62 protein-coding genes (1 of these 62 only partly in view) are annotated in these 53465 nt (G+C 64.5%); 34 read left to right on the top strand and 28 right to left on the bottom strand.

The features are described from left to right. Positions 1 to 292: 292 nt before the first annotated feature. Positions 293 to 1174 (bottom strand): branched-chain amino acid aminotransferase, encoded by an 882-nt coding sequence (locus RHIZ70P_RS14540; protein ID WP_115671166.1) that lies wholly within the window; start codon positions 1172 to 1174, stop codon positions 293 to 295. A gap of 154 nt (positions 1175 to 1328) precedes the next feature. Between RHIZ70P_RS14540 and RHIZ70P_RS14535 the strand changes: the two genes are divergently transcribed. Continuing rightward, positions 1329 to 2369 (top strand): zinc-dependent alcohol dehydrogenase family protein, encoded by a 1041-nt coding sequence (locus tag RHIZ70P_RS14535; protein ID WP_115671164.1) that lies wholly within the window; start codon positions 1329 to 1331, stop codon positions 2367 to 2369. Positions 2370 to 2678: 309 nt separating this feature from the next. After that, entirely contained in the window at positions 2679 to 3083 is a 405-nt protein-coding gene (locus RHIZ70P_RS14525; protein ID WP_115671160.1) for an endonuclease domain-containing protein, read from the top strand. A 297-nt stretch (positions 3084 to 3380) separates the two neighbouring features. Here RHIZ70P_RS14525 and RHIZ70P_RS14520 read toward each other — a convergent pair whose 3' ends face one another. From RHIZ70P_RS14520 to xylF, 3 genes are all read right to left on the bottom strand, one after another. After that, the gene (locus tag RHIZ70P_RS14520) at positions 3381 to 4166 is read right to left on the bottom strand and encodes an ATP-binding cassette domain-containing protein (RefSeq protein WP_115671158.1); all 786 of its coding nucleotides are present in this window, start codon (positions 4164 to 4166) and stop codon (positions 3381 to 3383) included. Between the two features lie 12 nt (positions 4167 to 4178). Continuing rightward, positions 4179 to 5489 carry a sugar ABC transporter permease gene (locus RHIZ70P_RS14515; protein WP_115671156.1) on the bottom strand — a complete coding sequence of 437 codons (1311 nt, stop codon included), beginning with the start codon at positions 5487 to 5489 and terminating at the stop codon, positions 4179 to 4181. A 162-nt stretch (positions 5490 to 5651) separates the two neighbouring features. After that, the gene (gene xylF, locus RHIZ70P_RS14510; protein WP_115671154.1) at positions 5652 to 6692 is read right to left on the bottom strand and encodes a D-xylose ABC transporter substrate-binding protein; all 1041 of its coding nucleotides are present in this window, start codon (positions 6690 to 6692) and stop codon (positions 5652 to 5654) included. Positions 6693 to 6935: 243 nt separating this feature from the next. On the opposite strand from xylF, the gene RHIZ70P_RS14505 reads away from it, so the two are divergent. From RHIZ70P_RS14505 to RHIZ70P_RS14465, 10 genes are all read left to right on the top strand, one after another. Then, positions 6936 to 8165, top strand: a complete 1230-nt coding sequence (locus tag RHIZ70P_RS14505) for an ROK family transcriptional regulator (RefSeq protein WP_115671152.1) — start codon at positions 6936 to 6938, stop codon at positions 8163 to 8165. A 120-nt stretch (positions 8166 to 8285) separates the two neighbouring features. Then, entirely contained in the window at positions 8286 to 8993 is a 708-nt protein-coding gene (locus RHIZ70P_RS14500) for an outer membrane protein (RefSeq protein WP_115671150.1), read from the top strand. Positions 8994 to 9255: 262 nt separating this feature from the next. Next, positions 9256 to 9993: a hypothetical protein gene (locus tag RHIZ70P_RS14495; RefSeq protein ID WP_147294006.1), complete on the top strand. Its 738-nt coding sequence runs from the start codon at positions 9256 to 9258 to the stop codon at positions 9991 to 9993. Between the two features lie 176 nt (positions 9994 to 10169). Further along, the gene (locus tag RHIZ70P_RS14490; RefSeq protein ID WP_115671146.1) at positions 10170 to 10820 is read left to right on the top strand and encodes a haloacid dehalogenase type II; all 651 of its coding nucleotides are present in this window, start codon (positions 10170 to 10172) and stop codon (positions 10818 to 10820) included. A 13-nt stretch (positions 10821 to 10833) separates the two neighbouring features. Beyond that, positions 10834 to 11604 carry a trans-aconitate 2-methyltransferase gene (tam, locus tag RHIZ70P_RS14485; protein ID WP_115671145.1) on the top strand — a complete coding sequence of 257 codons (771 nt, stop codon included), beginning with the start codon at positions 10834 to 10836 and terminating at the stop codon, positions 11602 to 11604. Positions 11605 to 11673: 69 nt separating this feature from the next. Further along, a complete protein-coding gene (locus RHIZ70P_RS14480) occupies positions 11674 to 11919 on the top strand; it encodes a DUF982 domain-containing protein (protein ID WP_115671143.1) in 246 nt (81 codons plus the stop codon). A 138-nt stretch (positions 11920 to 12057) separates the two neighbouring features. After that, the gene (locus RHIZ70P_RS14475; protein WP_115671141.1) at positions 12058 to 12882 is read left to right on the top strand and encodes an aldo/keto reductase; all 825 of its coding nucleotides are present in this window, start codon (positions 12058 to 12060) and stop codon (positions 12880 to 12882) included. Between the two features lie 59 nt (positions 12883 to 12941). Continuing rightward, positions 12942 to 13085 carry a hypothetical protein gene (locus RHIZ70P_RS23155; RefSeq protein WP_210209748.1) on the top strand — a complete coding sequence of 48 codons (144 nt, stop codon included), beginning with the start codon at positions 12942 to 12944 and terminating at the stop codon, positions 13083 to 13085. Beyond that, positions 13082 to 13192 carry a BrnA antitoxin family protein gene (locus tag RHIZ70P_RS23480; protein ID WP_419178299.1) on the top strand — a complete coding sequence of 37 codons (111 nt, stop codon included), beginning with the start codon at positions 13082 to 13084 and terminating at the stop codon, positions 13190 to 13192. The genes RHIZ70P_RS23155 and RHIZ70P_RS23480 overlap by 4 nt, the downstream gene beginning before the upstream one ends. Positions 13193 to 13648: 456 nt before the next feature. Beyond that, entirely contained in the window at positions 13649 to 14548 is a 900-nt protein-coding gene (locus RHIZ70P_RS14465) for a hypothetical protein (protein WP_115671139.1), read from the top strand. Between the two features lie 97 nt (positions 14549 to 14645). Here RHIZ70P_RS14465 and RHIZ70P_RS14460 read toward each other — a convergent pair whose 3' ends face one another. Beyond that, entirely contained in the window at positions 14646 to 15035 is a 390-nt protein-coding gene (locus RHIZ70P_RS14460; protein ID WP_028737040.1) for a hypothetical protein, read from the bottom strand. A gap of 259 nt (positions 15036 to 15294) precedes the next feature. Here RHIZ70P_RS14460 and RHIZ70P_RS14455 point away from each other — a divergent pair, with 259 nt between their 5' ends. The 4 genes from RHIZ70P_RS14455 to RHIZ70P_RS14440 all read left to right on the top strand — a co-directional run bounded on the left by RHIZ70P_RS14455 (position 15295) and on the right by RHIZ70P_RS14440 (position 19247). Further along, positions 15295 to 16866 (top strand): helicase HerA-like C-terminal domain-containing protein, encoded by a 1572-nt coding sequence (locus tag RHIZ70P_RS14455; RefSeq protein WP_115671137.1) that lies wholly within the window; start codon positions 15295 to 15297, stop codon positions 16864 to 16866. Positions 16867 to 17385: 519 nt separating this feature from the next. Then, positions 17386 to 17610, top strand: coding sequence for a cold-shock protein (locus RHIZ70P_RS14450; protein ID WP_084638528.1), 225 nt, complete (start codon positions 17386 to 17388; stop codon positions 17608 to 17610). A 230-nt stretch (positions 17611 to 17840) separates the two neighbouring features. Then, complete coding sequence (locus tag RHIZ70P_RS14445; protein WP_115671135.1) at positions 17841 to 18887, top strand: fatty acid desaturase; 1047 nt, start codon at positions 17841 to 17843, stop codon at positions 18885 to 18887. Positions 18888 to 18959: 72 nt separating this feature from the next. Next, positions 18960 to 19247, top strand: a complete 288-nt coding sequence (locus tag RHIZ70P_RS14440) for a hypothetical protein (RefSeq protein ID WP_115671133.1) — start codon at positions 18960 to 18962, stop codon at positions 19245 to 19247. A gap of 309 nt (positions 19248 to 19556) precedes the next feature. On the opposite strand, the gene RHIZ70P_RS14435 is transcribed toward RHIZ70P_RS14440, so the two are convergent. Together RHIZ70P_RS14435 and RHIZ70P_RS14430 are read right to left on the bottom strand one after the other, a co-directional pair. Continuing rightward, a complete protein-coding gene (locus tag RHIZ70P_RS14435; protein WP_115671223.1) occupies positions 19557 to 20603 on the bottom strand; it encodes an NAD(P)-dependent alcohol dehydrogenase in 1047 nt (348 codons plus the stop codon). A 68-nt stretch (positions 20604 to 20671) separates the two neighbouring features. Continuing rightward, positions 20672 to 21070, bottom strand: a complete 399-nt coding sequence (locus RHIZ70P_RS14430) for a cupin domain-containing protein (RefSeq protein WP_115671131.1) — start codon at positions 21068 to 21070, stop codon at positions 20672 to 20674. A gap of 123 nt (positions 21071 to 21193) precedes the next feature. Between RHIZ70P_RS14430 and RHIZ70P_RS14425 the strand changes: the two genes are divergently transcribed. Continuing rightward, a complete protein-coding gene (locus RHIZ70P_RS14425) occupies positions 21194 to 22090 on the top strand; it encodes a LysR family transcriptional regulator (RefSeq protein ID WP_115671130.1) in 897 nt (298 codons plus the stop codon). A 2-nt stretch (positions 22091 to 22092) separates the two neighbouring features. Here RHIZ70P_RS14425 and RHIZ70P_RS14420 read toward each other — a convergent pair whose 3' ends face one another. Then, positions 22093 to 22338 carry a hypothetical protein gene (locus RHIZ70P_RS14420; protein WP_147294005.1) on the bottom strand — a complete coding sequence of 82 codons (246 nt, stop codon included), beginning with the start codon at positions 22336 to 22338 and terminating at the stop codon, positions 22093 to 22095. A 303-nt stretch (positions 22339 to 22641) separates the two neighbouring features. Between RHIZ70P_RS14420 and RHIZ70P_RS14415 the strand changes: the two genes are divergently transcribed. From RHIZ70P_RS14415 to RHIZ70P_RS14385, 7 genes are all read left to right on the top strand, one after another. Beyond that, positions 22642 to 23709, top strand: coding sequence for a hypothetical protein (locus tag RHIZ70P_RS14415; protein ID WP_147294004.1), 1068 nt, complete (start codon positions 22642 to 22644; stop codon positions 23707 to 23709). A gap of 26 nt (positions 23710 to 23735) precedes the next feature. Beyond that, positions 23736 to 25001: a phage tail tip lysozyme gene (locus RHIZ70P_RS14410; RefSeq protein ID WP_115671125.1), complete on the top strand. Its 1266-nt coding sequence runs from the start codon at positions 23736 to 23738 to the stop codon at positions 24999 to 25001. A gap of 260 nt (positions 25002 to 25261) precedes the next feature. Further along, positions 25262 to 25471, top strand: a complete 210-nt coding sequence (locus RHIZ70P_RS14405) for a cold-shock protein (RefSeq protein ID WP_028737030.1) — start codon at positions 25262 to 25264, stop codon at positions 25469 to 25471. Positions 25472 to 25611: 140 nt separating this feature from the next. Then, positions 25612 to 25896, top strand: coding sequence for a cold-shock protein (locus tag RHIZ70P_RS14400; RefSeq protein ID WP_147294003.1), 285 nt, complete (start codon positions 25612 to 25614; stop codon positions 25894 to 25896). Positions 25897 to 25951: 55 nt separating this feature from the next. Further along, on the top strand, positions 25952 to 26194 hold the full coding sequence (rpsU, locus tag RHIZ70P_RS14395; RefSeq protein ID WP_115671123.1) for a 30S ribosomal protein S21: 243 nt from the start codon (positions 25952 to 25954) through the stop codon (positions 26192 to 26194). 72 nt (positions 26195 to 26266) lie between these two features. Then, positions 26267 to 26500: a hypothetical protein gene (locus RHIZ70P_RS14390; RefSeq protein ID WP_115671121.1), complete on the top strand. Its 234-nt coding sequence runs from the start codon at positions 26267 to 26269 to the stop codon at positions 26498 to 26500. Positions 26501 to 26699: 199 nt separating this feature from the next. Beyond that, positions 26700 to 27380 carry a phosphatase PAP2 family protein gene (locus tag RHIZ70P_RS14385; RefSeq protein ID WP_181904031.1) on the top strand — a complete coding sequence of 227 codons (681 nt, stop codon included), beginning with the start codon at positions 26700 to 26702 and terminating at the stop codon, positions 27378 to 27380. Between the two features lie 39 nt (positions 27381 to 27419). On the opposite strand, the gene RHIZ70P_RS14380 is transcribed toward RHIZ70P_RS14385, so the two are convergent. The 5 genes from RHIZ70P_RS14380 to RHIZ70P_RS14360 all read right to left on the bottom strand — a co-directional run bounded on the left by RHIZ70P_RS14380 (position 27420) and on the right by RHIZ70P_RS14360 (position 30800). Further along, complete coding sequence (locus RHIZ70P_RS14380; RefSeq protein WP_115671117.1) at positions 27420 to 27911, bottom strand: histidine kinase; 492 nt, start codon at positions 27909 to 27911, stop codon at positions 27420 to 27422. 178 nt (positions 27912 to 28089) lie between these two features. Next, positions 28090 to 28866, bottom strand: coding sequence for a VOC family protein (locus tag RHIZ70P_RS14375; protein WP_115671116.1), 777 nt, complete (start codon positions 28864 to 28866; stop codon positions 28090 to 28092). Positions 28867 to 28964: 98 nt separating this feature from the next. Continuing rightward, positions 28965 to 29438 carry a VOC family protein gene (locus tag RHIZ70P_RS14370; protein ID WP_210209745.1) on the bottom strand — a complete coding sequence of 158 codons (474 nt, stop codon included), beginning with the start codon at positions 29436 to 29438 and terminating at the stop codon, positions 28965 to 28967. 116 nt (positions 29439 to 29554) lie between these two features. Continuing rightward, complete coding sequence (locus RHIZ70P_RS14365) at positions 29555 to 30043, bottom strand: DUF1579 domain-containing protein (RefSeq protein ID WP_115671114.1); 489 nt, start codon at positions 30041 to 30043, stop codon at positions 29555 to 29557. A gap of 28 nt (positions 30044 to 30071) precedes the next feature. Beyond that, the gene (locus RHIZ70P_RS14360) at positions 30072 to 30800 is read right to left on the bottom strand and encodes a DUF899 domain-containing protein (protein ID WP_115671112.1); all 729 of its coding nucleotides are present in this window, start codon (positions 30798 to 30800) and stop codon (positions 30072 to 30074) included. Positions 30801 to 30862: 62 nt separating this feature from the next. Here RHIZ70P_RS14360 and RHIZ70P_RS14355 point away from each other — a divergent pair, with 62 nt between their 5' ends. Beyond that, positions 30863 to 31312, top strand: coding sequence for a MarR family winged helix-turn-helix transcriptional regulator (locus RHIZ70P_RS14355; protein WP_115671111.1), 450 nt, complete (start codon positions 30863 to 30865; stop codon positions 31310 to 31312). 166 nt (positions 31313 to 31478) lie between these two features. Here the strand turns inward: RHIZ70P_RS14355 and RHIZ70P_RS14350 are convergent, their stop codons facing one another. The 3 genes from RHIZ70P_RS14350 to RHIZ70P_RS14340 all read right to left on the bottom strand — a co-directional run bounded on the left by RHIZ70P_RS14350 (position 31479) and on the right by RHIZ70P_RS14340 (position 33543). Further along, complete coding sequence (locus RHIZ70P_RS14350; protein WP_115671109.1) at positions 31479 to 32240, bottom strand: RES family NAD+ phosphorylase; 762 nt, start codon at positions 32238 to 32240, stop codon at positions 31479 to 31481. Further along, positions 32200 to 32586, bottom strand: coding sequence for an MbcA/ParS/Xre antitoxin family protein (locus RHIZ70P_RS14345; protein WP_115671107.1), 387 nt, complete (start codon positions 32584 to 32586; stop codon positions 32200 to 32202). Before RHIZ70P_RS14345 ends, RHIZ70P_RS14350 begins: the two co-directional genes overlap by 41 nt. Positions 32587 to 33120: 534 nt before the next feature. Beyond that, positions 33121 to 33543 (bottom strand): organic hydroperoxide resistance protein, encoded by a 423-nt coding sequence (locus tag RHIZ70P_RS14340; protein WP_115671105.1) that lies wholly within the window; start codon positions 33541 to 33543, stop codon positions 33121 to 33123. A gap of 145 nt (positions 33544 to 33688) precedes the next feature. Between RHIZ70P_RS14340 and RHIZ70P_RS14335 the strand changes: the two genes are divergently transcribed. Further along, positions 33689 to 34138: a MarR family winged helix-turn-helix transcriptional regulator gene (locus RHIZ70P_RS14335; protein WP_115671103.1), complete on the top strand. Its 450-nt coding sequence runs from the start codon at positions 33689 to 33691 to the stop codon at positions 34136 to 34138. Between the two features lie 206 nt (positions 34139 to 34344). Here RHIZ70P_RS14335 and RHIZ70P_RS14330 read toward each other — a convergent pair whose 3' ends face one another. The 3 genes from RHIZ70P_RS14330 to RHIZ70P_RS14320 form a co-directional block, all read right to left on the bottom strand. After that, positions 34345 to 35070, bottom strand: coding sequence for a L,D-transpeptidase family protein (locus RHIZ70P_RS14330; RefSeq protein ID WP_115671101.1), 726 nt, complete (start codon positions 35068 to 35070; stop codon positions 34345 to 34347). A gap of 186 nt (positions 35071 to 35256) precedes the next feature. Continuing rightward, complete coding sequence (locus RHIZ70P_RS14325; protein ID WP_115671100.1) at positions 35257 to 36084, bottom strand: L,D-transpeptidase; 828 nt, start codon at positions 36082 to 36084, stop codon at positions 35257 to 35259. A 103-nt stretch (positions 36085 to 36187) separates the two neighbouring features. Next, positions 36188 to 37744 (bottom strand): MDR family MFS transporter, encoded by a 1557-nt coding sequence (locus tag RHIZ70P_RS14320; protein ID WP_419178298.1) that lies wholly within the window; start codon positions 37742 to 37744, stop codon positions 36188 to 36190. Between the two features lie 129 nt (positions 37745 to 37873). On the opposite strand from RHIZ70P_RS14320, the gene RHIZ70P_RS14315 reads away from it, so the two are divergent. Continuing rightward, positions 37874 to 38416, top strand: coding sequence for a MarR family winged helix-turn-helix transcriptional regulator (locus tag RHIZ70P_RS14315; RefSeq protein ID WP_115671098.1), 543 nt, complete (start codon positions 37874 to 37876; stop codon positions 38414 to 38416). A gap of 166 nt (positions 38417 to 38582) precedes the next feature. Here RHIZ70P_RS14315 and RHIZ70P_RS14310 read toward each other — a convergent pair whose 3' ends face one another. Then, positions 38583 to 38789 carry a hypothetical protein gene (locus RHIZ70P_RS14310; protein ID WP_115671220.1) on the bottom strand — a complete coding sequence of 69 codons (207 nt, stop codon included), beginning with the start codon at positions 38787 to 38789 and terminating at the stop codon, positions 38583 to 38585. Positions 38790 to 39003: 214 nt separating this feature from the next. Here RHIZ70P_RS14310 and RHIZ70P_RS14305 point away from each other — a divergent pair, with 214 nt between their 5' ends. From RHIZ70P_RS14305 to RHIZ70P_RS14295, 3 genes are all read left to right on the top strand, one after another. Then, positions 39004 to 40377: a TIGR03808 family TAT-translocated repetitive protein gene (locus RHIZ70P_RS14305; RefSeq protein WP_115671219.1), complete on the top strand. Its 1374-nt coding sequence runs from the start codon at positions 39004 to 39006 to the stop codon at positions 40375 to 40377. A gap of 132 nt (positions 40378 to 40509) precedes the next feature. Continuing rightward, a complete protein-coding gene (locus tag RHIZ70P_RS14300; RefSeq protein WP_115671095.1) occupies positions 40510 to 42336 on the top strand; it encodes a putative bifunctional diguanylate cyclase/phosphodiesterase in 1827 nt (608 codons plus the stop codon). 123 nt (positions 42337 to 42459) lie between these two features. After that, complete coding sequence (locus tag RHIZ70P_RS14295) at positions 42460 to 43119, top strand: glutathione S-transferase family protein (RefSeq protein ID WP_115671093.1); 660 nt, start codon at positions 42460 to 42462, stop codon at positions 43117 to 43119. A 55-nt stretch (positions 43120 to 43174) separates the two neighbouring features. Here RHIZ70P_RS14295 and RHIZ70P_RS23050 read toward each other — a convergent pair whose 3' ends face one another. Continuing rightward, positions 43175 to 43390: a KTSC domain-containing protein gene (locus RHIZ70P_RS23050; RefSeq protein WP_181904030.1), complete on the bottom strand. Its 216-nt coding sequence runs from the start codon at positions 43388 to 43390 to the stop codon at positions 43175 to 43177. A 189-nt stretch (positions 43391 to 43579) separates the two neighbouring features. Here RHIZ70P_RS23050 and RHIZ70P_RS14285 point away from each other — a divergent pair, with 189 nt between their 5' ends. Next, the gene (locus tag RHIZ70P_RS14285; RefSeq protein WP_115671091.1) at positions 43580 to 43999 is read left to right on the top strand and encodes a VOC family protein; all 420 of its coding nucleotides are present in this window, start codon (positions 43580 to 43582) and stop codon (positions 43997 to 43999) included. A gap of 106 nt (positions 44000 to 44105) precedes the next feature. On the opposite strand, the gene RHIZ70P_RS14280 is transcribed toward RHIZ70P_RS14285, so the two are convergent. Continuing rightward, the gene (locus RHIZ70P_RS14280) at positions 44106 to 44462 is read right to left on the bottom strand and encodes a DUF4406 domain-containing protein (protein WP_115671217.1); all 357 of its coding nucleotides are present in this window, start codon (positions 44460 to 44462) and stop codon (positions 44106 to 44108) included. Positions 44463 to 44592: 130 nt separating this feature from the next. On the opposite strand from RHIZ70P_RS14280, the gene RHIZ70P_RS14275 reads away from it, so the two are divergent. Both RHIZ70P_RS14275 and RHIZ70P_RS22805 read left to right on the top strand, forming a co-directional pair. Further along, positions 44593 to 45345, top strand: a complete 753-nt coding sequence (locus tag RHIZ70P_RS14275) for a DeoR/GlpR family DNA-binding transcription regulator (protein WP_115671089.1) — start codon at positions 44593 to 44595, stop codon at positions 45343 to 45345. A 394-nt stretch (positions 45346 to 45739) separates the two neighbouring features. Then, positions 45740 to 46051, top strand: a complete 312-nt coding sequence (locus RHIZ70P_RS22805; RefSeq protein ID WP_147294002.1) for a hypothetical protein — start codon at positions 45740 to 45742, stop codon at positions 46049 to 46051. 243 nt (positions 46052 to 46294) lie between these two features. Here the strand turns inward: RHIZ70P_RS22805 and RHIZ70P_RS14265 are convergent, their stop codons facing one another. Then, entirely contained in the window at positions 46295 to 47302 is a 1008-nt protein-coding gene (locus RHIZ70P_RS14265) for an asparaginase (protein ID WP_115671086.1), read from the bottom strand. A 72-nt stretch (positions 47303 to 47374) separates the two neighbouring features. Between RHIZ70P_RS14265 and RHIZ70P_RS14260 the strand changes: the two genes are divergently transcribed. Beyond that, positions 47375 to 48115: a DUF3750 domain-containing protein gene (locus RHIZ70P_RS14260; RefSeq protein WP_115671084.1), complete on the top strand. Its 741-nt coding sequence runs from the start codon at positions 47375 to 47377 to the stop codon at positions 48113 to 48115. 327 nt (positions 48116 to 48442) lie between these two features. Here RHIZ70P_RS14260 and RHIZ70P_RS14255 read toward each other — a convergent pair whose 3' ends face one another. The 5 genes from RHIZ70P_RS14255 to RHIZ70P_RS14235 form a co-directional block, all read right to left on the bottom strand. Then, entirely contained in the window at positions 48443 to 50374 is a 1932-nt protein-coding gene (locus RHIZ70P_RS14255) for a glycosyl transferase (protein WP_115671082.1), read from the bottom strand. Positions 50375 to 50462: 88 nt separating this feature from the next. Next, on the bottom strand, positions 50463 to 50789 hold the full coding sequence (locus RHIZ70P_RS14250) for an addiction module antidote protein (protein WP_115671080.1): 327 nt from the start codon (positions 50787 to 50789) through the stop codon (positions 50463 to 50465). Continuing rightward, the gene (locus RHIZ70P_RS14245; protein WP_115671078.1) at positions 50786 to 51091 is read right to left on the bottom strand and encodes a type II toxin-antitoxin system RelE/ParE family toxin; all 306 of its coding nucleotides are present in this window, start codon (positions 51089 to 51091) and stop codon (positions 50786 to 50788) included. Before RHIZ70P_RS14245 ends, RHIZ70P_RS14250 begins: the two co-directional genes overlap by 4 nt. Positions 51092 to 51157: 66 nt before the next feature. Beyond that, a complete protein-coding gene (locus RHIZ70P_RS14240; RefSeq protein WP_181904029.1) occupies positions 51158 to 52159 on the bottom strand; it encodes an NAD(P)H-quinone oxidoreductase in 1002 nt (333 codons plus the stop codon). Between the two features lie 143 nt (positions 52160 to 52302). Next, positions 52303 to 53465, bottom strand: the 3' portion of a protein-coding gene (locus tag RHIZ70P_RS14235) for a bifunctional diguanylate cyclase/phosphodiesterase (protein WP_181904028.1). Its footprint extends 640 nt past the window's final position; only the last 1163 of its 1803 coding nucleotides appear in the window; its start codon lies beyond the right edge, outside the window — the gene reads right to left on this strand; its stop codon occupies positions 52303 to 52305.

Below are 53465 nucleotides of genomic sequence, written 5' to 3'. Positions count from 1 at the left end.
GTGCAGAGGATCGGCAAGGCAGGTGGCGGCGCATCTTCTCCCCAGCGGGGAGAAGGTGGCGCGTAGCGCCGGATGAGGGGGGCGAAGCCCAGAAAGCGCCGCGCACTTGGCCCCCTCATCGCCTCGCATTCGCTCGGCACTTCTCCCCGCTGGGGAGAAGAGGGAACTCCGGTTCGGCGCTGCGAACGCCAGCAATCACTGGGAGGGAACACTGGCCAGGGCATCGGCAATCGGGCGCGAAGCTCCTACCCTGCGCGCCGAATCGCCGTTGTGGCTGCGAAAGACCGATCGGTCAGCCGACCCGCGTGGTCCGCGCCCAGTCCATGTAGAGCTCCAGAGCCTTGCGGGCGACCGGGCCTTCCTGCAGTTCGCGGCTGTCGAGCCGGTTGACCGGGGCGACCTTGGAATAGTTGCCCGAGGTGAAGATTTCGTCGGCGTCCATGAAATCCTCGACCGAAAGCGTCACTTCGCGCACCTCGTGGCCCGCCTCGCGCAGGAGCCCGATGACGCGGGCGCGGGTGATGCCTGCAAGGAAGGTGCGGTTGGCGGCGGGCGTGAAGACGACGCCGTCCTTGACCAGGAAGACGTTGGACGATGCCGTCTCGACGATATTGCCGTTCATGTCGCGCACCAAAGCATTGTCGAAGCCGCGGGCGCGTGCCTCGAGGATCATGCGACCCGAATTCGGGTAGAGGCTGCCGGTCTTGGCATCGGTCATGGCGCATTCCGGCGTCGGGCGGCGGAAGGGCGACAGCGTCAGCGAATGCGGCTGGGCCGTGTGCATCGGCGCTTCGAACAGGCAGAGCGCAAACCGGGTCGAGGCCGGATCGGCGGCGACCACGGAGCCGGGCATGCCATGTTCGGCCCAGTACATCGGCTTGATGTAGATCGCCGTCTTGCCGTCGAACTTCTTCACGCCTTCCCAGGCCAGCCGTTCGATTTCCTCGGCCGAAACCGTGGCCGTCATACCCATGTTGACCGCCGAGCGGTTGACGCGGCGGCAATGGGCATCGAGATCCGGGGCGATGCCGTCGAACCAGCGCGCGCCGTCGAACACGGTCGACCCCAGCCACATGGCATGCGAGACGGGACCGATCAGCGGCGGGTTGCCGGAGATCCATTCTCCATCGACATAGGTCCAGGTGGTGGTGCGGGCGGAAGTATCGACAGCCATTGGTTCGTCCTTGTTTCTTGTCTTTCGCTTCCTCCGCTTTATCCGGAAAAAGCAGCACTGGGGTGAATAAATCGATCAAAAATAGTCATGCCCCAATCCTCAAGCGCTGCGCTAGGTTTCGGCGAGATTTGCCCCAGCCCTTCGGAGACGACCCATGCGCGCCATGTATTACGAGGCCTTTGAGCAGATGCCGGATATCCGGGTCGTGCCCGATCCGACACCGACGGAGAGTGGCGTCGTCGTCAAGGTCGAGGCGTCCGGGCTCTGCCGCAGCGACTGGCACGGCTGGATGGGCCATGACCCGGACATCCGCCTGCCGCATGTGCCGGGCCATGAACTGGCCGGCGTGATCGCCGCGACCGGCCGCGGGGTGATGCGCTACAAGGTCGGCGACCGGGTGACCGTGCCCTTCGTGTCAGGCTGCGGGCGCTGCGGCGAGTGCCGCTCGGGCAACCAGCAGGTCTGCGAAGCGCAGTTCCAGCCGGGCTTCACCCATTGGGGCTCGTTCGCCGAATATGTGGCGATCGACTTTGCCGAGCAGAACCTCGTTCATCTGCCGGAGAGCGTCGACTTCGCCACCGCGGCCAGCCTCGGCTGCCGCTTTGCCACCTCGTTTCGGGCGGTGACCGACCAGGCAAGGGTGCGCGGCGGCGAATGGGTGGCGGTGCATGGCTGCGGCGGCGTCGGGCTTTCGGCGATCATGATTGCCGCAGCGCTTGGCGCCAATCCGATCGCCATCGACATATCGGAGGAGAAGCTCGCCTTCGCCCGCACGCTCGGCGCCGTCGCGGCCGTCAATGCGCGCGACACCGACGACGTCGCCGGCGCGGTGCGCGACATCACGAAAGGCGGCGCCCATGTGTCGATCGACGCGCTCGGCTCGCCCGTCACCTGCTTCAACTCGATCCAGAATCTGCGCCGCCGCGGCCGTCATGTTCAGGTCGGGCTGATGCTCGGGGACCATTCGACGCCGCAGATCCCGATGGCGCAGGTGATCGGCCACGAACTCGAAATCTACGGCAGCCACGGGATGCAGGCCTGGCGCTACGATGCGATGCTGTCGATGATGGCCGCGGGCAAGCTCGACCCGAAACGGCTGATCGGGCGGGAGATTTCGCTCGACGAGGCCGTGCCGGCACTGGTTGCCATGGACCGCTCGACGGATCTCGGCATCAGCGTGATCACGCGGTTCTGAGGGGGCCGCTATGGAGGTCGAGCGGCCTGCGCTGTGCCGCGCCTCTGCCCCTCACCCTGACCCTCTCCCCGCGCGCGGGGAGAGGGGATGGACGGCACTTGGGCCGCTTGACATTCACTTGCAGCGGCCTGGCATAGCGGTGCCGCTTGTCCCTTCTCCCCGTCAGAACGGGGAGAAGGTGCCGGCAGGCGGATGAGGGGCAAATAGGAGCGCCAGACAGGAACGACAGCAACGCTTGCGCAACGCAATCCAGCATCACATTATGCATTCCTTGAGGGTGTCGCGGTGTCAAGATCGGGGGCGAATGAGATGCGCGGTCCTGACAAGCAGGCAACAGCACGGGCGCGGTCGCTTCGCCAAGTCGACAATGACGCCGAGGCAAGGCTCTGGAGCGAGCTTCGCAACCGCCGGCTGAACGGTTTCAAGTTCGTGCGACAACTGGCAATCGTGCCGTATTTCGCGGACTTCGCCTGCAGGGAGAGGATGCTCGTCGTCGAGGTGGACGGCAGCCAGCATGCGGGCAGTCCGTATGACCGCCGGCGCGACGATTTCATGAGATCAGAGGGCTGGGCGATCGTTCGCATCTGGAACATGGATGTGCTGAACGACATGCCGGCCGTACTGGAAACCCTCGTCGCCATCCTCGAGGGCCGGCTGACGGAGACCGTGGATTGCCGTGACTTGCGGTATTTTCCGGCCGGTTCCGGTCAGTGAGCATGCGCGGTCCGTGGCGCTTGTTAGACTCGCCCCTCATCCGCCTGCCGGCACCTTCTCCCCGTTCCGACGGGGAGAAGGGACAAGCGGCACCGCCGTGGCCATCTTCAGGCCGACAAGAAAGCTATGAATAGCCGCCACTGCGCAATTGAAACAATCACCAGGCATTCGACGCAAGTGGCTAGGTAGAGCGGGTGCCCCACGTCCCTTCTCCCCGTCAAAACGGGGAGAAGGTGCCGGCAGGCGGATGAGGGGCAAGTGATGGGGCACGCCCTGCTCCCGCAACCACTCCTCCCCTCACGCCACCTGCATCGCGCCCGGACCCGGGATCGCGCCAGGCGGGCATTTGCCGAGGATGATCATGCCGAGCACCTCGTCCTTGGTGACGTCCTCGGTTCGTGCCTGGCCGACCACCTTGCCGTTCTTCATGACGAAGACGCGGTCGGCGAGGTCGAAGACGTCGTGAATGTCGTGGCTGATCAGGAAGATGCCGATGCCTTCCTTCTTCAGCTGCTGGATCAGTTCGCCGACCTGGGCGGTTTCCTGCGGCCCAAGGGCTGCCGTCGGCTCGTCCATGATCAGGATGCGGGCGTCGAACAGGATGGCGCGGGCGATCGCCACCGACTGGCGCTGACCGCCGGACAAGGCCTTCACCGGCTCCTTGAAGCGGCGGAAATTGGGGTTGAGCCGTCCCATCACCTCGCGGGCCTTGGCCTCCATCGCCACGTCGTCGAGCGTGCCCCAGGGGGTCCTGAGTTCGCGGCCGAGATAGAGGTTGGCGGCAGCGTCGACATTGTCGGCGACGGCGAGCGTCTGGTAGATCGTCTCGATGCCGTATTTCTTGGCGTCGCGCGGATTGGCGATGTCGGCGGGCTCCCCGTCGATCAGGATCTCGCCCGCGTCGCGGCGATAGGCGCCCGACAGGATCTTGATCAGCGTCGACTTGCCGGCGCCGTTGTGGCCGAGAAGCGCCACGACCTCGCCGGGATAGAGATCGACCGAGGCGTTCTCGACCGCGTGGATGCCGCCGAACGAGATGGAAACATTGTTCATCTGCACGAGCGGAGTGCGTTTGTCAGTCATGATGAAATCCTCTTATCTCGCCCGCGCGCGGTAGATCGTGTCGAGCCAGACGGCGACGACGAGAACGATGCCGACGACGATGCGCTGGAAGGGCGTGTCGATGCCGACCAGAACCATGCCCGACTGCAGCGACTGCATGACGAGCGCGCCGAGCATGGCGCCGGCGACCGTGCCCATGCCGCCCGAGAGCGAGGTGCCGCCGATGACGGCCGCGGCGATGGTGTAGAGTTCGTCGAGTTCCCCTTGCGCATTGGTCGCGGCATTGAGGCGGGCGGTGGAGATCGCCGCGGCGATGGCGCACAGCATGCCCATCAGCGCGAAGATCTTGACGGTGACCCAGCGGGTCTTGATGCCGGCAAGTTCTGCGGCTTCCGGATTGCCGCCGATGGCAAAGACATAGCGGCCGAAGCGCAGGCGGGTCGAGATGAAGGTCATGACGATGCCGACGGCAATCGCGATCAGTACCGGAATGGCGATGCCGTGGGAGATGAACAGGCCGCCGTCCGGCCAGGCGATGCCGTTTTCATCGGCGAACTTGCGCGCGATTGCCACCGGCCAGGGATAGTTGTTGAAGACATAGACGGTGGCCAGCACCAGAGAGCAGCTGACGCCGGTGAGGAAATATTCGGCCCAGATCGGGCGCAGCGGGAAGCCGAAGCGGCGGCGCTGCTTGCGCGAATTGACCAGCGTCGCGACGATGGCCAGGCAGGCGATGACGCCGACGATCCAGCTGGCGGTGGCGCCGATCGAGCCGGCCGTGCCGCCGCCCATCAGGCGGAAGGTCGCGTCCATCGGGGCGACCGTGCGGCCCGAGGTGACGAACCAGGTGGCGCCGCGCCAGACCAAGAGGCCGCCGAGCGTGACGATGAAGGACGGCACGTTGAGGAAGGCGATGATGACGCCGTGCAGCGCGCCGATCGCCGCGCCGAGGACGAGGCCGGCGGCAAGAGCGATGATCCAGGTCAGCGGGTGGTCGAAGCCGAGCACCTGCGGCAGGAGTTCGGCCTGCAGCACGCCCATGAACATGCCGACGAAACCGAGTACCGAGCCAACCGAAAGGTCGATGTTGCGGGTGACGATGACCAGCACCATGCCGGTCGCCATGACGGCGACGGAGGCGGTCTGCACCGACAGGTTCCACAGGTTGCGCGGCGTCAGGAACAGACCGCCGGAAATGATGTTGAAGCCGACCCAGATGATCAGCATGGCGCCGATCATGCCGAGCAGGCGGGTGTCGATCTCGGTGGCGCGGAAAAAGCGCTTCACCGGGTTTTCGCCCGCGCCGGCGCGCGCGGCCTGCGTGGTATTCGTGATATCGGCCATGCCGTGCCGTTCTCCCACTTTTGGTAATCCCTTGCGATGGCGCGCCCGCCGCAGCGCGTGCGGCAATGGCGGCCCGGCCTCCCTTGCGACCCTATGAGACGTCGCGACCTTGTGGAGGTCGCGACGCTTCAAGGTTCATGAGGCCGTCAGGTCAGGCCCGTGTCAATTGCAGGCTGCGACGGAACCGGCGGGGACGCCCTGGCAGGCGGCTTCCTTGGTGATCCAGCCGGCGTCGATGACGACGTTCAGGTTGTCCTTGGTGATCGGCAGCGGGGCGAGGAAGACCGACTGCATTTCGACGCCCTTCGGACCACCGGAGAACGCGGTCACGCCTTCGATCTCGGTCATCTTCTTGCCGCCGGCAAGCTCGACGGCGATTTCGGCGGCGCGCTTGCCGAGTTCACGGCTGTCCTTCCACACCGATACGGTCTGGGTGCCGAGCGCGACGCGGTTCAAGGCGGCGAAATCGGCATCCTGGCCGGAGACCGGAACCGAGCCGGCCAGGCCCTGGGCGGTCAGAGCCGCGATCGCGCCACCGGCGGTGCCGTCGTTCGAGGCGACAACCGCGTCGACCTTGTTGTCGTTGGCGGTCAGGAACTGCTCCATGTTCTTCTGGGCATTTTCCGGCTTCCAGCCGTCGGTATAGGCTTCGCCGACATTCTTGATCTTGCCGGCGTCGATGGCTTCTTTCAGCACTTCGATCTGGCCGGCAAACAGGAAGTCGGCGTTCGGGTCGGCGGAGTTGCCCTTGATGAAGACGTAATTGCCTTCCGGCTTCACCTTGAACACTTCGCGGGCCTGCATGCGGCCGACTTCCTTGTTGTCGAAGGTGATGTAGAAGGCGGCCGGGTTCTCGATCAGGCGGTCATAGCCAACGACCGGGATGCCTTCGGCAGCGGCCTTTTCGATGGCCGGGCCGATCGCGTCGGAATCCTGCGCCAGAACGATCAGCGCATTGGCGCCCTGGGAAATCAGGCTTTCGACGTCGGTCAGCTGCTTGGCGGCAGACGACTGGGCGTCGGCGGAAATATACTTGTCGCCGGAAGCCTCGAGCGCCTTCTTGATGGCGGCTTCGTCGGTCTTCCAGCGCTCTTCCTGGAAGTTGGACCAGGATACGCCGACCACGAGGTCCTTGGCGTTGGCGACGGTGTGCAGGCTGGTGATGACGGCGGCGCACGCCATCAGCTTCAAGACGGATTTCATTCAAGCCTCCCTTTGAAAAGACGCGGCACGCCGGCAAACCTCCCGTTCACCCCCTAAGCGGCCCGTCGAAGAATACTGCCTTGCCTGGCCAAGCGGCCGTTGGTTTTTCTCGACAGTCGAGAAAATAAATGTCAGAAGATTTCGAGGCTGTCAACAAGGCCCCGGAGGGCTTGCAAAACGGCGCCGCCTGATGATCTTGCTGAAGGTCATATCGCAAAGGACCATTATGATCGGACGCCTGCCATGCTGACGAAATCGAGCACCGAAATGGTGCGTCAGCAAAACAGTGCGCTGGTGCTTGCCGCACTTCGCCGGCAGGGTTCGCTTGCCCATACCGACATTGCCGCCGCAACCGGACTTGCCTCGGCCACCGTCTCGGCGATCACCGCCGATCTCGAGCGCCTTGGCGCGCTGGAGCGCCACGAGCAGCCGGCGACCGGCGGGCGCGGCCGGCCGCGTGTACTCTTCGGCCGCAAGCGCGATTTCAGCTATCTGATCGCCGCGCGCATCTCGTCCGACAGCGTGCAATATTCGCTGGCCGACTATACCGGCACGCTGATCGACCGGTTCGACGAACCGCGCGATCATGGCACCCCTTCCCCCGCCGCCTTCATCGCCGGGTTCCGGGAGGCGCTGTCGCGCATGGCCGGCCGCTCGCGGCTCTTGCCCGAGAGGATCGCCGCGGTGTCGATCAGCTCCAAGGGCATGGTCGATGCCGGCGGTTCGCGCCTCCTCTGGTCGCCGGTGTTCGGCCGGGCGGAGATCGACTTTTCCACCGCGCTTGCCTTATCGCCGCAGACCCGCATCCGTCTCAACAACGAGACGCTGCTGGTCGCCCATGCGCTGGGGCTTCGCGCCGACAAGGAGCCGGGCAAACCGTTCCAGGCGCTCGCCACGCTGTCGCTCGGCCATTCGATCGGACTCGGCATCGCAAGGCGCGGGCATTCCGGCGAACTGGAGGTCAGCGCGCCGAACTTCGGCCATATGCTCAACGCCTCCGACGGCAAGCTCTGCCGCTGCGGCTCCATCGGCTGCGTCGAGGCCTCGGCCGGCTTCTACGGCATCCTTCGGACCGCATTCGAGGTGCCTCCCGACACGATCCCGGCAAAGTTCGTGCCGCTGGCCGAAATGGACAAGATCGCCGCCCGCGCCCGCCAGGGACACCGCATGTCGGAATATGCCTTTCGGCAGGCGGGCCTGGCACTCGGCCAGGGGCTGTCGCGGGTGCTCAGCCTCCACGACAACATGCCGATCGTCATCACCGGCCACGGCACGCGCTATATCGACCTGCTAACCCGCGGCCTCGACGAGGGGCTTGCGCAATCGCTGCATGTGCGCATCTACGGCGCGCCGGAAATCACCATCGTACCGGAAGAGGCGATGCTGGTGTTCGAAGGGCATCTCGACCGGGCACTGACCGAAATCGACCACGATGTCGCAGGGCTGAGGGCCGAAGAGGCGCAGGCGCGCTGACGCTTGCCTCCGAGGCAGACAAAGACACGGGATGTGGCTCTCCGGCAATAGACATCGTTTTTTAACAATGCTAGTCGATTGATTAGACGAACAGAGAATTCGAACTGGGCTGATTCTGTGATGAAAAAACATACCGCCGTCCTTCTCGCCGCAGTCTTCGCGGCAGCACTCGCCACTGAGGCCTCTGCTCAGGATGGCTCCGCCTATGACTGGAGCGGTTTCTATGTCGGCGGAAATGTCGGCTACGGTTTCGCAGACAGCGACTGGGTGCTCGTGAACAATGCGAGCGGCCATTCGACTGGCGACATCGGCAAGACCCAGACCTCACCCGAGTTCGAGGGCATGCTCGGCGGCATTCAGATCGGTCGCAATTGGCAGGACGACAAGATCGTCTACGGTCTCGAAGCGGCACTCACCATTCCCGACCTTGAGGGCTATGGCACATGGACAAATAGTTCCGGCTATTTCCGTGATGCGTCGAGCGACATCAACTGGATCGCCAGCCTGACCGGGCGCGGCGGCATGACCTTCGACAAGACCCTGGTTTACGGCAAGGCCGGCTTGGCTTTCGCGGGCGTAGACTATACCCACACCGGCGGTCAGCCGGGTCAAGTTCGCCATTTCGAGGGTTCCGAAACCACACTCGGCGTCATCGTGGGCGCCGGTGTCGAACAGGCCCTGACTGACAAGTGGTCATTGAAGTTCGACTACAGCTTCACCTACCTTGGCATCAACAACACCGAAGTGTCGGAAGGCGGTCGGACGGCCGTATTCAATGTCGACCAGGGCATCCACTCCCTGGCGGTCGGGGTGAACTACCGTTTCTGACGGAGTTCCGTGACCCGCTTTGGAAACTTGGCCCGCGCCCGCGTGGGCCATTTTCGTTGGGCCACACGGCAGGAGTGTTGAATGCCCCCCCATTTTATTGGGGATTAGAATTCGCAGTCTTGTTTTCGCTGGGAAAAATTTTCCGCTTCTTGATCTACGTCAATTTAATTTCTTCATTCATTGCTTAATTGCTATATAACGATATTCAATCGTTAGCGGGTTGCGACGAGGTGCCGCGACCGAATTGGAGGAAAGAAGAATGATGAAAGAGAACAAAAGGTCCCTTTCGATGGGCGTCGCTTACGCACTGTTCGCGATTTCTGCGGCTTCGCTGGTGACCGGCGTGTCCGTGTTCCCCACCTCCGCGCATGCAGAGGAACACGATGGCGGCAAAGGTGGCCAGGGCGGTCAAGGCGGCCAGGGCGGCCAGGGCGGTCAGGGTCACGACGGCGGCGGTAAGGGCGGCCCGAGCGACGACAGCGAGGGCAAGGGACCCAAGGCTGGTTCGCAGGGCAAGCCCGGAAGCTCCGGCAAGCCCGCATGGGCGCAGGAGGGCATTCCGGAAGTCGAACTCGGTCGCCTGAGCGTCGCGCGCTCGCCCGATAAGGTTCTCGACCGCGCGCTGGCCGAGGTTCTGGCAAACTGGGTTCCGGCGAATTCGGCACTTTACAGCATGACGGCCGCTGCCTTCGCGGACTATGTGAAGGCCAACTGGGACTCGATCAATATCGTCGACTCGCCGTTGCAGAACCTTGCCCTGATGGAAGCTCTGCTCGACGGCACGCTGAACCTGTCGGCAATCAACGTCAATCCGGCGAGCACGCTTGACCTCGCGGCGATCTTCCTCGGCGTGGCTTCGGACAAGACCGTACCGATCTCGACCGATACCGCGATCGCCCTGAACATCATCATGGACCTCGGCTTGACCTCGACCCAGGTCGAAACCCTGGCGGACAAGGCTGAAGACGTGCGCGAGGCCGTCCTTGAAGCCCACGGCTGACGTCGAACGTCCCATGTGATCCAAGGCGGCAACCGCGCAACAGCGGCTGCCGCCTTTTTCTTGCCCGGGCCAACCCCTTCGCGACAGTTCCGGCCGCGGCGCTCCCGACTTGGCCGCCCTTGCCGCGTTGCCGCCCGCGTCCTATCACTGCGATGCGTTCGATCGAGGGAGGAGCGATGTCCACCGCAGCCTATGTCTTTGATGCCTACGGCACGCTGTTCGACGTGCATGCAGCGGTGCGCCGCCATGCCGAGCAGGCGGGGCCTGAGTATCAGCGCTTTTCCGAGATGTGGCGGGCCAAGCAGCTGGAATATTCCTGGGTGCGCACGCTGATGGGCAGCTATCGCGATTTCTGGCAGCTGACCGAGGAAGCGCTCGACTATACGCTCGCGCGGTTCCCCAGCGTCGACCGGAGCCTGCGCGCCGACCTGCTTTCCGCCTACTGGACGCTCGACTGCTATCCGGAAGTGCCGGCCGTGCTGAAGGACTTGAAGAGCCGGGGCGCGAAACTGGCCATCCTCTCCAACGGCTCGCCGGCCATGCTTGAAGCCGCGGTGAAGAATGCGGCGCTCGACGTGATCCTCGACGACGTGTTTTCCGTCGATGCCATCCGCGCCTACAAGACCGCGCCGCAGGTCTACGACATGGTGACCACCGCCTATCGTCTCTATCCGGAGGCGGTGTCCTTCCAGTCGTCGAACCGCTGGGACGTGGCCGGCGCGCAGAAATTCGGCTTTCGCACGGTGTGGATCAACCGTCTCGACCTGCCCGACGAATATGCCGACCACGGGCCGGACCTGATCCTGCCCAACCTCGCCAGCCTGTGAAGGACCTGACGCCATGGCCTGGTCGGCGACGCAATATCTGAAATTCGAGGAAGAGCGGACGCGACCGGCGCGCGATCTTCTGGCGCAGGTGCCGCTTGGCGAAGCAAGACGCGTCTACGATCTCGGCTGCGGGCCGGGCAATTCAACCGAACTGCTGATCGGGCGGTTCGGCAAGGGGGCGGTAACCGGTCTCGACAGCGATGCCGACATGCTGGACAAGGCGCGGGCGCGCCTGCCGGGCACGCCTTTCGTCGCGGCCGATCTCTCCACCTGGCGGCCCGAGGCGCCGGCCGACCTGCTCTATGCCAATGCGGTGCTGCAATGGCTTCCCGACCATCTCACGCTGATGGAGAGCCTGATCGACCATCTGGCGCCGGGCGGGGTTCTCGCCGTGCAGATGCCCGACAATCTCGACGAGCCGACGCATCTGCTGATGGAGGAAACCGGGGCCGCCGGGCCCTGGGCCCCGGCCTTTGCCGGCGGCAGGCTCAGGCGCGCCCGCCTCCCCTCGCCCGCCGCCTATCTCGAACGGCTTACGCCCAAGACCGCGCGCGTCAATGTCTGGCACACGGTCTACTATCATCCGATGGCCGATGCCGAGGCGATCGTCGAATGGGTGAAGGGCACCGGCCTTCGCCCCTATCTCGACGCCGCGGGAAAAGAGCATGCGCCGGCTTTCCTCGCCGACTACACCACCCGCATCGCCCGCGCCTATCCGCCGATGGCCGACGGGCGGGTGCTACTCAGGTTTCCCCGTCTGTTTGTCGTGGCGGTGAAGGCGTAACTTCGCTAGAAGGCAATCTCGACCATGACGGCGCTTCGACGCCACCCGAATTTTTGAAAGCTTCCGCCGATGAGCACCCTTTGGACAAAACCCGTCACCCTCGCGCTCGGCGAAGAGGGCGAGGACGTGACGATCGACAGCACGGAGGCCGCCTCCTGGGCGATGATCGAGGACTGGCCGACCGAGGACGGCCCGGCGCTCGACAAGGCGCTGCTGACCTGCATGGACGTGGTCGCCGGCAAGAAGAAGGACGAGGACGCCCGCCGCGCCTTCATCGCCGCAGCGATCGAGGCGGGGATCGCCATCCGCGACTAGAGGGGCCAATGTCGGCGCAAGGGTGCTGCCGTCGAATCCACCTTGAAGCTGAGGGCAAAAGGGTCATCTTATTGGAGGACTGATCGCGGCTTCGCCCTGCCCCGTGCTTCGCCCCCCGCGCGAAAGAGGAGTCCTTACATGAAATATGTCACCGCCAACGGCGCGCATCTTCCCGCCCTCGGCTTCGGCACCTTCCGCATGCCCGGCGCCGACGTGCTGCGGATCCTGCCGCTCGCCCTGAAGACCGGCTTTCGCCATATCGACACCGCGCAGATCTACGGCAACGAGGCCGCAGTCGGCGAGGCGATCGCCCGCTCGGGGCTCGCGCGCGGCGACATTTTCCTGACCACCAAGGTCTGGGTCGACAAGTTTTCGAGGCGCGACATGGGACCCTCGGTCGAGGAGAGCCTGAAGAAGCTGGAGACCGACCATGTCGACCTGCTGCTCCTGCACTGGCCGCAAAGCCCGGTGCCGCTCGCAGAGCAGATCGAGGGCCTGAACGCGCTGGTCGATGCCGGCAAGGTGCGCCATATCGGCGTGTCCAACTATAATTGCGCGCTGATGGGCGAGGCCGTGCGCCTGTCGAAGGCGCCGATCGTCACCAACCAGATCGAATATCATCCCTATCTCGACCAGACGGCCGTGCTCTCGGCCGCCCGCTCCTACGGCATGTCGGTGACGGCCTATTACGCCATGGCGGACGGTCGTGTGCCGAAGGACGAACTCCTGCAGGACATTGGCGCCCGCCACGGCAAGACGGCGGCCCAGGTGGCCTTGCGCTGGCTCATCCAGCAGCAGAGCGTCGCGGCACTGACGAAGACCGCGACCGAAAGCCGCCTCGCGGAAAATTTCGCCGTCTTCGACTTCTCGCTCGACGCCGCGGAAATGGACGCCATTTCGGCGCTCGCAAGGCCGGACGGGCGGATCGTCAACCCGGGGCATCTGGCGCCGGAATGGGATTGAGGGAGCCTTGATCGCGGCGGGGAAGGTTGGCATTCTGGTGTTGGGAGCGGGAGACGCCGATGGCCGAGAACAGCAAACCTCAACCGAGTGCCGGGCAGGACCCGGACGACGCGCCTGACCTCAGCGAGGCGCCGTGGCGCGAAAAGCTGGACGCGGCAGCTGTGCGGGTTGGGCGGCCGAAGGGTCCGGGCAAGAAGGACTGACCATTCTGCTCGATCCGAATGGGCTGGAGCGTTTCCGTCGGACCGGCCCCGGCTGGCAATCGCGGATCGATGCCACGCTTCGCGTATGGCTGGGAGAGAAGGGGTGAAAGGGGAGAAGTTAAGATGCCCCGACATTGAAGACCAAGCTGACTGGAGCCCGGAAAGAAATATCGATTTCGGCGAAGAAACAATCTAAACCGCCATTGATATTAATATCAATAATCTATGAATTTAATCCGAAAAAATCCCTCAGATTGACTTGGATATCAACCGGTATTCGGAAAACTCATCGAGTAAAACCGGTAAATTTTGGCTATCTAATTGGACAATCCTGCAACTCAGTAGACTTAAAATCCTAAGTCTAGAATTAAACTGGCGATGAGATTCGCAAATGGGTTCTGATGAAGAAGTTTCGCACTCGTCTATTCGTACTCAGCACCGAGTTGCCGCCCAACGCTGGTGCGTGGGGCTTGGGTTGGTCCGTGACGCAACGACATTTTGAGATGCGGTTCCCAGCTAACCGAAGTGCGGGTCCGGACCCTGATCCCGAGGAGCACCACCACATGCGTGCCATTGTTGGTAGTAGCTTCGAGAAGGATGGTTATTTATGCTCAAAGCTTGCACCCGAACTGATCTTAGAGGCCAGAGATTTCGACCAGGCACAAAGAGTCATGCGGTTAATCGGTGCTGGCTATGCGCTCACCGACATGATGCTGCTGGACGAAGATGCCGTTGCGGTTCCGGACAACCCTGCTGACTACCCCGCCGGCAGTAGCTCGGAGATGGAGCTTGCACTGAGAAAAGGATCGGCGACTGAAGGGAATTTCCGGGCAGCTCGGATTGCAGCAGCGGCATCAAAGAAACTCGTGTATCAGAACGCCCTAGCTAAATACTTCCACGGTTTCAGGCTGGCTGGGCGACATTGGATGGACACTCATCCTACTCATGGAGAGAAAATTTCCACTACTGCCGACCCGCTAGTATATACGAATTATGCCCTAGCGATCATTGCATATTATTCAGCGATTGAAGAGTTGAACGCGCACGTCAAGGCCTCAGAGAAGTGTCCGAGCAAGCTGGCGGACGGATCGTGGAATCCACTTGTCTTGAGCGATCTCCAAGGGCGATTGACTGCGCTAGGGATACCGCCGAAATCTACTGCAATTTGGCTGCTGCGCGGCACCCCAACACGGATCGAACGGAAGCATAAGCCACCTGAGGGCAAGGCAGCTGTTTGGGCACGAGGCATGGTAAGGGACAGAGAGATCCCAATCTGTGATGCAATCAATTACGCGGGCCTCCTGCGAAGCAGAGTCAGCGCCCATCGGACTTCCAAACGGACCAAAAGCCTGACCGTTGCCCACGTTCACAGCGTTCAGATGCTCGCCCGGGACTTGCTTTTACGCGTCCTAGGTGACGAACACTCAATGACGCCACGTCTAAAAGGCCAGCAAATGTCGTAGTCACTTGTGGCCCCACGACGAGAATGCCCTCTCCCCCACGCACAAAAAAACCGCCGGATCGCTCCGGCGGCTTCATCATTCCAACCCTGCGCCCGTCTCAGACGAACTGGCTCAAGCCCGGGACCGAGGCGACGACTTCGTCGACGACTTCGTCGCCGGCATATTCGCGGGCGGCCGCCATGGTTTCCTTGGCGAGCTTGGAGATTTCGCCCATGCCGAGGCCCTGGGCCATCAGCTGCTGGCCAAGCCCCATGATGCCGCCGCCGCCGAGCGCGCTCATCAGGCCGCCGAGCAGGCCCTTGCCTTCGCCTTCGCCATTGTACTTGGCGACGAGGTCGAGCGCGCCGGGCACGGATTCGATCATCTTGGCGACCGGGCCGTCGGCCGCTTCGCGCTGCAGGAAGCCCAGCATCATGCCGACGGACTTTTCAGCGAGGGCCGGTTCGATGCCGACCTTGTCGGCGATGCGGGTTACGAGTTCGTTCATGAGGAGCCTCCTGGCGTGAAATTGACGTTAACGTCAACGTAATTCAAGTTTTTGCCGAACTCAAGCGGCCAAGGCCGCCGCCGGCCGAATTTGTCCGCGGCCGAAAGGTCGAAGTCCGACGCCGGCCGCGCAGCCCGCGGGCTGTTGTCGATGTTTCACACTATCCTTATAACAGCAAGGTGACGATTCAGGGAATGACGGGGCGCGCGCAATTTGCCGATCGGCCCGGTCGCCGAAACATTAGACGGGAACGAGGCGCATGCTCGAAGACGGAAAGCTCTATATCGGCACCAGCCGCAATCCCGACGACAGCCTCAACAAGGGCGAATATCTCGACCTCAAATACGGCAACCGCCACGGCATCGTCACCGGCGCCACCGGCACCGGCAAGACGGTGACGCTGCAGGTGCTCGCCGAGAGCTTTTCCAATGCCGGCGTGCCGGTGTTCTGCGCCGACATCAAGGGCGATCTCTCCGGCATCGCCGCGATGGGCGAGAAGAAGGACTGGGTCGACCAGCGGGCCAAGCAGATCGGCTTTGACGATTTCGCCTACCAGGAATTCCCGGTGATCTTCTGGGATCTCTACGGGGAGCAGGGCCACCGCGTGCGCACCACGGTCGCCGAGATGGGCCCGCTGCTCTTGTCGCGGCTGATGGACGCGTCGGAGGCGCAGGAGGGCGTCTTGAACATCGCCTTCAAGATCGCCGACCAGGGCGGCCTGCCGCTGCTCGACCTGAAAGACCTGCAGGCGCTCCTGAACTATATGGGCGAGCACGCCAGCGAACTGTCCAACCAGTTCGGCCTCATTTCCAAGTCCTCGGTCGGCTCGCTGCAGCGCGGGCTTCTGGTGCTGGAACAGCAGGGCGCCGAACATTTCTTCGGCGAACCGGCGCTCGCCGTCACCGACATCATGCGCACCACCAATGACGGGCGCGGGGCGATCTCGGTGCTGGCCGCCGACAAGCTGATGATGAACCCGCGGCTCTATTCGACCTTCCTTCTATGGCTCTTGTCGGAGCTGTTCGAGGAACTGCCGGAAGTGGGCGATCCGGACAAGCCGAAGCTGGTCTTCTTCTTCGACGAGGCGCATCTTCTGTTCAACGACGCGCCAAAGGTGCTGATCGAGCGCATCGAGCAGGTCGTGCGCCTCATCCGCTCCAAGGGCGTCGGCGTCTATTTCGTCACGCAGAACCCGCTCGACGTGCCCGACACCGTGCTGGCGCAGATGGGCAACCGCATCCAGCATGCGCTCCGCGCCTATACGCCGCGCGAGCAGAAGGCGGTGAAGACGGCGGCGACGACCTTCCGTCCCAACCCGGCCTTCGACTGCGAAACGGCAATCACCATGCTCGGCATCGGCGAGGCGCTGGTCTCGACGCTTGGACCCAAGGGCGTGCCCTCGATCGTCGAGCGCACCCTGGTGCGCCCGCCGGCTGGCCGTCCCGGTCCGATCAGCGAGGCCGAGCGCCGCGCGGTGATCAATGTCAGCCCGGTCGCCGGGGTCTACGACAAGGATCTCGACCGGGAATCGGCCTATGAGATCCTGATGGCCCGCGAGCAGAAGGCGGCCGAGGCCGAGGCCGCAAGGCGCACGCAAGAGGAGCGCGAGGCCCGCGGCGAGGACAAGGATTCGGCCGCCGGCCGCTGGTCGCTGCCGGGCTTCGGCGACAAGGATGACGACGACCGCACGACGAAGCCGACGACGCGCAAGACCTCGGGCTACCAGCGCGAAACGGTGATCGAGGCGGCGATGAAGAGCGCCGCCCGCTCGGTCGCCACCTCGGTCGGCCGCGCCATCGTGCGCGGGATCTTGGGAAGCTTGAGGCGGTAACGGGCGGTTCTTGCCTTTCGTGCCGTTGGCCCCTTTGGTCACACAGGAGAATGCGAGGGATCTCCACCGCATTCGGAGCACGCCCTTGCCCCTCACCCTGACCCTCTCCCCGTAAACGGGGAGAGGGGACGGCCGCGGCGGTGCCGCTTAGCCCTTCTCCCCGCTTGCGGGGAGAAGGTGCCGGCAGGCGGATGAGGGGCAGTTGGCCAACGGCACACATCTCTGCATCCGCTGCATTCCTGCCCGCCCTCATTCGCCGAAGAGACCCCGAGCCCCTGCCCGGCACGGCTACGACACAACCTCGCGGTGGAACCGGCCCAGGGACAAACACAACCATTAGACGCACACAAAAGGAACACAAACAAAAAGTTGACGCCGGACGGGCGAGCGTGTATCTATGGCTTATCGATACTTTGTTTGCCGATATTTGTTTATGGCGCTTGCGCCTCTGGACGAACTTCCCCCTCTCAAAAGTCGAAATCAACCGTCGAGCGTCGTTCGGCGGATCTCAATGTTGCTATGAAAGGGTTCGTCATGACCACCGGCACAGTAAAATGGTTCAATTCCACCAAGGGCTTCGGCTTCATTCAGCCTGACAACGGCGGCGCGGACGTGTTCGTCCACATCTCGGCCGTAGAGCGCGCCGGCATGCGCGATCTCGTCGAAGGCCAGAAGATCTCCTTCGAGCTGGAACGCGACAACAAGTCGGGCAAGATGTCCGCCGGCCAGCTGCAGGCCGCTTGAAGCTTCAGCTAGCCGCGACCACGGATGTACTGGCGTGGCGGGCTTAAAGAAGTTGAGAAGGCCAGGCGAATGTCTGGCCTTTTTGCGTTTGCACAGCCTTGAACGTCAGGGATGCAGGCAGAAATAAAACTCGCTAAAATTGCACCATCGAGCCGCACGCAAAGACGCGCGCAGCTTCGAGGAAGCCAGCGCCGGCTTGGCGCGCCTTTGAAACAAACGGATCGGACTATATGAACGCCCACGTCACCATCCACGCACCTACTGCACCTGCCGATGAGAATGTCGGCGCGTGGTTGAAGATCCTGGCGCGCTATCGACAGCCGCGCCTCGGGCGCAGCGCTTTCGAGCTGGTCATCACGCTTGTTCCGTTCGTCCTGTTCTGGACGCTTGCCTATCTTTCGCTGGTCAACGGCGTCTGGCTCGGCCTCATCGCCATCGTTCCGGCCGGCTTCTTCCTGCTGCGCCTGTTCATGATCCAGCACGATTGCGGCCACGGCTCGTTCTTTGCGCGCCGCGGGCTCGACGACTGGACCGGCCGGCTGATCGGCGTTCTGACACTCACCCCTTACGGCTACTGGCGCCGGGCGCACGCCGCCCACCATGCCAGCGCCGGCAATCTCGACGAGCGCGGCATCGGCGACATCACCACGCTGACGCTCGAGGAATATCGCGCGCTTTCTCCGCGCGGCCGGCTCGGCTATCGCCTCTACCGTCACCCGGCGGTGATGTTCGGCATCGGCCCGGCCTTTCTCTTCCTGTTCAAGCAGCGCCTTCCCTTCGGCATGATGAAGGACGGCGCGCAGCCGTGGATCTCGACCATGGGGACCAATCTCGGCATTGCCGTGGTGTCTGCCCTGATGATCTGGGCGGTCGGCCTCGTGCCCTTCCTGGTCATCCACCTGCCGATCGTGCTGATCGCCGGCGCCACCGGAATCTGGCTGTTCTATGTCCAGCACCAGTTCGAGGAGACGCACTGGTCGAAGGGCGATGACTGGCAGTTTCCCAAGGCCGCGCTGCACGGCGCCTCGCATTACGACCTGCCGCTGGCGCTACGCTGGCTGACCGGCAATATCGGCATTCACCACGTCCACCACCTGGCGAGCCGCATTCCCTATTACCGCCTGCCGGAAGTGTTGCGCGACCATCCGCAACTCGCCGGCATCGGCCGCATCACGCTTCGCGACAGCTTCGCCTGCGTCAAGCTCGCCCTGTGGGACGAAAAGCGTGGCCGACTGCTCTCCTTCCGCGAGGCCGAAGGCGCACTCGCCGCTGCCTGATCCGCCGGCGGCCAGTCTGAAGCCGGCCGCGGCACTCGAACCGACACCACGACAGATTTTCAAGGACCGACCATGCTCGAACTCACCCCCGTCCAGATCCGCGGACTGAAACTTGCCAAGGATGGCGACCTCTTTCCCGCCGAGGGCAACAACTGGACCCACCTCAATGCGCAGGTGACCTATGCCCGCACCGACCGCTTCAAGGAGCGGCCGCAGAAGATCAAGTCGATCAAGACGACGACGGTCAACGAATTGCGCGAGCATGGCCTGCTTCAGGCCATCAACAGCGACACCGCCGTCGACCAGTCCGCCCATGGCATCACCATGGCCGGCAAGATGTGGCTCTTGCAGAACAAGTAAGCGGCGGGGTCCTCGTTCGCGACCGCCTCGAACGCCCATTCGCCACGCGACGATCGTTGCCTTCCTCGGCCGAGCGAGCGCTGTCGGGCTGTCTTCTCCCCATGGGGGAGAAGGTGGCGCATAGCGCCGGATGAGGGGGCGAAGCAAGGCCGGGAGCATGGGGCGTGGCTCTTTGCCTTGGCGCGCGCGGTTCCCCCTCACCCCGCCTCCGCTTCGCTCGGCGGACCTCTCCCCGCCGGGGAGAGGAGGCCGGAAACGTCGCGGCGCGCTCGGCACTTCTCCCCACTGGGCAGAAGATGGCCTTCCCCTTCAGAGCGTCGCGCTGTCGATGACGAAGCGGTATTTGACGTCGCTCTTCAGCATCCGGGCGTAGGCCGCCTCGATCTCTGCTGCCGCGATCATCTCGATGTCGGCGACGATGCCGTGTTCGGCGCAGAAATCCATCATCTCCTGGGTCTCGGCAATGCCGCCGATGGTCGAGCCGGCGATCGAGCGACGCTTCATGATCAGCGGGAAGACGGCCGGCGAGGGATGCGGGTGTTCCGGCGCGCCGACCAGCGTCAGCGTGCCGTCACGCTTCAGCAGATTGACGAAGCTGTCGAGGTTGTGGCTGGCGGCGACGGTGTCGACGATCAGGTCGAACGAATTGCCATGGGCCTTCATCTCGTCCGCATTGCGCGACACGACGACCTCATGGGCGCCGAGATCCAGCGCGGCCTGGCGCTTGTTCTCCGAGGTGGTGAAGGCGACGACATGGGCGCCGAGCGCACGGGCGAGCTTTACACCCATATGTCCGAGACCGCCGATGCCGACAATGCCGACCTTCTTGCCCGGTCCGGCATTCCAGTGGCGCAGCGGCGACCACAGCGTGATGCCGGCGCAGAGAAGCGGCGCGACGGCGGCGAGCTGTTCGGCCGGATGGCGGACCTTGACGACGAACTTGTCCTTGACGGTGATCGACTGCGAATAGCCGCCGAGCGTATGGCCAGGCTTGTCGGCCGTCTTGCCGTTATAGGTACCGGTGAAGCCGTGTTCGCAATATTGCTCCAGTCCATCGTCACAGGCGTAGCAGCTCTGGCAGCTGTCGACCATGCAGCCGACGCCGACTGTTTCGCCGACGGCAAAGCCGGAGACCGCCGAGCCGACCGCGGTGACATGGCCGACGATCTCGTGGCCGGGCACGCAAGGATAGAGCGTTCCCGCCCATTCGGAGCGCACGGTGTGCAGGTCGGAATGGCAGACGCCGCAATAGGCGATGGCGATCTGCACATCGTTCGGCCCCACATCGCGGCGGGGGATCTGCATCGGCTCGAGCGGTTTGTCGGCGGCATAGGCGCCGAAGGCCTTGGTCAGCATGGCATTCTCCAATGATGTTGAGGGATGAAACCCCGGAAGATCCGGGGCGAAGGCGGCCGCGGGGAGGATCAGCGGCCGGAATACTGGTCGTCGGTAACCGGTTCGAGCCAGTCGACGGTCTTGCCGTCGAGGGCCTCGTGGATGGCGATATGGGTCATGGCGACGGTCGGTGAGGCGCCATGCCAGTGCCTTTCGCCCGGTGCGAACCAGACCACGTCGCCGGGGCGGATCTCCTCGATCGGTCCACCCTCACGCTGGACGAGGCCGAGGCCCGCGGTGACGATCAGCGTCTGGCCGAGCGGATGGGTGTGCCAGGCGGTGCGGGCGCCAGGCTCGAAAGTGACGGCGGCGCCACTGGCGCGGGCCGGTGTCTCCGCCTGGAACAGCGGATCGATGCGCACGCTTCCAGTGAACCAGTCCGCCGGACCCTTGGTCGAGGGTCGCGTTCCCACTCTCTTGATGTCCATGATGCGCTCCCGCAAGCCTTGTTGAGCGGGGCGGCTCGCCACCCCTTGCGACAGACTATAGCCGACCTTGTTTATTTCGATTAGGCTACATAAAGAGATTGCACCTATATCGAGGATCAATGAATGCGGCGCGAAGAGTTGGGCGACCTGATGGCCTTTCGCAGCGTGGCGGAGGAGCGCAGCTTTACCCGCGCTGCCGCAAGGCTCGGCACCTCGCAGTCCTCGCTCAGCCTGATCGTCAGGCGGCTGGAGGAACGGCTCGGTGTGCGGCTTCTCACCCGCACCACCCGCAGCCTTGCCCCGACCGAGGCCGGCGAGCGGCTGCTGGCGGCACTTGGGCCGGCCTTCGACAGCATCGAGCAGGAACTCGAGGTTCTCGGCCAATACCGGGACCGGCCGGCCGGAAGTTTCCGCATCACCGCCACCCAGCACGCGATCGACACCGTGCTATGGCCGAAGCTCTCCCCGGTGCTGCGGCATAATCCCGATATCAGGGTCGAGCTGTTCTCCGATCTGGCGCTGACCGACATCGTCGCCGAGCGCTTCGACGCCGGGGTACGGTTCGGCGAGCAGGTGGAGAAGGACATGGTCGCGGTGCGGATCGCGCCGGACGCACGTCTCGTCGTGGTCGGCGCGCCGGGCTATCTGGCCAACCGCCCCCTACCCGTTTCGCCGCGCGACCTGACCCAGCACGACTGCATCACCACGCGCCTGCCGACCTATGGCGGCATTTATGCCTGGGAGTTCGAGAAGGACGGCCAGGAACTGCGCGTCAGGGTCGAGGGCCAGTTGATCTTCAACGATGTGGGCCAGGTGCTGAGGGCGACGCTCGATGGCTATGGCCTCGCCTTCCTCTTCGAGGACATGGTGGGCGATCATGTTGCGGCGGGCCGCCTGGTGCAGGTGCTGGACGACTGGACGCCGCCCTTTGCCGGCTATCACCTCTATTATCCGAGCCGCCGCCATGCCTCGCCGGCCTTTTCCCTGCTGGTCAATGCGTTGCGCCATCAGAAGCCCTGATACTAGCCACGCTGCCGTTTGCGCCACTCCTGAAAAATGGCAAGGGCCACGCCGATGGCGAGCCCCGGAAGGGCGGCCAGCACGCCGATCGAGACGGCGCCCATTTCGCAGCCACCCGAATCGCCCGGCGTGCCGCAGCGCGGGTCAAAGGCGTGGGAGAGCGCCAGCACCAGCAATGTCGTTGCGATCGGCAGGCCGACAAGGCCGAGCAGACCATAGATCACCACCCTTGCAATCGATCCGATCATCACACGCTCCGCAAAAAGCATCCATGGCAGCGAGCCGCAGCCAGCATAGGCCTTGCGACGCAGAAGGAAAGCATCCGGCACGCAAGGATGCTGACCTCCGCCTCCGGGACCGGGACCGGGACCGGGACCGGGACCGGGACCGGGAGACGCGAATTCTTCGCACCATCAATTGCAATCTTAGATAGATTAAATGAAATGACAAATCCTCTTTAAATTGCATTTGAGACGGTATAACCTGATCGGATGGCGCATGAATGCGCGCACCGACGCGGCCGGGGGGCATAGCGCCGCAGGGGGGACATGATGTCGGACAATCGGGCATGGGCTCTGATCGGCAAGGCGCGCGGCATCGCAATGCTCGCCGTCGTCGCCTTTGTCTCGTCGTGCTCTACGGCCGATCAGTTCTATGGCGGGCTACCGCCCGTCCTTGACGCCGCCGATGTCGAGCGTGCGGCCAGCCATCGGAAAAGGATTCTCGACGCGCTGGTGCGCGACGCGGGCTATGGCGACAAGACCGTCGACTGGTACGACGTGACGGTCGCCGGCTTCAATTATGTCGATGACAGCTGCTCGCAGTATTTCGACCGGCTGTTCAAGCTCCAGCGCAAGCGCGACGCGGCCCGTTCGGCGATTTCCGTCATCGGCCAGACCACAAATGCTGTGCTCGCCGTCACCGGCGCCGCGCAGCTGAGCATGGCCGTGGTGGCGCAGGCCTTCGGACTGAGTTCGAGCCTGACGGACATTGCCGCCGGCACCTATCTGTACCAGCTGCCGCCGGCGCCCACCCGGCAGTTCGTCGCCAAGCTCGCCGCAGCCTATCGTGACGGCACCGCGCGGCAGAGAGAGTCGATCGCGGCTTCGCCGGTTGTCGCCTACAGCCATATTCGCGGCTATCTCGACCTGTGCCTTCCGGCCGGGATCGAGGCACAGCTGATCGAGCATATCGGCGCGGCAACGGCCACCGCCAGGGCCAATCCGCACAGTTCCGGCGTGACGGTCGCGGTGGCGAGCATTCGAAGCCCAGAGGTGGCTCGCGCGCTGCAAGAGCCGGCTGGTTCCTCGGCGCCGCTGCCGTCGTCGCCGCGCCCGAAGCCGACCTCGCCTTATGTAATCGATGGGGAGGTGGTCGGACGCATCCAGAGCACGCTCTGCCTGACGCCCGACCGAAAACTCGGGCCGGAAACACGCGCCGCGATCAAGGAATTCTTCCGCGGCCGCGGCGAGGAGCGTCCCGATCTCGATGCGACCGGCCTCACCGAAAAGGATGTCCGGCTGCTGGACAAGGTGGCGGAACTGGCCCGCGGCAGGACGTGCGCCGCGCGTGGCGTGAAGACCGCGTTCGAGGTGGGAAACCTTTCGCGCGACGAATGATGGAGATGGGTGGGAGGATCTGATCCATGGCGGTGATGAAGCAGACCCGCATGATGCGGGACGGGCGCGGCGGCAAGCCGCTCGGCGTGAAGGCCGAGGCCGGAATGAAGGTCGAGATCATCGACGACACGCAGTTGCCCTGGACCAAGATCAGGCTTGCGACCGGGGAAAAGACCGAGGGGTGGATCAGCGACGACGCGATCGACAAGACGGCCGACACCCTCGGCCCCCTGGACAAGGACCTGGTTGCGCGGCACTGCGTCGAGCAGGCCTCGATGTTCGGCGGCAATGCCTTCTACCTGATGGCCGTCGCGCAGCTGCGCAGCAATGTGCGCGAAACCCCGCCGGTCGGCTCGTCCGGTCACGGCCTCTTTGTCTTTTCCGCAAAGGAGTGGGCGCTGCAAGGCGCCGATCCCGGTTACGGGATCCACTACAGTGCCGAAGACATCCTTGACTGGCGCGCGCAGTGCACCTTGTTCGCGATCATGGCAGCGCAGGCGCAGGAGACGCTCGCCGAGGCGCTGGGCCGGCCGGTATCGATGGCGCAGCTGCTGCTGTCGCAGATCCTGGGGCGCGAGGCGGCCGTCCTGGCGATCGAAACGCCGGCCACCAGCAGGGCGGACCTTCTGGCAAAGGCGGCGAGTTCGGCGGACCAGGATCGGCGCGACATCGAACCGCTTTCCGGGCGGGATGCGGCGCTGCTCACAGGGGAGACCGGACAGCGGATCGTCGAGGGCATCGCCGGCGCCTTGCAGAATGCCTTCGAGGAAAGCCGGCCCTTCATTGCCAGCGCGGTGGAAAGACACGTCGCGGGAATGCTTCAGTCGAGCGGCGGCGTGCCGGTCTCGCCCGGAGCGATCAATTATGCGTCCGCGCGCATCAAACCATCGCGCCGCAAGCATGCCGAGATGATCGCCGCCAAATTCGCCGCGCAGGGCTACGGCACGGCGCAGCAGATCGCCGCCATCGCCAATGCCATCGCCGAATCCGGCCTCGACCCGGACGCGTCCAACCTCAAGGGCGAGCGCAGCTTCGGCCTTTTCCAGCTCAACCAGAACGGCGGCGTCGGCGCGGGTTTTCCCGATCATGTGCTGAGGGATCCGCAACGCAATGTCGAGATCATGCTGGCGGAGATCGCCAAGCCCTACCAGAAGGCGAATCGCCAGGCTTTCGCGGCGACAACCAGCCTGCATGAGGCCGTCAGGATCTTCGTCCATCACTTCGAGCGGCCGGCGGAGAAGGACAAGCAGACGGAGGTGCGCTACAAGATCGCCCAGGGGCTGGTGGCGTGAGATCCAGGCCGTTGTCAGCGTGGCGTCTCGGCCGGCCTGCCCGCGTGGCCTGGGGCGGATTCGATCTCGCGTGAAAATCGAAGTCCCGAAGATTCTTCATTCGTTCATTGCAATCCGTGGCAAAAGGTTTATATTGCCGCTATCGAAGATTGCTAGTGTGTTTGTCTACGCGCCTTTGCGCACCGTCAGATTTCCTCTCAACGTCGATCAAGCCGGACGAATATCTCACCGGCGAACCCAACGATTGAAAGGATATCGTTATGAATACTGGCACCGTAAAGTGGTTCAACAGCACCAAGGGCTTCGGCTTCATTCAGCCTGACGAAGGCTCGACCGACGTATTCGTTCACATCTCCGCCGTTGAACGGTCGGGCATGCGCGAACTCGTTGAAGGCCAGAAGGTTTCCTACGACATCGTGCGCGACAAGAAGTCGGGCAAGAACTCGGCGGACAACCTGCGGGCTGCGTAATTGTCATTCGCCGCGACTGACCACGGATGTACCGGCAGTCAAGGCTTTGAGTGACAGGAAGAGGTCGGGGTAACGCCCGGCCTTTTTGATTTGTCCCAGGTTCTCGTGTTCCGCGGGACAGGTCGTGAAAGGACCCTATCATGCGTAAATCGTCTCCCCGTGTGGGTGATCGGGTCCTGCTTCGGGACGGCATTTCCGGCACAAGCCGGAACAGGCAGGCCTGTCGCATCATTACGGTATTGCCCGCCGAACATGGCGAGCCGGAATACCGCGTCCGTTTCGACGCGGAGAATTTCGAACGCCGCGTCACCCTGTCCGACATCGACGGCATTGAAACGTCGTTGGGAACAGTGGAGAAGCAGCAGCAGGCGACGGTCAAGGCCGAACCCTGGCTGAAGCCCTCCTCGATCCGCGTCGGGCGTTAGTCTTTCAACCCTCTAACACTAAACGGCGCTCGGGCGCCGATGGAAAGGAAATCCCTTGCAGGTTCTCGTTCGAGACAACAATGTCGACCAGGCACTCCGGGTACTGAAGAAGAAGATGCAGCGCGAAGGTCTCTTCCGCGAAATGAAGGCCCGTAGCGCCTTCGAAAAGCCTTCTGAAAAGCGCGTTCGCGAAAAGGCCGAAGCCGTTCGCCGCCTGCGCAAGCTGGCCCGCAAGAAGATGCAGCGCGAAGGCCTGCTGCCGATGCCGAAGAAGGCTGCTATTCGCCCCGCTCGCTAATGGCCTCACCCGCGGCCTGCGTCCTCGCTTGGGCGCAAGCCGTCCTCCGTCACCTTTCGGAAGGCTGATCCCATGACCACCGCGACAAAAGACAAATTCTTCAAGCCCGGCAGGGTCGACGCGCGCGACAAGGCGGCGACGACCGATCATACCGCCCGCGCCATCATCGCGGCCGAATCGACGGCCCGCGACAAGAAGACCGAAAAGCTGAAGGCGCTGCGCATGCTGCGCGAAGCCGAAGCTGCCCCGGAAGCGGCGGCAAAGCCCGTCAAGCGGCCGACGAAGAAGACGGCCAAGGACGTCTGACGGCCCGCCCCGTCAGGCTCTGGCGCTTGACCGCAGCATTGATTCCCTTTCCTTGCCATGATTGCCCTGGGGCGCGGACAAACCGAACTCCGCTAGCCTTGCGGAAGCGCGCGGCGACAGTCTATAGGCCGTCGAAGCGGACCCGTCCCAATCGGGCGGCTGGTTCGGCATGGCACTCGAAACGGTAAGAGCACGACAAATGATCTGGCACAAAAGCGGCGGTTCGACATCCTCCTATGTCGCCGGAGCGGCGCTGGCCGTACTTCTGGCAGGCTTCGGGGCGATTGCCGACGAGGTGAGCGAAGGCGAGACGATGAAGATCGATCAGGCCGTGCTGATGGCGCTGCGGGCGCCCGGCGATCCGGCCGACCCGATCGGCCCCGCCTGGCTGGAGGAAGCTGCCCGCGACATCACCGCACTCGGCAGTTTCTCGGTGCTCTTCATCCTGATCGCCGTCGTCGTCGCCCATCTCTTCCTCATCGGGAGAACGCGGGCGGCCTGGTTTCTGACGGTTTCCGTGATCGGCGGCACGCTGCTGAGCAGCGGATTGAAATCCCTGTTCGACCGCCCTCGCCCCGATCTTACCGGCGTCGCACGCGTCTTCACCACCAGCTTCCCCAGCGGCCACGCAACCGTTTCGGCGGTCGTCTACCTGACGCTCGGCGCCCTTCTTTCGGAAATGGCGGAGAGCCGCAGCCAGAAGATCCTCTATCTCGGATCGGCGGTACTGCTCACCGTGATCGTCGGCCTCAGCCGCGTCTATCTCGGCGTCCACTATCCGACCGACGTGCTGGCCGGCTGGTCGATCGGGGCCGGCTGGGCGCTCGCCTGTGCTATGCTTGCGCATCTCTACCGGCAGCGCACCGCAGCGGCGGCGTAGTCGACGACCGCGGCCAAGGGCCGGCGCCGCCTGCCTTTGTCACTTCACCGGCTTGATCGACGCGATGATGGCGACAAAGTCGTTGAGATGCTTTTCCTGTTCTCCCTTCGATCCCCAATAGGTCATCAGCAGGAGCTTTCCGGGCCTCGGCGACAGAAGGGTGACGCCGACCGAAACCGGTCCGTCCTCGTCCTCGCCTTCCCAGTCGATGGTCGAGACATCCATGCCGTTCAGCTTGTTGTCGGCTTCGGTCTGGGTGGCCGGATCGACCTTCACGCCGTTCTCCTCGAGAAAGGCAAAGATGTCGTCGATGATCTTGTCGGTGGTCTGCTCATCCGCCACTTCGATCGACAGATAGACCGCATCGTCCGGCGAGACCGCTTCGACGCCGTGGTCGATTTCGGTCGGGTTCCAGTTGTCGGGAATGGTGACGCTCGCGACCGGTGCCGCGGCGGGCAGCCGGATTTCGCCGGCGAAGGCCGCGACCGGAAGGACAAGGGTGAAGAGGGCGGCGATCAGGGTCGATTTCATGAACCTATCCGTGTCTTGAGCAGAACCATGCCGGGCCGCCAAGGGAGCTTGGTCGCACCGGGCATTCTGGCCATAGCAGAACCGGTGCGGAATCGCAGATCGCCGATACGGCTTTCGCCCGGTCCACCCAAAATTGGACCGGGCGAGGCTGAAGTTGACACGCTCAGGACGCGAGACGTCAGCGCTTCGACGCGGTGAGCGCGAAATAGGCGCCCTGCGGGTCCTGGCATTGCAGGATGAAGCTGCCGCCGGGCACGGCTTCGGGTCCGAAGAGGATCTTGCCGCCGCCCTGCCTCACCCGCTCGGCCGCCGCGTCGATGGCCTCGACGGTGATGTAATAGCCCCAGAAGGGTGCGCTCACCATGGGCGGTTTGGTCATCATGCCGCCGAGCACCTTGCCGTCCTTGGCAAAGCACTGGTAGGTGCCCATTTCGCCCATGTCGACGGCCATGTCCTTCTCCCAGCCGAACATCGTCTGATAGAAGGCGAAAGCCTCCTCGCCATTGCCGGCCATCAGCTCGACCCAGCCGAAGGTGCCGGGCGTGCCGCGCTCCGGCTCCGGCGGCATCGGGCCTTCCGGCATGATGACCTTGAGCAGGCTGATCACCGCGCCCTGTGGATCGGCCACGACGGCGAAGCGCCCGACGCCCGGAATGTCCTCCGGCGCGTGATGCACCGCGCCGCCATGGTCGGCGAACTTCTTCGCCATGGCGTCGACGTCGTCGACCGCCACATAACCCGCCCAGTTCGGCGGAATGCCCCTGGCCTTCATCTCGTCGGTGAGCTGCATCATGCCGGCGACGCCCATGTCAAAGCCGGGCACGCAGAAGATCGTATAGCCGGCACCGGGCATGCCGCTGTCCTTGGCCGTCCAACCGACGACCCTGGTGTAGAATTCGACGGCGGAGGCCGCGTCGGTGGGCATGAGTTCGTACCAGATGAAGCTGCCTTGCATGGACCGTTCCTTTTCTCTTCGGTTGCGGAATACGGATCAGTGGTTGACCGCCCGCCAGCCTTGGCCGGCGGCCCGGTTCAATATGCGTCAGTGATGCGTCAGCCCCGGGCAGCAGCCTCGAGCCCGGCAATGTCGAACTTCACCATCTTCAGCATGGCCTCGGCGACGCGCTTCGCCTTTTCCGGATCCGGGTCGGACATCAGTTCGCCGAGCCTTGTCGGGGTGATCTGCCAGCAAAGACCCCAGCGGTCCCTGAGCCAGCCGCACTGCTCGACCTGGCCGCCCTCGCTTAGCGCTTCCCACAACCGGTCGATCTCCTCCTGGCTGTCGCAGCCGACGATGATGGAGAAACTGTGGTTGAACGTATCGAGCGGGCCGGCCTCGATCGCCATGTAGCGCTGGTCGCCGAGGGTGAAGCCGGCGAGCCTGACGCTGCCGGCCGGGCCGCTCGGGGTGTCGGCGGGAACCGCCGAGATCCAATCCACAGAGGAACCGGGGATCAGCGAGGTGTAGAAGCGCACGGCTTCTTCCATATCCTTTTCGAACCAGAGATGCTGGGAGACCTTCATCATGCGTTCCTCTTCTTGACGGCCGAGCCCGGCAGGGCACGCGTCGGATGGGCAGGTCGGGGCTCTGCGCGGGCGGACGGCCGCGCCTCAAGGCGCGGGGTCCGGCGGTTTTCCAAGGCTCATGTCCGGCGTTGCATTTCGCTGGTCATGAAGGTTTTGAACGTGCCGTCCGGCAGGCGCACGCTGCCGGAGAAGGTGCGCCGGTCATCATCGATGAAGGTGATGACATCATGATAAACGTCGGTTTTCTGCGGATCGTCGAAGCTCGGGCCGTCGGCCTCGAGCGTCAGCGTCCGGCCGTCCGGCTCGATCCAGCCCTTGTAGATCCACAGCTTGTCCATCATCGAACCGACCCAGGTGCCGACATAGTGGCCGAGCCGGGGGTCGTAGCCGAGCGTCATGACCATCTGCCCGGGATTGCCGTCGGGCATGGCGCCCCTGCCCTCGGCGATGAACCACAGGCCGCCGACCGAGCGAACGGTCTCAGTCCAGACCTTCGCCGGATCGTTCGGATCGTAGCCTTCGTGGCCGGTCGATGCGGTGACCACCCAGTCGCCGACGAGCTTTTCGAGAAAGCGATGTTCCTCGCGCGGTTTGGAAAATTCCATGACGTTTCCTCCTTGATTCGCCTGGACTTCAATGACAGCAGGCCGCCGCCTTCGGCCGGGTCTCGTACTCGTCGTGACGCTTGACGAAGTCCATGGTCGAGCCCTCGTTGCGACCGAGCGGGGCGCAGTCGAGGATCATCATCGTGCCCAGCATTTCCTCGCCGCCGCGGGCATAGTTGGAATAGGTGTGGAACACGGTTCCATCGGTGTCACGGCAGAAGGACGACAGGCCCGGCAGTTCGTCATGGGCCTGTTCGGGCGGCGTTTCGCGAAAATTATAGAAGACCGGGCCGGCGGCGAGATCCTCCCTGGTGAAGGAGACGTGGTAGTCGAAATTGAAGTCGGAGCCGAAGGACGACACCCAGGGGAATTGCCAGCCCATGCGGCGCTTGTAGGCCTCGATCTTGTCGAGCGGGGCGCGCGACACGCAGACGAATGAAACGTCGTGGTTGTTGAGATGGACGATCGCGCCGTCCAGGTGATCGGCGAGGAAGGAGCAGCCGGGGCAGCCGGCCTCCCAGTCCGGGCCGAACATGAAATGGTAGACCACCAGCTGGCTGCGGCCGTCGAACAGGTCGGCCAGCGCCCTGGCGCCGGCGGGGGTGTCGAAGACATAGTCCTTGTCGACCTTGACCCAGGGCAGCGCCAGGCGCGCGGCATTCACCCGGTCACGCATCCGGGTCATTTCCTTTTCCTTCACGAGAAGGGCGCGGCGCGCCTCAAGCCATTCCTCACGGGATACGACAGAATGTTCCATTCTCCCCTCCTCCGGGACCGGTTTCATCTTGACATTTAGGTTGATATCAACATATTTGATACATGTCAACCGAGCCCCTGATTCCCTATTCCACCACCATTCATGTGCGCGATACGTGCCTGTGCCTTCATGCCCAGCGAGCCGCGCGAGCCTTGGCGCGCCGCTTCGACACGGCACTGAAGGCGCTGGGCCTGACCAACGGCCAATTCTCGTTGATGATGGCGCTCAACCGCCCGGAGCCGCCGCCGATGGGGCCGGTCGCGCATCTGCTCGCCATGGACCGCACCACGCTGACGGCGGCGCTGAAGCCGCTCGAACGGCGCGGCTGGGTGTCGATCGAGACCGACCCGAAGGACCGGCGCGGCAAGCGGCTGCGCCTCACCGCCGACGGCGCCGCCGTCCTCTCGGCCGCCGTGCCGATCTGGCGCGAAACCCATGCCGCGGTCGAGGCCGAGCTTTCGTCGGGCGATCCGGATGGTTTGCGGCGGGATCTGCTGGAGATCGGGCGGTAGGAACGGCTCGCGCGAACTGCCGCTCATCCGCCTGCCGGCACCTTCTCCCCGTTCTGACGGGGAGAAGGGACGTGCGGCACCACCTTGGCCGTCCCCTCTCCCCGCTTGCGGGGAGAGGGTCAGGGTGAGGGGCGGAAGCACGAGGATTGCGGCAGGGGAACAGGCGTCACCCGAACCTTTCCTTCAACCTTTCATCCCCGGCAAAATCCGCGATCGCGAAGCCGACAAGCCGACGGGGGAAGTCGCACAGGGCCTGGACGCCGGTCGAGGAGAGGCGGATGCGCCAGGTCTGGCGCTCGACGGGCTCGCGGTTGGCGAAGGCGCTTGCGGTCAGCAGCGCGATGTTCTTAGCCCTCTTCGGATCGCGGACCGAGCGGTAGAGGATCGCTTCGATCCCGCCGGCCCGCGCCGTGTCTGCGAGCGCCTGGCAGGCGGTGTAGTCGGCAGGATCGGTCCAGGCCGCCTCGTCTCTCACCAGGGGCGGCCGGGTCAGATCGATGGCGCGGTCGGTGCCGATCCGGGCGGAAAAGGCGGTGTAGCCGCTGGCATTGGCCGGCAGCGGCGTTGCGGGCGATTCGGCGTAGAACAACAGGCGGTAGAAGGCCATTTCGGCGAGTGCCGTATCGACGTTTTCAGCCGCGTAATAGACACCGAGCGTGCGGCCGGCGCGGCGGAAGCGCGAGCCGTGCGGATAGACACCGCCATAGCGGAACGGGGTCGCCAGCAGATAGTCGAGCCCGGCGCATTCGGGCGGAAAGGCCGGCTTGGTTTCTTCCAGCAGGCTTTCGAGCAGGGTCTGCTCCTCGACGCTGTCGACCAGTTTCATGGTCGAGACCTGATGCTGCGCCTCGACCAGCCGCCAGAAGGCCCCAGCTGCGGCGCGGGCCTCAGACGAGAGCGCGGCGGGCGTCCAGATAGGCGAGGACATCGACGAGACCGGAGATGGTTGCGATCTTGGTGAGGGGCGCGCCGCCGAGCACGGTGTTTTCGCCCCTCAGCCAGGCGCGCGCGACCGCCTCGTCGCCGCCGGTGATGGCATCCAGCGAGCGGAACAGGCGGATGAACAGCAGCGACAGCTCGAACGGCTTGGTGCCACGCTCGAGACGGAAATCCAGCCGCTTCATACGCGATATGCTGGCTTCGGAGACGCCGATCACGGCCGATAGTTGGCGCGCCGACAATCCCAGCCGATCGGCGGCGGCAATCACCGCCTTGGTGACGGTCGCGCCTTCCGAGACGGGCGGCTTTGCGTATTCGAGCGGTTGATGGAGCATGGCACGATCCTTTCCGTGGAAAGAATATAGTACATTATCGTCCTTAGATGAAGAGGTGTCACAAATTGAGGTTGCGAAGATTCGTTCCGCCCCCCATCCGCCTGCCGGCACCTCTGCCGGCCCTTCGCCTGGGCTCAGGGCGTTCGTCATTCGAAACGATTCAATGGATCGTTTCGTCGGCTTCGCCGACCATTCCTCACCCCCGTTCTCACGGGGAGAAGGACCATGCGGCACCGCCGTGGCCGTCCCCTCTCCCCGTTTACGGGGAGAGGGTCAGGGTGAGGGGCAAAGGTCGGCGGAACGCGAGCGGCTGATGGAGAGCTGCAACTCCGCCCGCCCTCGCCCTTCGAGGGTCGCCGACGCTCCCGCCTCAGGGTGAGGGCTCACCATTCCCTGAACACGGCCCGACATACGGAAAAAGGCCGGCACGCGGCCGGCCCTCAGGCGGTGGATCGGTTTGGAAATGCGAGGAAGGCGATGACGCTCAGCGGCGGGCCTACTGCCTACTGCCTACTGCCTACTGCCTCCCCCCCTTCAGGCGACGCTGACCGGAACCTCGGTCGAGGTGCGCATGGCGTGGCTGTAGGGGCAGACGATATGGGCGGCGGCGACCAGCTTGTCGGCCAGTTCGCGCTCGATGCCCGGCAGTTCGGCGGAGATCGCCACGTCGATGCCGAAGCCGGTGCCATCGTCGCGCGGGCCGATGCCGACGCGGGTGGTGATCTTGGCGTCGTCCGGAATCTTCACCTTTTCCTTGGCCGCGACGAATTTCAGCGCGCCGAGGAAGCAGGCGGAATAGCCCGCGGCGAACATCTGCTCGGGATTGGTGCCGGTGGCGCCGTCGCCGCCGAGTTCCTTCGGAACGGTCAGGGTGACGTCGAGAACGCCATTGTCGGAAACGGCGCGGCCGGAACGGCCACCGGTTGCGGATGCCTGGGCGGTGTAGAGGATGGCCATGGGAATGCTCCTTGTTTCGCGTTGGAATGGACGCTATATATGACACAATTAAATTGTGCGCAATTTATTTTTTGCGCATTGCCCCGAAGATCAGAATTGGCGACAGTTCGCACGGGGATATCAAGAGGGAGCTTCGACGTCGAACATGAGTGATGCGGACCTGGAAAAGGAAGTGACGCTCGACCGCCAGCTGTGTTTTGCGCTCTATGGCGCGGCCCATGCGTTCAATCGCGCCTACAAGCCGCTTCTGGAGCCGCTCGGCCTCACCTATCCGCAATATCTGGTGATGATGGCGCTATGGGAAGAGGACGGCCAGCAGGTCAAGGCGATCGGCGAAAAGCTGGGGCTCGATTCGGGCACCTTGTCGCCGCTGTTGAAGCGGCTGGAACAGACCGGCTATGTCGAGCGCCGGCGCGACACCGCCGACGAGCGGCAGGTCTTCGTCACCCTGACGGAACCCGGCCGGGCGATGAAATGTCATGCGGCCAAGATCATGCGGGCGATCGGCGAGCAGACCGGTTGCACCATGGGTGAACTCGGCACGCTGCGCGACAGTCTCCAGCGCTTGAAGAAGCGGCTGGTCGAACTGGAGTAGGAGCGGTCCGTACCGGATTGTCCGTTACCCTCATCCGCAGCCGGGAGAAGGTAGCGCATCCGCGGCATGATGGGCTGGCGCTGGGTGAAACGGCATCGCCGCCTGGCCGCCATACGTTGAGCCTGGCGAAAGGCGCACGGCTCCCCTCCCCCACGATGGGGAGAAGGAAGGACATTCAGACCGGCGCCGCTCGGACGGCGCCCGCCTTACTGCCAGACGAGCACCCTGGCCTTGTTGGGCACGCGCTCGTAGAGGTCGATGACGTCCTGGTTGAGCAGGCGCACGCAGCCCGACGAAACGGCCTTGCCGATCGAATTCCATTCCGGCGAGCCGTGCAGGCGATAGAGCGTGTCTTCGCCGTTCTGGAAGATGTATAGGGCGCGTGCGCCGAGCGGATTGTCGAGGCCCGGCGGCATGCCGCCATTGTCCGCCGAATATTCGGCAAGCTCCGGCTTGCGGGCGATCATCTCGTCCGGCGGGGTCCATTTCGGCCATTTCTGCCGCCACTGGATGACGCCGGTGCCCTGCCAGGCAAAGCCCTCGCGACCGATGCCGACGCCGTAGCGCATGGCGGTGCCGCCCGATTCGACGAGATAGAGAAAGCGCGAGGGCGTGTCGACGACGATCGTGCCGGGCGGCTGGCCGGTCGGGTCGACGACCCGCTGGCGGTAGAAGCGCGGATCGATCCTCTGATAGGGCACGGCCGGAATGACATAGCCGCCGTCATAGATCTCGCCATACATGGCGTCGAGCTCGGCCGAACCCACGGCCATCGGGCGGTCGAGCCGGCTTCCGCCGTCGCGATAGGTGATCGTGGTGGCGATCGGGCCACCGACGGGCCTGGACGAGGCGCAACCGGCGAGCAGGCTGGCGGCGCCGACAGCCGAGAGGGAGAGGAAGGTGCGGCGCGAGAATTGATCCGATGAAGGCATGGACGAGGAAGCTTCCTGTGAACGACACGGCAAGAGGACGCAGCTAAAATCCCGAGGATCAGCTTTGTTCCCGATTTTTGCGCAATGCAACAGGAAAGCGGGCGGGATGCAACCGCCAAGCCGGGTCAACTCTTTGGGAGGCTGTCGTTTTTGCGACAGTGCGTGGCAAGCCGTCAACAGTCGACGTCAGATCACCACGATCTGCGCCTTGGGACCGACGCGGTCATAAAGGTCGATGACATCCTGGTTGAACATGCGCACGCAGCCGGACGAGGTCGCCCTGCCGACCGATTGCCAGTCGGGCGTACCGTGGACGCGGTAGAGCGTGTCCTTGCCGTCCTGGTAGATATAGAGCGCACGCGCGCCGAGCGGGTTGTTGAGCCCCGCTTCCAGGCCACCTTCGGAGGCCGACACGCTGCGCAGGTCCGGCTGGCGCGCCACCATCTCGTCGGACGGCGTCCAGCGCGGCCATTTCTGCTTCATCTGGATCGTGCCGCGGCCCGACCACGAAAAGCCGTCGCGACCGATGCCGACGCCGTAGCGGATCGCCTTGCCGCCAGGCTGGACCAGATAGAGATAGCGCGCCTTGGTATCGACGACGATCGTGCCGGGCGCCTCGTTGGTCGAATAGGTGATTTCCTGACGCAATTGGGCGCGATCAACCCGGTCGACCGGGATGGCCGGCAGGGTGTGGCCGTCGTCGCGGATCACGCCGTACATGACGCGGTGCAGCGGATTGCTGACCGGCAGGCCGTAGGTCTGGTGGAACTGCGTGGTGTAGAGCTCGCGCTTCTGCGGAACCGGCTGCGGATCGGCCGGCTGGACGCGGGCCGGATCGTAATAGACCGGCGCCACCTCGTCCTGGAAGACATCGATGTTCATGCGGCTGGTGTCGGTGACGAACAGGCAGCCGGACAGGATCGAGAGCAAGGCCGTACCGGAGGCCAGGCCGACCAGGCGGCGCGCCTGCGCGACGGTCGAGAGGGACTGCTGAGAAAATCGCTTGGACAACATCGTTCACCGCTTCATGCCGAGATATTGGCCGCACTCTGGCAAACGCGGCTGGCGCGAAGCTGTCGTGAAGCATTCGCGCCGGCCCGCTCTCGGCGCCTCTGACCTACCTCCCCTTGCCCGCGACCGGCAGGCGAACGTTCTTCAGCATCAGCGCGGCGGCAAGGCCGATGGCGACGATGCCCGAGGCGGTGAGGAAGAGCGGGAAGAAGGCGCCCGCATAGGCCTCGGCGACCGCGGCCCGGCTCGCCTCCGGCAGGGCGGCCAGCATTTGCGGGGTCAGTTGCTGGAAGTCGGCGACACCCGGGATCTGGTTGGTCAGATGCGACAGGCCGGATCCGATGATCGCGCCATAGATCGAGATGGCGATAGCGGCGCCCGACATGCGGGCGAGCGTCACCGTGCCGGTGGCGGCCCCGACATCGTCGCGCGAGGCGGCGTTCTGCACGCCGAGCACCGGCACCTGCTGGCCGATGCCGATGCTAATGCCGTGCAGCAGCATGACGGCGGCGATGAGGACGACCGAGGTGCCTGCGTGCATCTGGCTGAAGAAGGCCAGACTGACGACGCCGAGCGCCGTGGAGGCGACCGAAAAGGGCTTGTAGAGACCGCTCTTAGAGATCCGCCGGCCGGCCCAGAGCGAGCCCGCGGCAATGCCGCCGGTCATGGCGATGAATAGCAGGCCGGCATGGGTCGGGGTCAGCCCCGTCGTCGTCTGCAGGAACAGGGCGACATAATTGACCGAGCCGATGCCGATGGCGCCCGAAACGAGCGAAACGACCAGCAGGAGATTGATGGTGCGGTTGGAAAACAGCGACAGCGGCACGACCGGTTCGGCGACACGCCGCTCGACGGCGATCCAGCCAAGCGCGCAGACAAGGCCGAAGGCGATCACGGCGAGGCTTTGCGTGGCTATGAGCGAGCCGAAGATCTGCGCGCTGTCGGCCCACAGCACGACGCTGGCGACGGCACCCGCCAAGAGGATAGCGCCGGCATAGTCGATCTTCGGCCGACGATGCGGCTTGCGGTAGGGCAAGAGGAAAGCAAGGCCGGCCAGCACGAGGATGCCGATCGGCAGGTTGACCAGGAAGATCGAGCGCCAGCCGAACAGGTCGCTCAAGGTGCCGCCCAGCACCGGACCGACGGCGCCCGACGCCATCAGCGCCAGGCTGGCATAGCTCTGGTAGCGGGCCCGCTCGCGCGCCTCGAACAGGTCGGCATTGATCGAGAAGATCGACACCATGATGCCGCCGCCGCCGAGCGCCTGCAGCACGCGGGCGGCGATCAGCGTGTCCATGGAGACCGCCAGCCCGCAGACCAGCGAGCCCAGCGTGAAGATGGCGACCGCCGCCATGATCACGTATTTGCGGCCGAACAGGTCGCCGAGCTTGCCGTAGAGCGGCATGACCGCGCTCGAGGCGAGCAGATAGGCGGAGCCGATCCAGCCGAAGCGCTCGAGTTCGCCGAATTCGCCGACGATGGTCGGCAGCGCGGTGGAGACGATCTGGTTGTCGAGCGTCGCCATGAACAGCGCCGTCAGCAAGAGGACAAAGACGACGACGCGGCGGCGGGGGTCGGCGACGAGCGAGACGAAGGGTGCCGGCATCGGTGTTGGCGGCGGGGCGGGAACGGCCGGCGCGGCCGTCTGCGAAGACGATTTCATGTCCATGGCGGGGGTCCAGGTTTGAAGTTCGTCAATTTATGTGCTTTTAGCATGTATTTGTCAATCGCAGCTACATGCTGGCTGCACGAAATTTGTTGGAAGGCAGGCGAACATCTGCTATCCAGAGTCATGTCAAACGAAACGAGCCCACCCTCCCCGCCCGGCGCCGGCCTCGCCGCCGATACCATTGCCCGCATTGGAAACGCCATGGCGCGCATGCGGCTGATGATCGGCCGGCGTTTCATCGGCAATCTGGTGATCAGCCGCGTCGGCGGCGGCATGGAACTGTCGCATCTCGATGTGGTGGGAACGGTCAGGCGGCTGCAGGCGAACCAGGAGGCCACCGTCGGGGCGATCGCCGAGGAACTGCGCGTCGATCCGTCGCGATCCAGCCGCATCGTCGCCGATCTCGTGCGCCGGGGATTGCTGAAGCGGGAGGTTTCACAGGAGGACGCGCGGCGGGCCATCGTCGTCATCACGCCGGTCGGCCACGACCTGCTGAAGAAGGCGGACGAGGTGAAGCGGGACACGATCCGCGATATCGTCGCGGACTGGCCGGCCGAAGATGTCGAACGCTTCGCCGAACTCTATGACCGCTTCATTTGCGGATTCGACCGGCGCCGGCAGCAGTTCGAGATCGAATCGCAGGTCAGGACGGAAGGCGAAGAATAGCGACGCGCGAACAAACGCCGTTCATGTCTATCGCGAAACCGTTGCGACCGGCCTCATCCGCTCAAGGACGAAGCCGGCCTGCGTCGCGCACATTGAACCCCGATCTGCCGGTATCGGTCCGCCCCAGGGAACACCGGCAGGCTCAGCGCACGGTCCAGCGACTGCGTCAGGCAGTCGCCGAAGGGGTCTTCATCGCATTGTAGATCTTGCGACCGAGAATGGCCGAGATCGGCAGCGCGAGCACGCAGCCGGCGGCAAACGCCCCGGCGATCTGCCAAGCCTCCAACATGCGCATGGCAAGGACGGCCGTGACGGCCGCGCCGCCCAAGGCGCTGGCAACCAGGATATAAAGAACTGCGGAAAGACGAAGCATGAAGCCCTCCATCGATTTACTTTCTGGTCTGAAGACTAGACCTTGCCAAAGCTCCGGCATTGATCTGGCGCAAACTGTTCCGGCCAGGCGACAGGCGGATGATTTGTCGCAGCCGTGCTTGCCGTATCCGGCGCTTTCGGCCAAGCTCCGGCCGTCCCGGATGGGCAGGGAACCGTTTCGTGCCCCTTGGGCCGGTCGTCAACGGGGAGCGATGATGCTGAACAGGCGGATGATCCTTCAAGGGCTGGCAAGCCTGCCGGCCTTGCGGCTGGGTTTTTCCGCCGGTCAAGCGCGTGCCCAGCCACTGCCGATCGCCGCCGAACTGCGCGGGGCGCTGGATGCCGCGCAGGCCGGCATCGTGCCGGGGGCCGCCGACAACCAGAGCCGCAAGCTGCAGGCGCTGCTTGATGCCGCCGCCGCCAGCGGACAGCCGGTGTTCCTGCCGGCCGGCGCCTACGAGGTCTCCAATCTCGACCTGCCGGACGGCACGAAACTGTTCGGCGTGCCGGGCGCCACCCGCCTCACCTATACCGGCGACGGCCATCTGATCACCGCGCGGGACGCACGCCATGTGGCGCTCTCCGGCATTACGCTCGACGGCGCCAATCGCTGGCTCGCCGACTATGCCGATGCGCTGGTCTCGTTTCGCGCCGTCGACGAGGTGCTGGTCAGCGACTGCGAGATCGTCGGCAGCCGCAAGCATGGGCTGCAACTGGAGCGCTGCGGCGGACGGATCAGCGACTGCCGCATCACCGGGGCCGCCGATGCCGGACTGCTGGCGATCGAGACGAAGGCGCTGACGATCAAGGACAATGACGTCACCGACTGCGGCAATGGCGGCATCTTGGTGCATCGCTGGACCAAGGGCGAGGACGGCGCCATGGTGAGCGGCAACCGCATCGCCCGGATCGGCGCGCGGGCCGGCGGCACCGGGCAGCACGGCAATGGGATCAACCTCTTCCGCGCCGACAATGTGCTGATCTCCAACAATCACGTCTCCGACTGCGCCTTTTCGGCGATCCGCGCCAATTCGGCGTCCAACGTCACCATCGCCACCAATCAGTGCCTGCGCTCGGGCGAGACGGCGATCTATGCGGAATTTTCCTTCGAGGGTGCGCTGATCGCCGACAATCTGGTCGACGGCGCGGCCAACGGCATTCTCGTCGTCAATCTCGACGAGGGCGGCCGCCTGTCGAGCGTCACCGGCAATATCGTGCGCAACCTGAAGCGCGACGGCCCCTACAGCCATGACGGCGCCGGCTTCGGTTTCGGCATCGCGGTGGAGGCAGATACTGTGGTGAGCGGCAATGTCATCGAGAAGGCACCGAAATGGGGGCTGATGCTCGGCTGGGGGCCTTATCTGCGCAATGTCGTTGCCAGCGCCAACATCATCCGCGACTGCCCGGTCGGCATCGCCGTCTCGGTGGTCGAGGGTACGGGCACGACGCTGATTTCCGGCAATGTGATCGGCGCGGCACCCGACGGCGCCATCCTCGGCTATCGCTGGAACGACAAGGCGACCGACGAACTGATCGACGGCGCCGCAGGCCACCCTCACCTGACGGTCGAGGGCAACCGGCGAGGCTGAGGCGACCGCCAGGCGATTGCCTCTCGAGCGTGGCCACCGGATTGGTGGTTGCATCGCTATTTTAGGTTTTCCGTAACAAGTATTTAAGGGCCGCGTGTTTTCATTGACGATACACGGGAACCGCGCACAACCATGCTGACACGACTGCAGAACAAGATTCTCGAAATGATCGCCACCGGCCAATCGCTGGGGGAGACCGTCGACCTGTTGTGCCGCACCGTCGAGCAGACCACTCCCGACATCGTCTGCTCCGTGCTGGCGCTCGATGCACAGAAGCGGTTGCGGCACCTCTCCGGCCCCTCGCTTCCCAAGGCCTATGCAGCGGCGCTGGACGGCACGGCCATCGGTCCCGGCGTCGGTTCGTGCGGCACAGCCGCCTTTACCGAAAGCCCGGTGACCGTCACCGATATCGCCACCCACCCGTTCTGGGCCGATTTCAAGCACTATGCGCTTCCGCTCGGGCTCGCCGCCTGCTGGTCGACGCCGATCATCGGCTCGGGCAAGGTGCTCGGCACCTTCGCTTTCTATTTCCGCACGCCGCGCGGCCCCTCCGAGTTCGAGCAGAAGATCGTCGATGCCTGCGTCCACCTCTGCGCCATCGCCATCGAGCGTGACCAGCGCGTCACCGAACGGCAAAGGCTGGCCGAGACCGACGCACTGACGCAATTGCCCAATCGCGGCCGGTTCAACGACGTGATTGCCGCACAGGACGAGGCCGGCGCGCCCTGGGGCGTGCTGCTCGGCGATGTCGACAATCTGAAGCTGGTCAACGACACCTTCGGCCACCGGGCCGGCGACGACCTGATCTGCACCGTGGCGTCCAGGATCGCCTCCATCGGCGAGCCGGGCATGAGCTTTCGCCTCGGCGGCGACGAATTCGCCATCATCGTGACCGGCGAGGCGAGCAGGGATCTCTCTACCATCGCCGCGCGCGTGCTGGACGCGGTCCGGCGCCCCTGCACCTGCTTCGACCATGTGATCTATCCGTCGGTCACGCTCGGCGGCGCCGGGGCCATGGCCGGCGACAGCGCCGAGCAGGTGCGCCAGAACGCCGACTATGCGCTCTACCACGCCAAGGAACGGGCGCGCGGAAACTACATCGAATACGTGCCGGGGCTGGGCACTGCGATCGTCAAGCGGTTCCGCGCCATCCAGGACGTTACGGAAGCCCTGCGCGAGAACCGTATCGAAGCCTATTACCAGCCGATCGTCGAACTTGCGACCGGCCGGGTCGCCAATCTCGAGGCGCTTTGCCGGATGAAGACGCGAAGCGGCGAAATCCTGTCGGCGGCGCATTTCCACGAGGCGACCAAGGACGTCAACATCGCCTTCGAGCTGACGCGGCGGATGCTCGGCAATGTTGCTTCCGACACGCGGCGCTGGATGGATGCGGGCATCGATTTCGGTCGGGTCAGCGTCAACCTGTCGGCGGCCGACTTCTACCGACCGGGGCTTGCCGAAAGGGTGGCAAGCCAATTCAACGAAGCGGGCATCCCCTTGCGCAAGGTTACCCTGGAGGTAACCGAAAGCGTCTATCTCGACCAGCGCGACCAGATCGTCGCCGGGCAGATCCGCGAACTGCGGGCGGCCGGGATGAGCGTCGCTCTCGACGATTTCGGCACCGGTTTCGCCTCGCTCACCCATCTGCTCACCGTGCCCGTCGACGTCATCAAGATCGACAAGTGCTTCGTCCAGCGCATGGTCAACGACCGGCGCGGCGCCGTCATCATCAAGGGTCTGATCGACATTGCCCGGGGCCTTGGAATCGGCGTCGTCGCCGAAGGCGTCGAGACCGCGGAACAGGCCGAGACGCTGCACTGGCTGGGCTGTACCTATGCCCAGGGCTATCTCTACGCGCGGGCGATCGACTGTACGGCCATTTCGACGCTGCTGAAGGAGGGCCGAGTCATCGGCACGCCGCTTGGTGAAAACGAAGTCCCGCTCAGCGCCACCGGCTGAGACGGCACGTTCCTCGGCGCTTTCGACCATCAGCGAAATTCATGGCCGGATCAGCGATCCGCGGCTTTTCATCGCCATGGTCGACCGATAGCCTTCCGGCAAATCAATCGGAGGGTTTCTTTCATGTTGAAGATCTATGGCGTCTACAAGTCGCGGGCGACGCGCACGTTCTGGCTTGCCGGCGAACTCGGGCTGACGTTCGAGCACGTTCCGGTTCTCCAGGCCTACAAGCTCGCCGACCCGATGGCGCCGGGGGTGAGGACCAATACCCGCTCGCCGGAATTCCTCGCCATCAATCCGATGGGGGCGATTCCGGCGATCGACGACGACGGCCTGCGGCTCTACGAGAGCATGGCGATCAACCTCTATCTCGCCAAGAAGCACGGCGGGCCGCTGGCGCCCAGGGACCTTTTCGAGGACGCGCTGATCACCCAGTGGTCGTTCTTCGCGGTGTCGGAGATGGAAGCCAATGCGCTGAAGATCTCCATGGCCAATGCGCAGGGGCGGCTTGCCACCGAGGCCGGACAGGCGGAGGCGGACGTCGCTTCGCGCCTCTTGAAGCGGCCGTTCGGCGTGCTGGAACAGCATTTCGCCGGAAATGATTATGCCGTCGGCGGACGCTTCACCGTGGCCGACATCAACCTCGCCGAAGTGGTGCGCTATGCGCAGCCCTATGCGCCGGCGCTCGAGCCCTTTCCCCATGTTTCGGCCTGGCTGAAACGCTGCCATGAGCGCCCCGCCTTCAAGGCGATGTGGCAGGCGCGTCTCGACGAGCAGGAGTGAGGAGAGCGCCGGGGGGGGCCAGCTTGCGCCCGCCCGGCGGCGGTCAGCGACCGCTTCAGCGCAGCCGCGTCATCCGGTAGCCGCCCTTGCGGATATGCAGGTGATAATAGGTGCCGGGCGATTGCGAGGTGATGAGGGTCTGGTAGATGGTTTCGGGCACGCCGAGGATCTCGTAGACGCCGCCCTTGCGCAGCTCGACCTCGAGCCGCAAGGCGTTCGGATCATAATCCACCGCCGCAATCTCACGCGACGAAAGCGTCATCCTGCTCATACACGCACCTCGTGCACATCCCGGCCGGGCCTGGCGCCCATCGTCGCTGCGGTCGATGGCATTGATTGTGCATCGCAACATGCAATTGTCAATTGCCAAGCGGCGCCGGGGCGCCCTTGCCGGGGCGTGCCGGCTTGCGCTCGGGGCGGATCGCGCTAGTCTGGGCAGACAAGAAATCGAGGAGACCCCATGCGACCCTTCCATCTGGCCTTTCCCATCACCGACATCGAGGCGACGCGGCATTTCTACGGCACGGTGCTCGGTTGCCGCATCGGCCGCGAAAGCCCCGGCAAGTGGATCGACTTCGACCTGTTCGGGCACCAGATGTCGGCGCATCTGAGAGCGGAAATGCCCAAGGACACGGCAAGCGGCGCGGTCGACGGCGACACCGTGCCGATCCCGCATTTCGGCGTGATCCTCGCCATGGGCGATTTCCTGGCGCTGGTCGAACGGCTGGAAGCCGACCCGGACACACGCTGGGGGCTGAAGCCCAAGCTGCGCTTCGAGGGGCAGGCCGGCGAACAGCGCACCATGTTCATCTTCGACCCCTCCGGCAATGCGCTGGAGTTCAAGGCCTTCAACGACGACGCGGCGATTTTTGCCGTATGAGGCCTTCTGCCGGGGCCGCCGCGGCGCGGTTCAACATATTCGGGATGGGCGACCCCTCCCCTGACGCGAAGGGGTGCGCCGGCGGTCGTCATCGCGACGGGCCGTCTCAGGCGCAGCCGGGCACGTCCTCCAGCCGATACCAGACCGGAATGCCGCGCTCGGCGGCGATACGCACGTCGTTGTCGGCGCCCTTCGAGGCGCCGGGCAGGCGCAGCACGCCCTCGCACAATTGTAGCAGGCGCCCCGCCACCGGGTGAAAAATCTCCTCGTAGAGATCGTCGCCGATCGTCTTGCCGCCGGCCGCATGCCAGACCGGCAGCGCCACCCATTCGCCGATCATCGGCACGTGCCCCGCCTTGAACAGCGCGTGCGACGGCGCCTCCAGCCGTTTCAGGTTGTCCGCCATCTTCACCGGATCGTCGCCGGTGCCGGAGCGATAGGGGCCGGCAATCAATATCAGCATGCGTTCATCTCCCATGGTTTCTTCCGCCTGTTTCCTGCAGGCTTGCCGACATTTGCGTGTTTCTGCTGGCATGTCGAATCTATTCGTGCATTATCGTGAATCATTAGCACCATTCGTGCAGGAACGTGCAATGCTCGGCAGCCAGCGCAGAACCCACATCCTCGAAACGCTGCGGCGGGACGGCCAGGCGCTCGCCGGGGCGCTTGCGCGCGAACTCGACGTATCCGAGGACACGATCCGCCGCGACATGCGCGACATGGCGGCCCAGGGGCTGCTTAAACGGGTGCATGGCGGGGCGCTGCCGGTCGCGCCCGACCTGCCGGACCTCGGCCTCCGGCGTGGCGTTGCCCATGCGGAGAAGGCGGCGCTCGGCGCCAGGGCGGCGGCCCTTATCCGTCCGGGCCAGATGGTGTTCCTCGACGGCGGCACGACGACGGCCGAGATCGTGCGACATCTGCGGCGCGACATGGCGCTTACCGTTGCCACCCATTCACCGACCATCGCCGCTGAACTCGAGCATTACCCGATGGTCGAGGTCATCCTGATCGGCGGGCGGCTCTACCGCCATTCCATGGTTTCGGTCGGGGCCGCGGCCATTCAGGCAATCGACGCCATCCGCCCCGACCTCTTCTTCCTCGGCGTCACCGCCGCGCATCCGCGCCACGGCCTGTCGACCGGCGATTTCGAGGAGGCGGCGATCAAGCGGCACATTCTCGACGCCAGCGCGAAAACCTATGTGGCGGTGACGGAGGAAAAGCTCGACGCCGTCTCCCCCTGCCGCATCGCGCCGCTCGACGCCATCACCGGGCTGATCGTGCCGGCCGGGATCGCGGCGGAGAGGTTGGTAGCCTATCGCGAGGCGGGGGTGGCGGTGATGGAATGAGGCGGCGGTGGAGGTGGTTCACGTTTCTTGGACATCGCCGCCGACGTCCTGCTCCCGGCCACCCCTCCCCAACCCCTCCCCACAAGGGGGAGGGGCTAGCCGCGGCGCCAACCGTGCGTCCTCTCCCCCCTTGTGGGGGAGATGGCCGGCAGGCCAGAGGGGGTTTTGATGGGGCGTAGAGGGGGGATGATGGAGTGGGGTCGGGCTCGAAGGGGTTTCTTGGCAAGAACGACATGACGAATTGCGCTTTCAACTCTGTCGTAGACGTGGTCATCTATCAGGCCCGAGAGCGAACATAGCGCCGTGGGGCATCACGTCGCCTGCGCGTCAGAAGCAGTCATTGGCAATACATCCCAGCCTGCGGTAATGGTCGACCTGACACGGGGGCTGACAGATGGATTTAATGGCCGATAGGCTCGTCGGAAAAGAGCTGAGGGAAATCCGGCACGAGCCTGCAAATGGCATAATCATCGTCTTTGAAGATGGCGCGATAACGGCTTGGACCGAAGTCAGAATCGAGATCTTCTTCGACGATGCTCCAGTAATAGTCAAAGAATTGGTTTGGTCTGACGAGTGGTGCAAGATTCATCTCGGTGCCGGTGACATATGGATTGGCCGAATCCCAACCTGGCCAAATCCTGAGTGTTTCATTTATCGCTCTGCAAGTGACCCGAGTCTGATGATTGTCGATCGTGGAGAAGAGTAAGTCCGCGTCCGCATAGGGTCAAACTCGGACAACAGCACCAGAAGCGCGAATGTCGGCTCTCGCCTTACGCCCCCCCCAACATCGGACAGTCCCCCATCGGCCCCATTGCGGCCATTGCCGATTGCAGGCTCCCCGCCGCCTTCCGCAATCCTCGCATCCGTGAGCCGCCCCTCATCCGCCTGCCGGCACCTTCTCCCCGTTCTGACGGGGAGAAGGGACAAGCGGCACCGCCTGGCCGCCCCTTCACCCAAACAGCACGTCCGTCACCCGCACGTCGCCCACATGCAGGCCGATCCAGTTGCGCATGGAGTGGTTGGCCATGGCCATCAGGGCGGCGTGCTCGGGCATGTCCTTGTCGAAATGGCGGGCAAGGAGGGCGGCGATCATCGATTCGGCGGCGCGGGTGGTGCCGTCCTCGCACTTGACGGCGAAGGACAGGCCCTTTTCCGGCAGGAGCGCGCAGAACACGCCCTCGGCGCCGGTCTTGGCGAAGATCTTGCCCGGCGCCACCTGCATCAGCCGGGTGCAGAAGCGTTTCGTGCCGGCGACGTAGAAGGGCTCGGCCATGCAGGCCTCGATCAGGCGTTTGGAAGCGGCGGCCCGCACCGGCTCCAGCCCCTTGCCGGTCGCCATCTTGCCGAAGCCGCGGGCAAGCGCGACGAGCGGCACGGCATAGGTCGGGATCGAGCAGCCGTCGGTGCCGCAATTGTCGCGGCCAAGCGGCGTGCCGGTCAGGCTTTCCATGATGCCGCGGATTTCCGCCTGCAGCGGGTGGTCGTAGCCGGCATAGCCGCGCGGATCCTCGCCCGAATGGCAGCAGGCGCAGACGAAGCCGGAATGCTTGCCGGAACAATTGTTGTGAAGCGCGGTCGGCTTCTCCAGCGTGCGGGCCTGGTGGATCAGCACCGGCTGTTCGAACGACCAGTGGGCGCCGCATTCGAGCACGCTTTCATCACGCCCGGCGGCCTTCAGCATCGAGGCGGCGAGCGCCACATGCTCGTCTTCGCCGGAGTGCGAGGAGCAGGCGAGCGCCAGTTCCTTCATCCCGAAGCCATAGGCGTCGGCCGCGCCGGTCTCGACGAGCGGCAGGGCCTGCATCGCCTTGCAGGCCGAGCGGGGGAAGGTCACGGCATCGACATCGCCAGCGGAGAAGACGATCGCGCCATCGCCATCGGTGACGACGGCCAGGCCGCGATGGCGGCTCTCGACAAGTTTACCGCGGGTGACTTCGACGGTGATCGGATTGTTCATGGCTTGCCTCAAAAATTCCGGATTGTCTCCGGCTCATAGCGCAAACAAACGCCCGATGCACGAGGTCCGCGATTGAAAACCATGCTGCGTCTGCTCACCATGCTGGCCCTTGTCTTTGTCCTGCCGACCCTGGTGTCGGCGGGGCTGTGGGCGGCCAAGGACCGGCCGGCGCGTTGGAACGAGGCGGACTGGGGATCGGCCGGCATCCTGCCGAAGGCTGAGGAGACCCCACAAGCCGCGATCTATGTCTTTTCGGCCATGACGGGCGGCATGAAGGGTTCGGTCGCCAGCCATGCCTGGATCGTCACGAAGCAGAAGAACGGCCAGTATCAGCGCTATGACAAGGTCGGCTGGGGCGCGCCGATCCGTCGCAATCATCGGCCGCCGGACGGCTATTGGTATTCCAATCCGCCGCGCCTCGTCACCTCGGTGAAGGGCCCGCAGGCCGAGCGGCTGATCCCGAAGATGGAGGCGGCGATCTCCAGCTATCCCCACGGCGAGCCCGGCGGCTATCGGATCTATCCGGGGCCGAACTCGAACACCTTCGTCGCCCATGTGCTGCGTTCCGTGCCGGAACTGGGGGCGGTTCTGCCGCCGGATGCGGTCGGCCGCGACTACCTGCCGAATGGGGCCTTCTATGCGCTCGACAGCGACGGCCGCGACCTTCATCTGAGCCTCGGCGGGCTGGCCGGGCTTTCGCTCGGCGCCCGCAGCGGGCTCGAGGTCAATCTTCTCGGGCTGGTGGCGGGGCTCGATTTCCAGCAGCCAGCGCTCAAGCTGCCGGGATTTGGCGCGATCGGCTGGCCCGATTGAGCGGGTTCGAGTGAGACCGTCTGCCATGGGGTTGCGGGCGCGGATCTTGCGCGATCTCGTCCGGGAAACATGCTTCAAGCGTCTGGCCACAAAAAAGGGCCGCGCGAGGCGGCCCTTCCATGAGTTTGGTCCCATTCCGGACCCGGATCACGCGGCGCGATCCGTAGCAAGGCGAGGTCAGGCCGAGGGCTGCCCCGTCGAGACCATCGTCTTCGCCAAGCCCGTCATGCAAACCGAAATCTCATTAGACATTCGATCACCTCCCTTTCGTTCGTTAACACTGTGAGAAAGATGGGCGTCGAATACGGCGGTTTCAAGGGGTGTCGATCAGGAGGCTTCGCCGGAGAAGGGCGTGGTGCGCGGCGGCAGCGCCTCGACGTCGATATGGTCGGGCGGCAGACCCGCCCTCGCCCGCGCGGCCATGGCCTCAAAGCCGCGCTCCAGATGGCGGCAGAAGCGCTCATTGTCGAACAGCGGCGCGGTGAAGCGGGCCTCGTCGAGGCGAGACCTCAAGGCCGTCAGCGCGTAAGGATCGCGGGCCAGCATGACCGCCTTGTCGACGAAGTCGCGGTCGCTCTCGGCGATCAGCTCCGGCAGGCCGATGGCGGTCAAAAGGCTGGCGGATACCCGGCTGGCAAAGGTCCGGCCCCTTGTCGCCAGCACCGGCAGGCCGGCCCACAGCATGTCGGAGGTGGTCGTGTGGCCGTTCCACGGCCGGGTGTCGAGCGCGAGGTCGGCGAGCGGGAGGCGGCTGACATGCTCGGCATAGGGCCGGTTCTCGGCGAAGATCAGGCGCGCCGGATCGATCCCGCGCGCCCGCATGGCGGCGGTGAAATTGCGCCGGGCCTCCGGCGTCCGGCAGAGGATCCACAAAAGCGAATCCGGCACGGCGGACAGCACCGCGACCCAGAGCGACAGCGTGGCCGGCGTGATCTTGTAGCTGGCATTGAACGAGGCGAAGACGAAGGCGTCCTCCGGCAGGCCGGCATCGCTGCGCTCCATCGGCCGCGGCCGCGGGCGGGTGCGCCAGTTGTTGGCCTGGTAGGTCTCCGGCAAGCGGCAGAGCTTTTCGGCGTAGAAGGGTTTGCTGCTGTCGGGAGTGATGATCGGATCGGTGATCGCATAGTCGAGATCGACGCCGGTGACGGAGCCGGGGAAGCCGAGATAGGTGACCTTGACCGGCGCGTCGGAGAGATTGACGATGCCGAGCCTCGCCCCCATCGTGTGACCCTTGAGGTCGACGAGGATGTCGGTCCGGCGCTCGGAGATCAGGGCGGCCGCCGCCTCGTCGGAGAGATGGCCGATGGGGACGATCCGGGCGCGCAAGTGCTCCGGCCAGGCCGCCTGCTGGGCGGCGGAATGGCGCTCGGTATAGCAGAACAGGGTGACGTCGAACCGTTCCAGGTCGTGGGCGGCCATGGCCTCGAGGAACAGCGTCATCGTCGCATGGCCGTGGAAGTCGTTGGACAGGTAGCCGATGCGGATCTTTTCGCCCGAGGCGGAGAAGGCCCGGCGGGTGCGGCCGGTGGCCGACGGCAGGGTCGCGGCATAGCTCGATGCCTCCTGGCTCGGGCGGGCGTTGAGCGCCTCGTCGTCGCACCAGAGGATGCGGCCGAGCGCCGGCTCGCGCGCCATCAGTCCGGCGGCAAAGGGCGCGTCCGGCTGGCGCATCAACGCCTCGTGGCGCTCGATGGTGGGGAAATCGAGAACCTCGCGGGCGACGGCGAATTTAGAGACATTGAGGAACAGGTCGTCGGGGCGGTTGGCGAGCGCCCGGTCGAGCTCGGCATAGAGGGCATCGAACCGGCTCATCAGCCGATGATGATTGACGATCAGCGCCATGTGGCGGTCGTTGCCGCGATCGAGCCGTTCCAGCATCGGGTCCATGTCACCCCAGCGGCCGCGGGTGAAGAAGGCGCTGGCGACGGTGAAGGCCAGTTCCGGTTCCGTTGGGTTCAGTTTCACCGCCCGGACGCCGACGGCGAGCAGCAGATCGGTCAGGCCGGCCGCCTGGGCGAGCGTCACGGCAAGTTTGAGAAAGCCGGCGGCGGCCTTGTCGTCGGCCTTTTCCGCCGCCCGGGTAAAGGCCTCGGCGGCGGCGGCGCGATCGCCGGATTTGAACTGGATGTTGCCGATCAGCGCCAGGAGGCCGGGATGGCCGGCGCCGCCTTCGGCCACGGCCTTTTCTGCGAATTTCAACGCCGCAGGCAGCCGCCCGGCCTGATATTCCTTCAGCGCCTGCTCAAAGCTCTTCTTCATGGCTTTCGCCTCCCTCCGTCGCCGGCAGGCTTACGGACCGACGGTTGCACGAGGCTGGCGACGGGGGGGATGGGGTGCGACAACAGGTTCAGGTCGACATCGCCAAGGGCGGAACTGTCTCCGACCGATCACCGTCCATGGTCGGCTTGAGCCTTATGCCAAGCGCGTGCAGAACCTTCATGATCGTGCCGAATTCCGGATTGCCCTGCCCGCTCAGCGCCTTGTAGAGTGCGGCTCGGCTCATCCCGACGTCGCGCGCCAGTTGGCTCATATTGCGCGCCCGGGCGACGGTGCCCAGGCATTTGGCGATGAAGGCCGGATCCTCGGTTTCGAAGGCTGCCGCGACATATTCCTCGACGGCTTCTTCCGTATCGAGGAATTCCGCGCTGTCATAAGAGCTGGTCTTGAGTGTCATGCGGTTCCGTCCTTCCATTCCTTTGCCAGGCTCTTGGCTCTGAGAATATCCGCGTGCTGCGAACTCTTATCGCCGCCGCAGAGCAGGATGACGAGAACCGGGCCACGCTGGATATAGTAGACGCGGTAGCCGGGGCCGTAATCGATACGGAGTTCGCTGACGCCCTCCCCGACGGGTCGGACATCACCCGGATTGCCGGCCGCCAGCCGGTCGATACGGACGGCAATACGGGCTATGGCTCGCGGATCCCTGAGCGCGCGAAGCCATTCGGCAAAAGCCTCGGTCTTCTCTATCGTCGCCATAATGGACTATGTACCCTATGGAGTACATAATTGCAACGGTTACAAAGAGCGGAAACGCCCCTGCCCTCACCCCAGCGTCATCACGATCTTGCCGATATGCTGCGAGCTCTCCATCAGCCGATGCGCCTCGACGACGGCGTCGAAGGGCAGGACGGTGTGGATGACGGGGGCGACGGTGCCGGCTTCGAGCAGCGGCCAGACCTCGGCGACGAGTTCGTCGCGGATGCCGCGCTTTTCGTCGGCGGTGCGGGGGCGCATGGTGGAGCCGGTGACGGTCAGGCGCTTGACCATGATGGGCCCGAGATCCACCTTGTCGGCGACGGCGCCGCCGAGGAAGGCTATGATCGACAGGCAGCCGTCCTTGGCGAGACAGGAGAGGTTCTTCTGGAAATAGGCGGCGCCGATCATGTCGAGCACGACATCGACGCCGCGCTTGGCCGTCTCGGCCTTAATGACCTCGACAAAATCCTCGGTCCTGTAGTTGATCGCGCGCTTGGCGCCGAGATCGACGCAGGCCTTGCACTTTTCGTCGGAACCGGCGGTGGCGAAGACCTCGGCGCCAAAAGCTTTGGCCAGCTGGATCGCGGTGGTGCCGATGCCGGAAGTGCCGCCGTGGATCAGCACGGTTTCGCCTTCGGTCAAGCCCGCCATCTGGAAGAGATTGGCCCAGACGGTGAAGAAGGTTTCCGGCAGGGCGGCGGCCTTCACCGCGTCAAAACCCTTCGGCCAGGGCAGCGCCTGGCCGGCGGGAACCGCGCAATATTCGGCATAGCCGCCGCCATTGGCGAGCGCGCAGACCCTGTCGCCGACGGCGAATTCGGTGACCCCTTCGCCGAGCGCCACCACCGCGCCGGCAATCTCCAGCCCGAGCACGGGGCTCGCATCCTTCGGCGCCGGATAGGTGCCCTGGCGCTGGGCGACATCCGGGCGGTTGACGCCGGCGGCTTCGACCCGCACCAGGATTTCACCGGGCCTTGGCGCAGGCAGCGGACCGGTGGCGAAGGCCATGACCCCGGCTTCGCCGAAGGACGGCAGGTCGACGTATCGCATGGATGCGGGAAGCGGCATGGCGGGTGTCCTCTCACTCGGCGTCGATGTCCCGACATAAGCCATGGGGCATGATCTGGAAAGGAGGCTCATTGACGCGGCGGCTTCCGTCCTGCCCGGCTTGCGCTATCGCCTGTCGCCCGTAGGGCGCGATCGGGCGGGTCTCAGCGACCCAGGTAGACGTCGATCACCAGGCCGCTGTCGCTGCTCTTCGCCTTCTTCTTCAGCTCGGCGATTTCGGCCGAGACCCGGTTGACGTCGTCGATCACCAGGCCGCGCGGCAGTTCGAGAACGCCGATCGAGCAGCGCATCAGGGGGAATTCGCGGTCGCGGCCATGGCGATCCTGGCCATGGATCCGGCCGGTGTTGCGGTCCTCTTCGGAATAGAGCTCGATCACGTCATCGTGGAAATCGGACAGCAGCCGGTCGAGGATCTCGGTCAGTTCCTCGCGGCTCCAGTCGCGCAGGCCGATGAAGAAGTCGTCGCCGCCGACATGGCCGAGAAAATCGCCCTCGGCAAAGAAGTAGCGGCGCAGCAGGGCGGCAAACAGCGAAATGGCGTGGTCGCCGCTCTGGAAGCCGTAATGGTCGTTGAACGGCTTGAAGTGGTCGAAATCGCAATAGCAGAAGAACCGGCTGTCATCGCCGTCGCGGGCGAAATCCTGCATCAGGTCGCGGATGGCGCGATTGCCGGGGAGCCCGGTCAAAGGGTTCTGGTCCTGCGCGGTCTTCAACTGCTTCTCGTTGATGATGCGGATCAGCGAGGCGGCCGAGACCACGCCGGCATAGCGCATGTTCTCGGTGAGGATGACGCAGTCGGAACCGTCCATGTTGGCGAAGATCGACATCAGCCGCTCGGCATCGGCATCGAGGCCGACAATCGGGGCACGCTCGACGAAATGCGAGATCGAGCGTTCGTAGATCTTGTTCTTCAAGAGGTCGCGGCCGAAAGGCTGGTAGATGAATTCCTTGAGATGGAACTCGTTGATGATGCCGCGCGGCTCGCCATTGGCGTTGAGAACGGGGAAGAAGGACTGGCGCGGATTGCGGCGGAACAGGTCGAAGACGCTGTCGATGCCCTCGTGCTCGAAAACGGTCGGCATGTGCTCGATCTGCCGGCGGATGAGGATCTCGTCGAGCGACTGCGTCGAGCGGCGCACCTTGCCGATCTCCTGCAGGTGCGGAAAGGACGGCTTCAGCTCGTTCATCAGCGTCGTGGGCCGGGCGATGAACCAGCCCTGTACCAGATCGACGCCGAATTCGCGGCAGGCGATGAATTCGGCTTCCGTCTCGATGCCCTCGGCGATCACCCGCACGCCGAGCACGT

It is taken from the genome of Paenirhizobium selenitireducens ATCC BAA-1503 (assembly GCF_900492185.1).
In the GTDB taxonomy this organism is placed as follows: Bacteria; Pseudomonadota; Alphaproteobacteria; order Rhizobiales; family Rhizobiaceae; genus Allorhizobium; species Allorhizobium selenitireducens_A.
The sequence above is the reverse complement of the archived record's forward strand: the minus strand, read 5'-3'. Positions and strand labels throughout refer to the sequence as shown.

Coding starts and splice junctions, on each gene's coding strand:
- RHIZ70P_RS14380 (WP_115671117.1), bottom strand. CDS start 27,911: ATGAAATCGACCCTGATCGCCGCCCTCTTCACCCTTGTCCTTCCGGTC.
- RHIZ70P_RS14495 (WP_147294006.1), top strand. CDS start 9,256: ATGAAAGAGAACAAAAGGTCCCTTTCGATGGGCGTCGCTTACGCACTG.
- RHIZ70P_RS14310 (WP_115671220.1), bottom strand. CDS start 38,789: ATGCTTCGTCTTTCCGCAGTTCTTTATATCCTGGTTGCCAGCGCCTTG.
- RHIZ70P_RS14480 (WP_115671143.1), top strand. CDS start 11,674: ATGAGCACCCTTTGGACAAAACCCGTCACCCTCGCGCTCGGCGAAGAG.
- RHIZ70P_RS14330 (WP_115671101.1), bottom strand. CDS start 35,070: ATGCCTTCATCGGATCAATTCTCGCGCCGCACCTTCCTCTCCCTCTCG.
- RHIZ70P_RS14490 (WP_115671146.1), top strand. CDS start 10,170: ATGTCCACCGCAGCCTATGTCTTTGATGCCTACGGCACGCTGTTCGAC.
- RHIZ70P_RS14355 (WP_115671111.1), top strand. CDS start 30,863: ATGTCAACCGAGCCCCTGATTCCCTATTCCACCACCATTCATGTGCGC.
- RHIZ70P_RS14455 (WP_115671137.1), top strand. CDS start 15,295: ATGCTCGAAGACGGAAAGCTCTATATCGGCACCAGCCGCAATCCCGAC.
- RHIZ70P_RS14445 (WP_115671135.1), top strand. CDS start 17,841: ATGAACGCCCACGTCACCATCCACGCACCTACTGCACCTGCCGATGAG.
- RHIZ70P_RS14350 (WP_115671109.1), bottom strand. CDS start 32,240: ATGTCCTCGCCTATCTGGACGCCCGCCGCGCTCTCGTCTGAGGCCCGC.
- RHIZ70P_RS14460 (WP_028737040.1), bottom strand. CDS start 15,035: ATGAACGAACTCGTAACCCGCATCGCCGACAAGGTCGGCATCGAACCG.
- RHIZ70P_RS14440 (WP_115671133.1), top strand. CDS start 18,960: ATGCTCGAACTCACCCCCGTCCAGATCCGCGGACTGAAACTTGCCAAG.
- xylF (WP_115671154.1), bottom strand. CDS start 6,692: ATGAAATCCGTCTTGAAGCTGATGGCGTGCGCCGCCGTCATCACCAGC.
- RHIZ70P_RS14315 (WP_115671098.1), top strand. CDS start 37,874: ATGTCAAACGAAACGAGCCCACCCTCCCCGCCCGGCGCCGGCCTCGCC.
- RHIZ70P_RS14425 (WP_115671130.1), top strand. CDS start 21,194: ATGCGGCGCGAAGAGTTGGGCGACCTGATGGCCTTTCGCAGCGTGGCG.
- RHIZ70P_RS14515 (WP_115671156.1), bottom strand. CDS start 5,489: ATGGCCGATATCACGAATACCACGCAGGCCGCGCGCGCCGGCGCGGGC.
- RHIZ70P_RS14435 (WP_115671223.1), bottom strand. CDS start 20,603: ATGCTGACCAAGGCCTTCGGCGCCTATGCCGCCGACAAACCGCTCGAG.
- RHIZ70P_RS14520 (WP_115671158.1), bottom strand. CDS start 4,166: ATGACTGACAAACGCACTCCGCTCGTGCAGATGAACAATGTTTCCATC.
- RHIZ70P_RS14390 (WP_115671121.1), top strand. CDS start 26,267: ATGACCACCGCGACAAAAGACAAATTCTTCAAGCCCGGCAGGGTCGAC.
- RHIZ70P_RS14255 (WP_115671082.1), bottom strand. CDS start 50,374: ATGAAGAAGAGCTTTGAGCAGGCGCTGAAGGAATATCAGGCCGGGCGG.
- RHIZ70P_RS14265 (WP_115671086.1), bottom strand. CDS start 47,302: ATGAACAATCCGATCACCGTCGAAGTCACCCGCGGTAAACTTGTCGAG.
- RHIZ70P_RS14405 (WP_028737030.1), top strand. CDS start 25,262: ATGAATACTGGCACCGTAAAGTGGTTCAACAGCACCAAGGGCTTCGGC.
- RHIZ70P_RS14430 (WP_115671131.1), bottom strand. CDS start 21,070: ATGGACATCAAGAGAGTGGGAACGCGACCCTCGACCAAGGGTCCGGCG.
- tam (WP_115671145.1), top strand. CDS start 10,834: ATGGCCTGGTCGGCGACGCAATATCTGAAATTCGAGGAAGAGCGGACG.
- RHIZ70P_RS14280 (WP_115671217.1), bottom strand. CDS start 44,462: ATGCTGATATTGATTGCCGGCCCCTATCGCTCCGGCACCGGCGACGAT.
- RHIZ70P_RS14505 (WP_115671152.1), top strand. CDS start 6,936: ATGCTGACGAAATCGAGCACCGAAATGGTGCGTCAGCAAAACAGTGCG.
- RHIZ70P_RS14335 (WP_115671103.1), top strand. CDS start 33,689: ATGAGTGATGCGGACCTGGAAAAGGAAGTGACGCTCGACCGCCAGCTG.
- RHIZ70P_RS14245 (WP_115671078.1), bottom strand. CDS start 51,091: ATGGCGACGATAGAGAAGACCGAGGCTTTTGCCGAATGGCTTCGCGCG.
- RHIZ70P_RS14450 (WP_084638528.1), top strand. CDS start 17,386: ATGAAAGGGTTCGTCATGACCACCGGCACAGTAAAATGGTTCAATTCC.
- RHIZ70P_RS14250 (WP_115671080.1), bottom strand. CDS start 50,789: ATGACACTCAAGACCAGCTCTTATGACAGCGCGGAATTCCTCGATACG.
- RHIZ70P_RS14325 (WP_115671100.1), bottom strand. CDS start 36,084: ATGTTGTCCAAGCGATTTTCTCAGCAGTCCCTCTCGACCGTCGCGCAG.
- RHIZ70P_RS14365 (WP_115671114.1), bottom strand. CDS start 30,043: ATGGAATTTTCCAAACCGCGCGAGGAACATCGCTTTCTCGAAAAGCTC.
- RHIZ70P_RS14320 (WP_419178298.1), bottom strand. CDS start 37,744: ATGAAATCGTCTTCGCAGACGGCCGCGCCGGCCGTTCCCGCCCCGCCG.
- RHIZ70P_RS14285 (WP_115671091.1), top strand. CDS start 43,580: ATGCGACCCTTCCATCTGGCCTTTCCCATCACCGACATCGAGGCGACG.
- RHIZ70P_RS14300 (WP_115671095.1), top strand. CDS start 40,510: ATGCTGACACGACTGCAGAACAAGATTCTCGAAATGATCGCCACCGGC.
- RHIZ70P_RS14345 (WP_115671107.1), bottom strand. CDS start 32,586: ATGCTCCATCAACCGCTCGAATACGCAAAGCCGCCCGTCTCGGAAGGC.
- RHIZ70P_RS14340 (WP_115671105.1), bottom strand. CDS start 33,543: ATGGCCATCCTCTACACCGCCCAGGCATCCGCAACCGGTGGCCGTTCC.
- RHIZ70P_RS14415 (WP_147294004.1), top strand. CDS start 22,642: ATGTCGGACAATCGGGCATGGGCTCTGATCGGCAAGGCGCGCGGCATC.
- RHIZ70P_RS14475 (WP_115671141.1), top strand. CDS start 12,058: ATGAAATATGTCACCGCCAACGGCGCGCATCTTCCCGCCCTCGGCTTC.
- RHIZ70P_RS14305 (WP_115671219.1), top strand. CDS start 39,004: ATGCTGAACAGGCGGATGATCCTTCAAGGGCTGGCAAGCCTGCCGGCC.
- RHIZ70P_RS23050 (WP_181904030.1), bottom strand. CDS start 43,390: ATGAGCAGGATGACGCTTTCGTCGCGTGAGATTGCGGCGGTGGATTAT.
- RHIZ70P_RS14410 (WP_115671125.1), top strand. CDS start 23,736: ATGGCGGTGATGAAGCAGACCCGCATGATGCGGGACGGGCGCGGCGGC.
- RHIZ70P_RS14275 (WP_115671089.1), top strand. CDS start 44,593: ATGCTCGGCAGCCAGCGCAGAACCCACATCCTCGAAACGCTGCGGCGG.
- RHIZ70P_RS14385 (WP_181904031.1), top strand. CDS start 26,700: ATGATCTGGCACAAAAGCGGCGGTTCGACATCCTCCTATGTCGCCGGA.
- RHIZ70P_RS14535 (WP_115671164.1), top strand. CDS start 1,329: ATGCGCGCCATGTATTACGAGGCCTTTGAGCAGATGCCGGATATCCGG.
- RHIZ70P_RS14465 (WP_115671139.1), top strand. CDS start 13,649: ATGCGTGCCATTGTTGGTAGTAGCTTCGAGAAGGATGGTTATTTATGC.
- RHIZ70P_RS14500 (WP_115671150.1), top strand. CDS start 8,286: ATGAAAAAACATACCGCCGTCCTTCTCGCCGCAGTCTTCGCGGCAGCA.
- RHIZ70P_RS14400 (WP_147294003.1), top strand. CDS start 25,612: ATGCGTAAATCGTCTCCCCGTGTGGGTGATCGGGTCCTGCTTCGGGAC.
- RHIZ70P_RS14295 (WP_115671093.1), top strand. CDS start 42,460: ATGTTGAAGATCTATGGCGTCTACAAGTCGCGGGCGACGCGCACGTTC.
- RHIZ70P_RS14420 (WP_147294005.1), bottom strand. CDS start 22,338: ATGATCGGATCGATTGCAAGGGTGGTGATCTATGGTCTGCTCGGCCTT.
- RHIZ70P_RS14540 (WP_115671166.1), bottom strand. CDS start 1,174: ATGGCTGTCGATACTTCCGCCCGCACCACCACCTGGACCTATGTCGAT.
- RHIZ70P_RS14240 (WP_181904029.1), bottom strand. CDS start 52,159: ATGCCGCTTCCCGCATCCATGCGATACGTCGACCTGCCGTCCTTCGGC.
- RHIZ70P_RS14360 (WP_115671112.1), bottom strand. CDS start 30,800: ATGGAACATTCTGTCGTATCCCGTGAGGAATGGCTTGAGGCGCGCCGC.
- RHIZ70P_RS14370 (WP_210209745.1), bottom strand. CDS start 29,438: ATGATGAAGGTCTCCCAGCATCTCTGGTTCGAAAAGGATATGGAAGAA.
- RHIZ70P_RS14375 (WP_115671116.1), bottom strand. CDS start 28,866: ATGCAAGGCAGCTTCATCTGGTACGAACTCATGCCCACCGACGCGGCC.
- RHIZ70P_RS14525 (WP_115671160.1), top strand. CDS start 2,679: ATGCGCGGTCCTGACAAGCAGGCAACAGCACGGGCGCGGTCGCTTCGC.
- RHIZ70P_RS23155 (WP_210209748.1), top strand. CDS start 12,942: ATGGCCGAGAACAGCAAACCTCAACCGAGTGCCGGGCAGGACCCGGAC.
- RHIZ70P_RS22805 (WP_147294002.1), top strand. CDS start 45,740: ATGGATTTAATGGCCGATAGGCTCGTCGGAAAAGAGCTGAGGGAAATC.